Origin of the sequence: Alcanivorax profundi (assembly GCF_003597125.1) — a bacterium.
GTDB lineage: Bacteria > Pseudomonadota > Gammaproteobacteria > Pseudomonadales > Alcanivoracaceae > Alcanivorax > Alcanivorax profundi.
Genome location: NZ_QYYA01000002.1, coordinates 1 through 57671, shown reverse-complemented (window position 1 = coordinate 57671; position 57671 = coordinate 1). Strand labels below are relative to the sequence as shown.

General features: G+C 58.9%; 42 protein-coding genes (1 of these 42 running past the window's edge). 30 read left to right on the top strand and 12 right to left on the bottom strand.

All coding sequences use genetic code 11. The features are described 5' to 3' along the window. The 5 genes from D4A39_RS05555 to D4A39_RS05535 all read right to left on the bottom strand — a co-directional run. Positions 1–69 carry the beginning of a fatty acid desaturase family protein gene (locus D4A39_RS05555; RefSeq protein ID WP_022985276.1) on the bottom strand. 747 nt of this gene lie to the left of the window's left edge, so 69 of the gene's 816 nt are visible here — the first part of the coding sequence; the start codon lies at positions 67–69; its stop codon lies beyond the left edge, outside the window. A 198-nt stretch (positions 70–267) separates the two neighbouring features. After that, a complete protein-coding gene (locus D4A39_RS05550; protein ID WP_022985275.1) occupies positions 268–1509 on the bottom strand; it encodes an acyl-CoA dehydrogenase family protein in 1242 nt (413 codons plus the stop codon). A gap of 153 nt (positions 1510–1662) precedes the next feature. Next, on the bottom strand, positions 1663–2337 hold the full coding sequence (locus D4A39_RS05545; RefSeq protein ID WP_022985274.1) for a 2-phosphosulfolactate phosphatase: 675 nt from the start codon (positions 2335–2337) through the stop codon (positions 1663–1665). Positions 2338–2356: 19 nt separating this feature from the next. After that, positions 2357–2887: a hypothetical protein gene (locus tag D4A39_RS05540; RefSeq protein ID WP_022985273.1), complete on the bottom strand. Its 531-nt coding sequence runs from the start codon at positions 2885–2887 to the stop codon at positions 2357–2359. Positions 2888–2975: 88 nt separating this feature from the next. Next, positions 2976–3620 carry a ComF family protein gene (locus D4A39_RS05535; protein ID WP_022985272.1) on the bottom strand — a complete coding sequence of 215 codons (645 nt, stop codon included), beginning with the start codon at positions 3618–3620 and terminating at the stop codon, positions 2976–2978. A 128-nt stretch (positions 3621–3748) separates the two neighbouring features. On the opposite strand from D4A39_RS05535, the gene bioB reads away from it, so the two are divergent. The 7 genes from bioB (at position 3749) to D4A39_RS05500 (ending at position 12687) form a co-directional block, all read left to right on the top strand. After that, a complete protein-coding gene (gene bioB / locus D4A39_RS05530) occupies positions 3749–4897 on the top strand; it encodes a biotin synthase BioB (RefSeq protein WP_119917679.1) in 1149 nt (382 codons plus the stop codon). A 145-nt stretch (positions 4898–5042) separates the two neighbouring features. Continuing rightward, the gene (gene bioF, locus D4A39_RS05525) at positions 5043–6209 is read left to right on the top strand and encodes an 8-amino-7-oxononanoate synthase (protein ID WP_119917678.1); all 1167 of its coding nucleotides are present in this window, start codon (positions 5043–5045) and stop codon (positions 6207–6209) included. Positions 6210–6283: 74 nt separating this feature from the next. After that, positions 6284–7102 carry a pimeloyl-ACP methyl ester esterase BioH gene (gene bioH, locus D4A39_RS05520; RefSeq protein WP_119917677.1) on the top strand — a complete coding sequence of 273 codons (819 nt, stop codon included), beginning with the start codon at positions 6284–6286 and terminating at the stop codon, positions 7100–7102. A 116-nt stretch (positions 7103–7218) separates the two neighbouring features. Further along, a complete protein-coding gene (gene bioC, locus D4A39_RS05515) occupies positions 7219–7977 on the top strand; it encodes a malonyl-ACP O-methyltransferase BioC (RefSeq protein ID WP_022985268.1) in 759 nt (252 codons plus the stop codon). Between the two features lie 53 nt (positions 7978–8030). After that, entirely contained in the window at positions 8031–8675 is a 645-nt protein-coding gene (gene bioD / locus D4A39_RS05510; RefSeq protein WP_022985267.1) for a dethiobiotin synthase, read from the top strand. A gap of 155 nt (positions 8676–8830) precedes the next feature. After that, entirely contained in the window at positions 8831–10582 is a 1752-nt protein-coding gene (locus D4A39_RS05505; protein ID WP_119917676.1) for an alkaline phosphatase D family protein, read from the top strand. Then, a complete protein-coding gene (locus D4A39_RS05500; RefSeq protein WP_233552427.1) occupies positions 10582–12687 on the top strand; it encodes a metallophosphoesterase in 2106 nt (701 codons plus the stop codon). The genes D4A39_RS05505 and D4A39_RS05500 overlap by 1 nt, the downstream gene beginning before the upstream one ends. 120 nt (positions 12688–12807) lie before the next feature. Here the strand turns inward: D4A39_RS05500 and D4A39_RS05495 are convergent, their stop codons facing one another. The 5 genes from D4A39_RS05495 to rsgA all read right to left on the bottom strand — a co-directional run bounded on the left by D4A39_RS05495 (position 12808) and on the right by rsgA (position 18324). Beyond that, complete coding sequence (locus D4A39_RS05495) at positions 12808–13839, bottom strand: glycosyltransferase family 9 protein (RefSeq protein ID WP_233552426.1); 1032 nt, start codon at positions 13837–13839, stop codon at positions 12808–12810. Positions 13840–14194: 355 nt separating this feature from the next. Continuing rightward, positions 14195–15328, bottom strand: a complete 1134-nt coding sequence (locus tag D4A39_RS05490) for an alpha/beta fold hydrolase (protein ID WP_022985263.1) — start codon at positions 15326–15328, stop codon at positions 14195–14197. Between the two features lie 135 nt (positions 15329–15463). Next, on the bottom strand, positions 15464–16327 hold the full coding sequence (asd, locus tag D4A39_RS05485) for an archaetidylserine decarboxylase (protein ID WP_119917673.1): 864 nt from the start codon (positions 16325–16327) through the stop codon (positions 15464–15466). A 28-nt stretch (positions 16328–16355) separates the two neighbouring features. Then, positions 16356–17171, bottom strand: a complete 816-nt coding sequence (locus D4A39_RS05480) for a sulfurtransferase (RefSeq protein WP_119917672.1) — start codon at positions 17169–17171, stop codon at positions 16356–16358. Positions 17172–17274: 103 nt separating this feature from the next. After that, a complete protein-coding gene (rsgA, locus tag D4A39_RS05475; protein ID WP_022985260.1) occupies positions 17275–18324 on the bottom strand; it encodes a small ribosomal subunit biogenesis GTPase RsgA in 1050 nt (349 codons plus the stop codon). An 82-nt stretch (positions 18325–18406) separates the two neighbouring features. Between rsgA and orn the strand changes: the two genes are divergently transcribed. Continuing rightward, positions 18407–18952: an oligoribonuclease gene (gene orn / locus D4A39_RS05470; protein ID WP_022985259.1), complete on the top strand. Its 546-nt coding sequence runs from the start codon at positions 18407–18409 to the stop codon at positions 18950–18952. 63 nt (positions 18953–19015) lie between these two features. Here orn and queG read toward each other — a convergent pair whose 3' ends face one another. Continuing rightward, positions 19016–20065 (bottom strand): tRNA epoxyqueuosine(34) reductase QueG, encoded by a 1050-nt coding sequence (gene queG / locus D4A39_RS05465; RefSeq protein ID WP_119917671.1) that lies wholly within the window; start codon positions 20063–20065, stop codon positions 19016–19018. Between the two features lie 83 nt (positions 20066–20148). On the opposite strand from queG, the gene D4A39_RS05460 reads away from it, so the two are divergent. The 21 genes from D4A39_RS05460 (at position 20149) to D4A39_RS05360 (ending at position 56315) form a co-directional block, all read left to right on the top strand. Further along, positions 20149–21660, top strand: a complete 1512-nt coding sequence (locus D4A39_RS05460) for an NAD(P)H-hydrate dehydratase (protein WP_119917670.1) — start codon at positions 20149–20151, stop codon at positions 21658–21660. Next, positions 21650–22078 (top strand): tRNA (adenosine(37)-N6)-threonylcarbamoyltransferase complex ATPase subunit type 1 TsaE, encoded by a 429-nt coding sequence (tsaE, locus tag D4A39_RS05455; RefSeq protein ID WP_119917669.1) that lies wholly within the window; start codon positions 21650–21652, stop codon positions 22076–22078. The genes D4A39_RS05460 and tsaE overlap by 11 nt, the downstream gene beginning before the upstream one ends. A gap of 12 nt (positions 22079–22090) precedes the next feature. Then, entirely contained in the window at positions 22091–23470 is a 1380-nt protein-coding gene (locus tag D4A39_RS05450; protein ID WP_438502573.1) for an N-acetylmuramoyl-L-alanine amidase, read from the top strand. Between the two features lie 8 nt (positions 23471–23478). After that, positions 23479–25302 carry a DNA mismatch repair endonuclease MutL gene (mutL, locus tag D4A39_RS05445; RefSeq protein ID WP_022985254.1) on the top strand — a complete coding sequence of 608 codons (1824 nt, stop codon included), beginning with the start codon at positions 23479–23481 and terminating at the stop codon, positions 25300–25302. Continuing rightward, positions 25302–26324: a tRNA (adenosine(37)-N6)-dimethylallyltransferase MiaA gene (gene miaA, locus D4A39_RS05440; protein WP_022985253.1), complete on the top strand. Its 1023-nt coding sequence runs from the start codon at positions 25302–25304 to the stop codon at positions 26322–26324. The genes mutL and miaA overlap by 1 nt, the downstream gene beginning before the upstream one ends. 241 nt (positions 26325–26565) lie before the next feature. Further along, positions 26566–26850, top strand: a complete 285-nt coding sequence (gene hfq / locus D4A39_RS05435; RefSeq protein ID WP_022985252.1) for an RNA chaperone Hfq — start codon at positions 26566–26568, stop codon at positions 26848–26850. A gap of 124 nt (positions 26851–26974) precedes the next feature. Then, on the top strand, positions 26975–28354 hold the full coding sequence (gene hflX, locus D4A39_RS05430; RefSeq protein ID WP_022985251.1) for a ribosome rescue GTPase HflX: 1380 nt from the start codon (positions 26975–26977) through the stop codon (positions 28352–28354). Positions 28355–28401: 47 nt separating this feature from the next. Beyond that, positions 28402–29577 (top strand): FtsH protease activity modulator HflK, encoded by a 1176-nt coding sequence (hflK, locus tag D4A39_RS05425; RefSeq protein WP_031226405.1) that lies wholly within the window; start codon positions 28402–28404, stop codon positions 29575–29577. Beyond that, positions 29577–30644 (top strand): protease modulator HflC, encoded by a 1068-nt coding sequence (gene hflC, locus D4A39_RS05420; protein WP_022985249.1) that lies wholly within the window; start codon positions 29577–29579, stop codon positions 30642–30644. The genes hflK and hflC overlap by 1 nt, the downstream gene beginning before the upstream one ends. A gap of 340 nt (positions 30645–30984) precedes the next feature. After that, positions 30985–31455, top strand: a complete 471-nt coding sequence (locus D4A39_RS05415; protein WP_022985248.1) for a DUF11 domain-containing protein — start codon at positions 30985–30987, stop codon at positions 31453–31455. Between the two features lie 179 nt (positions 31456–31634). Next, a complete protein-coding gene (locus tag D4A39_RS05410; protein ID WP_022985247.1) occupies positions 31635–34601 on the top strand; it encodes a beta strand repeat-containing protein in 2967 nt (988 codons plus the stop codon). A 152-nt stretch (positions 34602–34753) separates the two neighbouring features. After that, complete coding sequence (locus D4A39_RS05405) at positions 34754–41017, top strand: hypothetical protein (RefSeq protein ID WP_233552425.1); 6264 nt, start codon at positions 34754–34756, stop codon at positions 41015–41017. Beyond that, positions 41014–41625 (top strand): OmpA family protein, encoded by a 612-nt coding sequence (locus D4A39_RS05400; RefSeq protein ID WP_022985245.1) that lies wholly within the window; start codon positions 41014–41016, stop codon positions 41623–41625. Before D4A39_RS05405 ends, D4A39_RS05400 begins: the two co-directional genes overlap by 4 nt. 19 nt (positions 41626–41644) lie before the next feature. Continuing rightward, positions 41645–44521, top strand: a complete 2877-nt coding sequence (locus D4A39_RS05395; protein WP_031226402.1) for a COG1470 family protein — start codon at positions 41645–41647, stop codon at positions 44519–44521. A gap of 2 nt (positions 44522–44523) precedes the next feature. Then, complete coding sequence (locus D4A39_RS05390; RefSeq protein WP_119917667.1) at positions 44524–49332, top strand: CshA/CshB family fibrillar adhesin-related protein; 4809 nt, start codon at positions 44524–44526, stop codon at positions 49330–49332. A 102-nt stretch (positions 49333–49434) separates the two neighbouring features. Then, positions 49435–49623 (top strand): DUF2065 domain-containing protein, encoded by a 189-nt coding sequence (locus tag D4A39_RS05385; RefSeq protein WP_022985242.1) that lies wholly within the window; start codon positions 49435–49437, stop codon positions 49621–49623. Further along, the gene (locus D4A39_RS05380; RefSeq protein WP_119917666.1) at positions 49620–50792 is read left to right on the top strand and encodes an ATP phosphoribosyltransferase regulatory subunit; all 1173 of its coding nucleotides are present in this window, start codon (positions 49620–49622) and stop codon (positions 50790–50792) included. The genes D4A39_RS05385 and D4A39_RS05380 overlap by 4 nt, the downstream gene beginning before the upstream one ends. A gap of 104 nt (positions 50793–50896) precedes the next feature. Beyond that, on the top strand, positions 50897–52189 hold the full coding sequence (locus tag D4A39_RS05375) for an adenylosuccinate synthase (protein ID WP_022985240.1): 1293 nt from the start codon (positions 50897–50899) through the stop codon (positions 52187–52189). 170 nt (positions 52190–52359) lie between these two features. Continuing rightward, positions 52360–53919, top strand: coding sequence for an alkaline phosphatase (locus D4A39_RS05370; RefSeq protein ID WP_119917665.1), 1560 nt, complete (start codon positions 52360–52362; stop codon positions 53917–53919). Positions 53920–53931: 12 nt separating this feature from the next. Continuing rightward, positions 53932–55530, top strand: coding sequence for an alkaline phosphatase (locus D4A39_RS05365; RefSeq protein WP_119917664.1), 1599 nt, complete (start codon positions 53932–53934; stop codon positions 55528–55530). A gap of 92 nt (positions 55531–55622) precedes the next feature. After that, entirely contained in the window at positions 55623–56315 is a 693-nt protein-coding gene (locus D4A39_RS05360; RefSeq protein ID WP_147393889.1) for a hypothetical protein, read from the top strand. Between the two features lie 43 nt (positions 56316–56358). On the opposite strand, the gene D4A39_RS05355 is transcribed toward D4A39_RS05360, so the two are convergent. Then, entirely contained in the window at positions 56359–56595 is a 237-nt protein-coding gene (locus tag D4A39_RS05355; RefSeq protein WP_233552424.1) for a hypothetical protein, read from the bottom strand. 991 nt (positions 56596–57586) lie between these two features. Between D4A39_RS05355 and D4A39_RS17950 the strand changes: the two genes are divergently transcribed. Then, positions 57587–57671 (top strand): transposase (locus tag D4A39_RS17950; RefSeq protein WP_233552453.1); only part of this gene is annotated, 85 nt, incomplete at its 3' end.

Below are 57671 nucleotides of genomic sequence, written 5' to 3'. Positions count from 1 at the left end.
GCATTGAATGAAAAAGACCGCCAACACCAGGGCAACAGCGGCACGATCAGCCCTATAGCGTACTAACATCTCACTCACCTGGGCCAGAAGTCTGGCGCCCACTACGAAGAAGGCGTGAGTTTAGAGGCATCACAAAGTGTGATGAAGACCACATTAACCAGAGGTTTGGGCGCCTTGGTCAATATGGGTACGCTTGTACCTGCCGGGATATGCGCGATTCTGCATTTCAGAAGGCGCCCCACCCACCACAGGTGGGGCGCCAGCAGCTCAGGCTCGGCTTAACAGGTCTCGGGCGATAGCGATCACCTGCATTTCGTCGGTCCCGGCATAAATCTGCAGGATCTTGGCGTCGCGCATCAGTTGTTCGACACGGGATTCTCGCATGTAGCCGTAGCCACCATGAATCTGTACCGCCTCGGTGGCGACTTCCATGGCCGTCTGTGCGGCATAGAGTTTCATGGCAGAGGCTTCGGCCAGGGTCATCTGCTTGCCTTCGGCGGTCATCTCGATATAGCGGAATACCATGTTCTGCAGGTTGGTACGGGCCACTTCCATCTTGGCCAGCTTGAGCTGGATCAGCTGGTTCTGGCCGATCGGACGGCCGAACTGGCTACGGTCGTTGGCGTACTGGACAGACAGCTCCATGGCGCGCTCCACCATGCCCAGTGCCATGGCAGCAACGCCGGCGCGTTCCTGCATGAACGTGCCCTTGGCGCCGCTGCGGCCGTAGCTGTCTTCGCTGCCGCCAAGCAGACGATCTGCTCCGACTTTCACGTCGGACAGGAACAGCTCGCCGGTGGGGGAAGAGCCAATGCCCATCTTCTTGAATGGCTTGGACTGTTCCAGACCCTCCATGCCGCTGTCGAGGATGAATGAAACGATTTTGCGTTGCTCGGCCGGCACGCCTTCCTCGTCGAGCTTGCAGATCAGGATAATGGTGTCGGCAAAGGGACCGTTGGTGATCCAGGTCTTGCTGCCATTGATGATGTAACCGCCATTGCCGTCGCGGCGGGCCACGGTTTTCATCTGGCCGAAGGCGTCGGAGCCGGCATTGGGTTCAGAGATTGCCCAGGCACCCACTTTTTCCAGGGTCAGCAGCGGTAGCGCCCAGCGTTCTTTCTGTTCAATGGTGCCTTTGCTCATTATGGCGCCACCGGCGAGGCCCATGGAGACACCCATGGCGGTCACCAATCCCTGCGCATGGCGGCAGATCTCGATAATGGGGATCATGCGCATGGCGGCTTCTTCTCCGGCCATGGCGGAAGGGCCTTCTTTCTTCTTTTTCTCTACGGCCTCGCCGGCGGCGATGGCCTTTTCTCTGGCCAGCTGTTTTTCAAAACTCTGCTGGGCCATCACATCCATGCCAAATGTCTTGATCAGCTTGCGCAGGATGTCGTAAGGCGGTACGCCGTTGTATTCGATGTCATCCAGTTTTGGCACGACTTCCTTCTCCACGAAGTCGCGTACCATTTTCTGGATCATCTGTTGTTGTTCTGACCACTGAATCATGGGGATGTCCTGTCCGTATTAGGTTGTCCCCACATTAACAAGATCTTTCCTGGGGTCGCATTGATCATAACGGACGGAAATCTTGACGTTCGGGATCAATGCCCGAGCGTCAAAGGGTGCAGATGTTCGGGCAGACCCCTGGTCAGGGGAGCGTTATTGGGCGGTGATGCAGGGGAAGGGATCGAAGCGGACGCGCATGACCAAGGCGTCAGGGCCCTCGGTGCTGGCGGCGGCTTCAATGTCGGCGGCCCGCAGGCGTGGGTGGGTGCCGTTGAAAAACTTCTGGGCGGCGTGGGCGTTCAGGGTGCGATCCCTGGCCTGTTCGTAGGTGATGCCCTCTCCACCCAGCAAATGGCGAATGTATTCGGCGCAGGCCACATCCTCATCGCCGGTGGGGTGGGAAGCCACCAGCACCACCGTGGGCGGGTTCTGTTGGCGCAGGTAGTTGGCGGTAGCTTCGGCATTGACCAGGCCGGCCACCAGCACTTCCCGGCTGTCGCGGGCACGTAATGTGGCAGCGACCCCGTTGGTGGTCCTCATGATCATTTCCCGACCGGCCAGCTCGGCCTGATCAATCTCCCAGGGGGAATTGCCGAAGTCGAAGCCCTTGATGGGCAGGGCATCCACTTCACCGGCCAGCAGGGCATTGGGCAGATGCTCATCGCGCAGGGCAAAAGCCTGTTCCGCACTGGCCACCGGCCAGATACAACGCAGGCCCTTGCGGAAAGCATGGTGGCTGGTGGTGAACGCACGAATCACATCGATTACAACCGTGATGCCGTGAATGTTATGGGGCGGGTTATGCCCTTGAGCAATATGTATTTCCATGTCGGCTCGCGGGGGTGGGCTAGAACAACAGACCAATGCCCCAGGTGGCGTTGTCGAAAATTTCTTCCTCGTCTTCCAGGTACTGCTCAATGGCAATGGTGAAGGTCAGTCGGTCACCCAGGGTGAGTCGGTCTTTTGGGGTGCGTTTGCCAGTGAAGAAATCGACGATAGAGCGATAGTTGAAGTCGGACCGAAAGCGAATGAGTCCGTCATGATTACCGTGGCCGTACTGGATTTGGGCGATGCGGCCGAATCCAGTGCCGAGATAGACATTATTTACGCGCTCACCATCGGCTTCAGAAAACTCATCCACTTTTTCTGACCGCAGCGGTGAGTCGCCAAATTTCTTGGTGGCCACGCCGCCATTGATCGCCACACTGCTGTAGTTGGCGTCGACGAAAAAACCGGTGTCGATTTTTTCGGTAGGGTCGACACGACCCACTGAAAACACGGTGCCCCTGATAAGGGTGACGCCGCTATAGCGGTCTTCGGCAATGGCCGTCAGTGGCAGAACCAGCAGTGCAACCAGCAAGCTTGTTATTGTTTTCATTTCATTCCCTCCATCAACAAGCCGTTATTATGCCTAGGCTGCGATGGGGTTTCACCCATTGTGAACGGACGTATCGGAAAAGGGGCGCTTAGCGCCGCGAGGGTGGCAGTGTGCGGGCTAATGTCCAGACATTGACCTCACGAGCGCCTGCGTCCAGGAGGGTGCGGCTTGCGGCTCTGGCACTGCTGCCGGTGGTCATAACGTCGTCAATCAGAGTGATGGATAAGCCTGCCATCGGCAGAACGCAGCGAAAGGCCTGGCGTAAATTCCGTTCCCGTTGAGTGCGCTTCAGCCCTTGTTGGCTGGCAGTCGCACGTTGGCGTAACAATGCGGGCAACAGCGGCCGCTGCCAGAGGCGGGAAAGTTGGCTGGCAAGTCGCTGGCTTTGATCAAAGCCCCGCCACCAGCATCGTTGCCAGTGAGCAGGCAGGGCACACAGGGCGTCAGTGTCCGGCCAGGGTAAGGGCATGTCTGCCAACAATTGTTCCAGAGCGTTTTCGCAGACCAGGTCTCCGTGGTGCTTGTAGCGTTGAATCAGGCGATCCAGCGGATGGCTATAGATCAGCGGGGCATGGCTGGCGGCAAAAGGGGGCGGCCGGCGAACACAGCGACCGCACAGCGGCGGAGGCTGGCTGTTGTTTGCGCCAGGCATGGGCAGGCTGCAGCGGCAGAGTGGGCCCTGCAAGGAGGGCAGCAGCACCGTGCACTGGGCACAGAGCAGGCTACGGCTCATTTTTCCGCATAGCAGGCAAGGGCAGAAATGATCAAAAAATGACCTGCAGTAAACTTTTGTTGCGGCTTTCCAGTTGACAGGTGGCATGTCGCTCCCTAGCCTGTTGATTCCCGTTCAGGAGAGACACCATGCCCGCCACCGCCAGCATTACCCAGACGCCAGAGTCGCAAACGGCTGTACGCCATGACTGGAAGCGTAGTGAGATCGAAGCCCTGTTTGCTCTGCCGTTCAATGACTTGTTGTTCCAGGCAGCGGCTATCCATCGGGCCAATTTCGATCCGAATGCGGTGCAGGTCAGCACCCTGCTGTCGATCAAGACCGGGGCTTGCCCGGAAGACTGCAAGTATTGCTCCCAGTCCGGCCACTACAACACCGAGCTGGAAAAGGAAAAGCTGCTGGAAGTCGCCCGCGTGGTGGAAGAAGCCAAAGCTGCCCGCGACAAAGGGGCGTCCCGTTTCTGCATGGGGGCGGCTTGGCGCAGCCCCCGCGACCGAGACATGCCGTTTGTGCTCGACATGATCCGCCAGGTGAAAGGGCTGGGCATGGAAACCTGCATGACTCTGGGTATGCTGGATCAGGGCCAGGCCGAGGCGCTGGCGGACGCCGGACTGGACTACTACAACCACAACCTGGACACCTCGCCGGAGTATTACGGCAAGGTGATTACCACGCGGACCTACAATGATCGTCTGAGCACCCTGGCCAATGTCCGTGATGCCGGCATGAAGGTGTGTTGTGGGGGCATTGTTGGCATGGGCGAGCAGCGTGATGACCGCGTCGGTTTGCTGCAGCAGCTGGCCAACTTGCCGCACCATCCGGAGTCGGTGCCGATCAACATGCTGGTGAAGATTGAAGGTACACCGCTGGCGGATGTGGCAGATCTGGATCCCTTCGAGTTCGTGCGTACCGTGGCGGTGGCGCGCATCCTGATGCCTGAATCCTACGTGCGGTTGTCTGCCGGTCGTCAGGAAATGAACGATGAGGCCCAGGCGCTGTGTTTCATGGCCGGTGCCAATTCCATCTTCTACGGTGAGCGTTTGCTGACCACCGACAACCCGGAAGCCAATCACGACCAGCAGCTCTTCAAGCGTTTGGGCATTCATCCGCTGGATCCGCGTCATGAAGCGTCTGACGAAGCCCATGAAGAAGCCATCAAGGCGCAGGTGGCCGAGCAGGAGGCGGAAGATGCTGGACTGTTCTATAACGCCATGGGCAAACGTTCCGCGAAGCACGTGCTCGACAAGGACACAGGCCGCCCTGCTGCTGCCGAGCATTGATTCTCCGCAGGGTGGCAACCGGCGTGAGCCGATCTCCACCGGTTGCTGATGGCCATGCCGGGTATCCATTTTCTCCAGCCATTGATTGGCGCTTACGTCGCGGCGGAGATTGGCTGACGCCAATTTCCGCCCTACGGGTTTCGCAATGACCTTTGATCTCGCCGCCGATCTTGAAAAGCGCCGCCAGCAACATCGCTTTCGCGAGCCGCTGGTTATGGACGGCCCCTGTGGTCGCGTTGCGCGCTTGGCAGGGCGTGATTACCTGAATTTCTGTAGTAACGACTATCTGGGACTGGCCAATGACCCGGAGGTAGTTGCTGCCTTTCAGCAGGCAGCCGGTAGCTGGGGTGTGGGCAGCGGCGCTTCTCATCTGGTGTGCGGTCATCAGCGTCCCCACCAGGATCTGGAGGAGGCGCTGGCAGCGCACACCGGCCGTGAACGCGCCTTGCTGTTTTCCACGGGCTATATGGCCAATCTGGGTGTGATGTCTGCGCTGCTGGGCAAGTCTGACGCGGTCTTCGAAGACCGGCTTAATCATGCGTCCCTGCTCGACGGAGGCTTGCTCAGCGGCGCCCGTTTTCGTCGCTTCGCCCACAACGACCCTACTGCACTGGAGCGCCTGCTGCAGCGCAGCGACGCGCGCCGCAAACTGGCGGTGGTCGATGGCGTGTTCAGCATGGATGGCGACGAAGCACCCCTGGCGGCGCTGGCGAATGTGTGCGAGGCCAATGACGCCTGGCTGATGGTGGATGATGCCCATGGCATTGGCGTGCTGGATGAGCAGGGGCGAGGGTCACTGTTCTCCCAGGGCGTCAATGATCGCGTGCAGGTTCTGATGGGCACCCTGGGCAAGGGGCAGGGTACCGGTGGTGCCTTTGTGGCTGGCAGTCATGAATTGATCGAGACCCTGATACAATTCGCCCGCACTTTCATTTACACCACCGCCATGCCGGCGGCGGTGGCGGCGGCCACGCTCACCAGCCTGAAGAAATCACAGCAGGAACACTGGCGCCGGGAAAAACTGGCGGAGCTGGTCACGCGCTTTCGTGCCGGTGCCAGCGAGCTGGGCTACACCCTGATGGACTCGCAGACACCGATCCAGCCGATCCTGATTGGCAGCGATGCCGATGCCATGGCGCTGAGTGCGGCCCTCCGGGAAAAAGGTTTTCTGATTACCGCGATCCGCCCGCCCACTGTGCCGGAAGGTGAAGCGCGCTTGCGCGTGACCCTGTCTGCGGCCCATGAACGGGCGGATGTGGATGCGCTGCTGGCTGCGCTTGATGAGGTTGGATGTCGGACGTCGGACGCCTGACGCTCAAAACGGCCAGCCTGTTTTACTTCTGCCGTCAGACTTCCGACGTCAGACCCGTGACCAAAGGATCTTCAATGCCCAAGCTGATTCCCTACCACAACACCTACAAGGCCACTGGCGTAGAGGATGCCGAGGCGCAGGATGTCGTCCTGATTCACGGCTGGGGGCTGCACGCCATTGTCTTTGATGACATCGTGCCGGCGTTGCTGGAACGGTTCAGGGTGACGGTGGTGGATCTGCCCGGCATGGGCCAGAGCCCGCTGCCGGCGGCCGATTACACCCTCGATTTTCTGGCGGATCAGATGCTGGAGATTATGCCGGAGAAAGCCCACGTGCTGGGCTGGTCGCTGGGTGGGCTGGTGGCGCTGGCCATGGCGGACAAGGCGCCGCAGCGGGTGCAGTCGGTGGTTACCGTGGCGGCGTCTCCACGCTTCACCTCAACAGAAGGCTGGGACACCGCCATGAAGCCGGACATTCTCGGCAAGTTTGCGGAAATGTTTGCTGAGGATCAGGAGGGCACTCTGGTGCGTTTTCTGGCCCTCAACTGCAAGGGCAGTGCCGCCATGCGCGCCGATACGGCGCGGCTCAAGGAGATTCTTTATTTCTGCGGACTGCCTGCGCCGAAAGCCTTGCGAGGCGGGCTGGATATTCTTCGTGATGCGGATATGCGCGCGGTGTTGCCGACGCTGCCCATGCCGGTGCTGATGGTGTTTGGCGAAAACGATCATATTGTTCCTGCGGCCGCCATGGCGGCCAGTGAGGCCTTGATCAATACCGGTCGCACGGCCTTGATCGAGCAGGTGGCCCATGTGCCGTTCCTGTCAGCACCGGACACCTTTACCCAGGCCATCTATGACTTCTGGCGGGAATATGCTCTGACGTCGGATGTCTGACGCCGGACACAAAATTATTCTGATTTGATGGTTTGATTATTGTCGTCAGACGTCCGACCACAGACGTCTGACTTGTTTCAAGGAGCGCGAGCATTCAAGCGACAGCAGACAAGCAGTTGGTCGGCCAGCACTTCAGCCGCGCCGCGCGCAGCTACGATGAGCATGCGATCCTGCAGCTGGCCGTGGGGCGCTCGCTGGTGCAGCGCTTGCCGGCGCAGTTGCCGGTGAATCATGCGCTTGACCTGGGTTGCGCCACCGCGCCCTTTGCCCGGGCCCAGCAGCAGGCACTGCCGGATGTGCACTGGCAGGCGGTGGATCTGTCTCCAGCCATGCTGGCAGAAGCGGCCGTGCGTGGCCGCCTGAATGAACGCTATCAGCCTCTGTGTGCCGATGCGGAACAGCTGCCGCTGGCCGAGGCCAGTCAGGGGCTGGTGTTCAGCTGCTTCGCCCTGCAGTGGTGTGATCCGCAGGCCGTGTTGCAAGACATTTCCCGGGTGCTGGCGCCAGCTGGGCGTGTGCTGCTGGCGGTGCCGTTGGGTGGTTCGTTGCAGGAACTGCAGCAAAGCTGGCAGGCGGTGAACCAACGCCCCCATGTGAATGCATTACCGACATTCAACGACTGGCAAAACGCGGCGTTCAAGGCAGGTTTTGCCGATCCGGATTTGCAGCAGCAGGTGATGGTGGAATACTACGACTCGGTCAAATCCATCGCCCGCCGCCTGAAGGCAACCGGTGCCGACCACGTCAGTGGCGCCACCGGCCTGACGGGAAAAAATGCCTGGCAGGCAATGGTGGCCGAATACGAAACGAAAAGAACCTCGCAAGGCTTGCCGCTCACCTGGAATGTGCTGTTTCTGGAAGCGGAAAAGTCGTGAGTTGAAAGTTCAACGGATCAGCCGTTAGCTACCCACTCTTGAGTCAGAACGCCATGGAAAATCAGAAACCACCCCTTCCTGCCCTGAAAGGCATTTTCTTTGTCACTGGCACCGATACCGAAGTTGGCAAGACCTGGGTCAGTTGTCGCCTGCTGGAGCGTGCCCGTGAAGCGGGGCTGAGTTGCTACGGTCTCAAGCCGATTGCGGCTGGCTGCGAAGCGACAGCTGATGGCTGGCAGAACGAGGACGCGCTGCAGTTAATGGCGGCCAGCTCGGTGAAGCTTCCCTATGAGACGGTGAATCCCGTCGCCCTCAAAGCAGCCATCGCGCCGCATATTGCCGCGCAGCAGGAAGGCAAGGTGGTGACGCTGGCCAGACTGGCAGGTTATGTGCGCGGGGCCCTGAATGCGCACAAAGCCGATCTGATTCTCATCGAGGGTGCCGGGGGCTGGCGGGTCCCACTGAATGATCGGGAAATGTTGTCAGGGTTGGCCAAGGAGTTGGCGTTGCCGGTGATTCAGGTGGTGGGCATGAAGCTGGGTTGCATCAGTCATGCGTTGCTGACGGCTGAAGCGATTGAAAAGGACGGCTTGCAGTACGCCGGCACCATGGCCAATTGTTTTGGGGATATGGACGTGCGCGAAGAAAATCTGTTGACCCTTCGCCAGCATTTGCCGGGCGCGTTTGCCATCGTTTAAACATGCGTATGTCACGCCCTCGTCACGTTTAACTGGGCGGTTACAGGTCGCTACATAGCACTACAGTGCTACTACCCAAGGCTCACTGTTGCCGTGCAATTTCCTGCCTACTCTTGGAAAGCTGTTGTTGATGACAGCTTTTCAGGGGGTAAGGCATGGATCGAATCCGTCGTAATCTTGTGCAGGCTATCGGGGCCGGCACCACACTGGCATTGGCAGGCTGTGGCGGGGGAAGCAGCTCCTCCACCCCGGTGGTCAATAATCCCGCGCCAAATGTTCCTGCTGATCCTGAGCCGCCCGGCGGTCCGGATGCGTTGCCATCTGTGGCGTTTCTGCATGGTGTGGCCTCTGGAGACCCGCTGGCGGACAGAGTGATCCTGTGGACTCGTGTGACCCCGGACCAATCCGGCGTGGTGGTGCCGGTGGAGGTGAAGGTCGCCAGCGATCCGGCCATGCAGCAGATGGTCTCCTCGTATACGACCACCACCAATGCGGATGCGGATTACTGCGTCAAGATTGATGCCGACGGGCTGGCTGCCGGGCGTTGGTATTACTACCAGTTTCAGGTGGGGGAGACGCAGTCTCCAGTGGGGCGGACGCGCACCTTTCCCGCCGCCGCAGATTTCATCGATCGCGCCCGTTTTGCCGTCGTTTCCTGTTCGAATTTTCCCTATGGTTTTTTCTCGGTGTACCGGGCGGTGGCCAACCAGGGTGACTTGGATTTTGTGCTGCACCTGGGTGATTACGTGTATGAGTATGGGGCCGGCGAATACGGCGACTTCCCCGAGCGGGAACCGCAGCCTTCTCATGAGATGGTCAGCCTGTCGGATTACCGCCTGCGTCATGCCCAGTACAAAACCGATGAAGATCTGCAGGCGGTACATCAGCAGTTCCCGATGATTGCGGTCTGGGATGATCACGAGTCCACCGATAACAGTTACCGCGATGGTGCCAGTAACCACCAGCCGCTGACGGAAGGCGACTGGGAAACCCGAAAGGGGGTTGCCCGTCAGGCGTATTTCGAATGGCTGCCGATTCGTCCCCGCGAGCCGGGTAATCACGATGTGATCTACCGACAGTTCCGTTTTGGTGATCTGATTGATCTGACCATGCTTGATACCCGTCTTGAGGGGCGTGATGCCCAGTTGACGGTGCCGCTGGATCCCGCACGCAATGATGAAGACCGTCATCTGATCAGTAGCGAGCAAATGGATTTTCTGCTGGAGGCGCTCAGCCAGTCTGATGCCCACTGGCGCTTTATCGGTCAGCAGGTAATGTTCGCCCAGCTCAATATTTTGGAAATTCCCAGTCTGGATGAGCGGAGTGCGCAGCTTCGCGGCAATCTGTCCGCCATCAACATGGATCAGTGGGACGGGTATGCAGCCGATCGGTTGACCATTCTCAATCACATCGACGATCACGACATCGACAATGTGGTGATCCTGACTGGTGATATTCATACCTCCTGGGCCAATGAAATTTACCGTAATCCGGGTTCCCTTCTTGGCGACCTTTTCGACAAGCCGCTGGCGGCAGAGTTTGTGACGCCGGCCGTGACCAGTCCGGGCTTTCCGGAGGGGGCGGCCGAGGTGGCCGGCGTGCTGATTCCGGTAGTCAATCCGCATATCCGTTACGTGGAAGCAAAATCCCGCGGGTTCATTCTGGTGGATGTGACGCGCGACCGGGCCCAAGGGGAGTTCTATTACGCGCAAAGCATCGACTCCTATGATCTGCGTGGCCAGATTGATACCCGTAAAACCAAAGTTGTTGCGGTGAAAAGTGGCGATAGTCGTATCGTGGAAGATGGCCCTGTGTCACGCCCGCGCACCCTGCGCACCGCCCTGTTTCATCCTCCTGTTTCCTCCCCCGTCGGTGGGGTCAAATCACGTAAAGAGGTGTTGTCATGATGTCCCCGTGGAAAGTATTGCCGCTGGTTGCGGCCATTGCATTGGTCGCCTGTGGTGGTGATAGCGGGGGCTCCTCCGGAGGCAGCTCCAGTAACTCTGCGACCCCGAATCAACCCTCAGACCCTGGTGGTGAGGCGGGAGATGATGGCGAGGGAGGGGGCGATGGAAGCGCATCGGGGAATCCCCCCGCCGCCCTGCGTTTTATTGTGATTGGCGATTCCGGTAGCGGCTCAGAAGGTCAGTATGCGGTGGGTGAAGCCATTGCCGAGGTGTGTGACCGCAAGGATGAATTCGTTAGCGATATGGCCTTTCCTGGCTGCGATCTGGTGGTAGGGTTGGGCGACAATATCTACGAATCCGGGGTGACCAGTGTGGATGATCCCCAGTTCGAAGATAAATTTGAAAAGCCTTTTGAGCCGGTACAACTGCCTTTCTATATGGTGCTGGGGAATCATGACAACACCGGCTATGTGGGCGGTGATGGCGCGGGGAACGCCCGTGGCATGTTCCAGGTGGACTACACCTATTTTGACGGCAAATTGTCTAACCGTTGGAACATGCCGGATCGTTACTACCAACACAGTGCCGGGACGACGACCCTGGGCGGGCGCCCGCTGGTGGATTTCTTCGCGCTGGATTCCAACCCCATTGCGGGAGGGTTTGCCGACCCGGATATTGCTTACGCGTATCACACCTATGGTATTGATCAACGCAACTGGGCGGTGAATGCAATCGGCAGCTCTAATGCGGTGTTCAAGATTGCCATGGCACACCACCCCTATCTCTCCAACGGCACGCATGGCAACGCCGGTAACTATGATGGTGTGCCCAGTGAAATTCTTCCGGTGTTGGCTGGTGAGCGCTGGAAAGCCTTTATGGAAGAAGCGGTGTGTGATCAAACCGATTTCTTCCTGGCCGGGCATGACCATGATCTTCAGGTGCTTGAAGCTGTTCCGGCCTGCGGGCGCACAGAGTTTGTGGTGAGTGGTGCAGCCGGGAAGACCCGTTCCATTGATGACCCGGAACGCAATGCGGCCCGCTTTCAGCAGGGCGATGAATATGGCTTCTTCTGGGTCAAAGCAACCGAAGCCGACCCGGACACCATGGCACCGGCCACCCTGTGTCTTGAGGCCTACACCGTGAAGCCCGGCACAGAAGGACTCGGTGTGGTTGCGAGCGGTAGTGATACGCTCACCCCCAGTTATACCCATTGCTTCGAAAAACAACCCATGGCAATGATCGCCCCAAGCAATGATTTTTCGGGGCAGGCGCTGGGGGGCTATGCCTTGCCGCTGCCGTTGCCGGAGGGCTTCGATGCAGACTTTACCGGCCCGCTCAAGGAGCTGCGTGAAACCCTGCTCGCCGGATTTACCCAGGCAGGCAGCCATTTGCCTGAAGAGCAGCGACAGGTGTTTGATCAGATGTTGGCCGGTACCGACATCCTGTTTAACGCACTGGATGCGGCTACCGCGGCTATTTTGAGCGGTGACAGCGGCGAGATTGAGCAGGCTCTGCAGGCGGTGCTGGCGGCTTCCGAGCAGCTTGAAGCCATAGATACTGAAGCATTGCCTGCTCCCTTCGACCAGCTGGGCGGAGCCTTTGCGTCTTTGGCAGACGGTTTTGGTAATGCGGGTGTCGCGCCGGGTGAAGGCAGTACCGTCGACGATATTGCGTTTATTGCAGGCCCGCTTGTGGCGCTGGCGCGTAACCTGAATAACATCCTCGATGGTATTGAAGAGCAGGTGCCTGGTGAGGTGCCGGTGCTGGCAGGGCTGACGTCCGTGTTGTCCACGGTATCGCTTGGTCTGGCCAATACCCTCGAGCAGTTGGTAATGCTGGATACCTCGGCCACCGGGGAGCAGCTGGTGGGTACGGTTCATGCCACACTGGAATCGCTGGTGACCGATGTGCTTTGGCTCAACCAGATTCCAGGAGCGGGGGATTATGCGACCTTGCCAGGGGATGCACTGTCTTCCACGTTGCTGACGGTGGTGCGTGAAGTGACGGAACAACTGGATGAACGGGTGCTTGGCCCATTGGGGCCGCTGCTGGATCTGTTGTCGCCGATCACCAATTTGCTGGCAGGATTGTTTGACCGGTTTTAGGATCGTTGGGGTTCGCCCTGATTGAACGAAACCGCGGAGCTTGCTCCGCGGTTTTTTTTTGGCGAAAGAAAAAGAGCGCGTGGTGGGAGGCGAGTTCCCGGAAGTGCGTGGTATTGAGGTTTAACGCATCACCGTCGGGCGGTGATGTCCACAGACACTCTGGTCGCCATTCAGTGCTCCCAGGGTTTCCAGAGTAGCAATGACTCTGTCGACGGTGATGCCTTGCAGGCAGGGGTAGCTGTCCATGACGCAGCTGTTGCGCTGGCATTGCGAATGGCACTGGCGTTGGCGTAACACCGTTGCCCGACGGGATAGCGGCGACCAGAGTGTGTCGTTGGTGGGGCCAAACAATCCAACCGTGGCAAGCCCGCAAGCTGCAGCCAGATGCATCGGACCGCTGTCGTTACCCACATACCCCCGGCTCTGCTGCATCAGGGCCACCAGTGCCTCGAGGCTGAGCTGGTCGCACAGGTTCATGGCGGGTTCGCAAAGAAAGGTCTGAATACGCTCAATCTGCGCGCGATCCTTTGCGCCGGCACCGATCAGAATCGGGGTCGCGCCCAGCCGGCGCAGTCGTTGGCAGAGACTGGCAAATTGTTCCGGATGCCACATCTTGTAAGTCTTGGTGGCACCGGGGTGAATCAGTATTGGCGTCGGTTGCAGGGTGGGCTGCAACGGATGTTGGGCAATGTCCTGCAGGCCTGCCTTTGTAGCGTTGAGGTCAAGATAGCAAGCGGGTGAGGTGGCAGCAGGCAAGCTCAGGCTCGCGTAGTCTTGCCAGCGATGGCCGGATAAATCACGTCCGTGGCTGTGACTGTAAAACCAGCGGCTGTGTCGACGAGTAGGGCCGTGGCGGGTGGTGGCGCCACTGAGCAAACTGAGTGTCGCTGATTTTTGTTCCCCCTCGATATCCACGCTGTGTTCAGCGCGAAAGCGACGCAGGGCAAGCAGAAAACGCAGATAATACCGGGAGCGATGCAGAAAGGACTTGTGAGAGGCCAGTTCAGCATCCGGGTACCACAGCACCCTGGTTTCGCCGGGTAGCGCCATGGCAATAATGGGTTGATAGCGCTGATCAATGACCAGCAAGCTCTCTTCCTGAGCAGCCAGCATGGCCTTCAGATGTGGCAAGGCAATCAGCAGATTACCCATGTGACTGCAGGGAAAAAGAATCAGCTGGCGAGGCATGGCAGCAGCGGGAGTGTCATCCTTAACATGGAGAACCAGCCTACCCACAGCCTGTGACACGCAGATGACAACAGGAAAGGCGCTATCGGCTGTGGCCTACGCCTGGTTGGACTGGAAAACCCAAAGTGGTTCCCGACTTTTTAGCAGAGGGTATCCCTTCGAGATCGTTGAGTTTGGCGCCAATAAGTCATCCGGTCGAAGGTGAGCAAGCCTACGGTATGCAACAAAAAAAGCCGCACTCATGCTTGAGCGCGGCTTCTGTTTTTGGGGCTGAAGCAGGGGCAAATCTGTGTTGCAGCGTCAGACTTGCCGCTTGCAGCTAGTCCCTCTCTATGAGCCACTCAGCAATCCTGCCCCAGCTTTGCGTCTGTGCTGCGCTGCTGCCCAGAATGCCCATGTGGCCGCCATCGATGGTCAGGTAGGTCTTGTCCTTGCTGCGCACCAGCGTGTCCATGGCCAGGCTGCAGTCACGGGTCACAATGGGGTCGGCACCGCCAGTAATGTTGAGAATGTTAGCGGTGACGCGGCTCAGGTTGCCTTCGCTGCTGGCCATGGGCAGTTGGCCATGGGCGACCACGTTGTCGGTCCACAGATAGCGAACGATGTCCTGAATGACGCCGCCGGGGTAGGCCACCATGTCATCGAGAAAGGCGCCATTGGTGGCATGGGCCGCCACGAATTCGCGGTCGTGGAGGTTCTTCACCAGATTCATGTAACCCTGCAGGCTGCCCACCGGGTTGGTGAGTTTAAAGGCCAGACTGTTCATCCAGCCGGGGGAGCGAAGCAGGCGCGCCGGCACGTCATGAATGCGTAGGCCGGTGTTGCTGCGAATCCACTTTGCCTGGCGGCTCAGTCGCCGGTACTGGGCGCCCAGTGCACCATTGCGATGGTAGTCGCAGGGGGTGCCGACCAGCACCAGATTACGGATATCCGGATCATTGCCCAGAGCGGTGTAGCAAAGGCTGAACAGCCCGCCGAAACTCCAGCCATGCAGGCTGAGTTGCTGTTGCCCACTGTGTTGGCGCACCTGTACCAACATCTTGGGCAGGTAGTCGGCAAAGTAGCTGCTCAGGCTCAGGTGGTTGTGATATTTACCCGGGCGCCCCCAGTCCACCATGTACAACTCAAAACCGCGGGCGCGCAGGTAGCGCACCAGGCTGCGTTGCGGGAACAGATCATAGATCAGCATGTTCACCGCCAGCGGCGCGACCAACACCAGCGGGGTGCGCTGGGTGTGTTCGCTGACGGGCATCACCGTTCCGTCACTGAGAGGAATGGCTTTTTCCTGCAGTGGCGGGTAGTAGCGCAGCTTGACCAGACCATCGTCGAACAAGGTGTCGTAAGGGGTCTGTTCTGCCTGGCTCAGGCGCTCTGCGTCGAACAGGCGAGCACGGCCATTGTCCAGGCGGTGAAGCCATGGGCGGGCTTTCTGCTGCAGGGTGTCAGTGAGCATGCAATGCACCGGCGTTGTGATTCGGGCCGGCCATTGTAGGGAAGAACGCGGCGGGTGCACTTGCCGTGCGGCCCGCCGCTGACGTCCTTGCGGTTACCCCATTCATCACGGTCATTGACGGGTAACCTGAGGGAATCAGGGAGTGTAGTGGCCCAGCGCGCCTTTCACCCGGACCACGCTGCCGGCTTTTAGCTCGGGTTCAAAACCGGCCTTGCCTTCCGGGAACAGCAGTACCACGGTGGAGCCCAGCAGGAAGCGGCCCAGCTCGTCGCCCTTTTGCAGGGTAACCGGGGCGGTGCGCAGGTAGTCGGTGGTCACCACCTGTTTGGGGAGCGGGGTGACCTGGCCGGAGAATACGGTCTCGATACCTGCGACGATCATGGCGCCCACCAGAATCACCGCCATCGGGCCATTGTCGGTATCGAAGATACACACCAGACGCTCGTTGCGGGCAAACAGGTTGGGCACCCCGTTGGCGGTAGCTTCGTTCACGGAGAACAAATCGCCGGGCACATAACGTGTTTCGCGCAGGGTGCCAGTGAAAGGCATGTGTACGCGATGGTAGTCCCGCGGTGACAGGTAAATGGTGGCGAACTGGCCGTTGGTGAATTCGCTGGCCAGGGCGCTGTCGCCACCGACCAGGTCATACAGGGAGTAGTCATGCCCCTTGGCCTGAAACACCTGATTGGCACGGATGGCGCCCAGCTGGCTGACGGCGCCGTCAGCCGGGCAGGCAATGGCGTTGGCGGCGTCCGCTTCCAGGGGCCGGGCGTCCGGTTTCAGGGCGCGGGTGAAAAAGGCATTAAAGCTGGGGAACTGGTCCGCATCCTGAATCTCGGCCTCAGACAGGTCGATGCCGAATTTCTTCATGAATACGTTGATGAAGGTGGTCTTGATCCACGGCACTTCGCTACGGGCAAGAAAGCCCACCAGCCGGGAGAGGCCGTGTTGGGGCACCAGATACTGGAGAATCACAAAAAGCTTGTCGCGTAGGCTCAAGGGAACATCCTTAGAGTAATCAAACAGGTTAGTCGGGTTTGGCCACCGGGGTGCCCGGGTGGTTACCCCATTCCGCCCAGGAACCGGCGTAACCCCGCAGGCGCGGGTAACCGAGAATCTTGCCCACCAGCCAGGAGAAACTGGAGCGGTGGTGGGTCTGGCAGTGACAGATCACTTCCTTGTCGGGGGTGATGCCGCGGGCTTCCAGTTCCGCACGGATGTCATCCAGCGGTCGCAGGCGCAGGTTGTTGCTGCGGTCCATGGCGTCGGTCCATTCATAGTGAATGGCGCCGGGAATGTGGCCGGCTTTCTGGGCAAAGGCGCGTACCCCTGCGTATTCCTCTTCCGAGCGTGAGTCCCACAGGGCCAGTGAGGGCGAGGTGTGATGCTCGAGCAGGTAGTCCAGGTGCACTTCCGTGAGCGGGTCGTGTTCACCCACTTCATATTCGCTGGCCACCGGCTCGGGCGAGTCGCTGCTGGTGGGGTGTCCCTCCGCCAGCCACGCATGGATACCCCCGTTGAGGTAGCTGTAGTGCTTGTGGCCAATGGCGTCCAGCGTCCACAACAGGCGGCCGGCCCAGCCGCCGCCTTCGTCGTCGTAGGCCACCACATGGGTATCCGGTGTCAGCCCCAGACTGGAAAACAGGTCACTGAGGGTATCGTCATCCGGGATCATTCCCGGCGCCGGCTGCGCGCCGCTCTGCAGGCGTTTGAAATCCAGATGGATTGCCCCCGGCACATGGGCCTGTACATAAATCGCAGGCTTGCTCAGGTCGATGATCAGCAGCTTGTCATCATCAAGATGCTGGGCGAGTTCGGCGGGTTCTAGCAGCAGAGGCAACATGGGATCAGTGAACAGTTAACAGTGAATAGTGAACAGCGAAAACAGGATATCGCTATCGGCGTTGCGGTGCATTGTCCCTTATTCGCTGTTCACTGTTAACTGTTCACTGGTATCGGTCGCGCCCCTCTTCGTCCAGGGTGTCGGCGATCTGGAAGAAGTTGGCCAGTCGTTCCTCGCTGATGGCGCCGCTGTCGGCGGCATCGAGGAAGGCGCAACCGGGTTCGTTGCGGTGTGAGCAGTTGCGGAACTTGCAGTAACCGGCCAGTTCGGACAGTTCGCGGTAACCGTGCAGCAGCTCTTCTTCGCTGATGTGCCACAGGCCAAATTCGCGGATGCCGGGGGAATCGATCAGTTCACCGCCGGTGGGCAGGTGAAACAGGCGGGCGGTGACGGTGGTGTGCTGGCCCAACCCGGAGTTGGCTGACAGATCGCCCACATCCAGTTCAGCATCGGGCAGCACGGCATTCACCAGGGATGACTTGCCGACCCCGGATTGGCCCACGAACACACAGGTTTTGCCCTTCAGTGCCTCGTGCAGCGGAGTCAGGCCTGCCGGGTCATGGGCGCTCAGTTCCAGCACCGGGTAGCCGAGCCGTTCATACATGGCTTTCATGTCATCGATGAACGGGCGCAGCTCTTCGTCGATCAGGTCGGCCTTGTTGAGCACCAGCGTGGCAGGAATGCCAGACAGTTCCGCGGCGACCAGGTAGCGGTCCAGCAGGGTGCTGGAGGGGGTGGGCAGGGGGGCGAAGACCACCAGCATCTGATCCACATTGGCGGCGACCGGTTTCAGGTTGCCGTAGGGGTCCGGGCGCTTGAGGACGTTGTCGCGAGGGTCGATCGCCACCACGACGCCAAGCCCTTCGCTCTGGGGGGATTGCCAGATCACCCGGTCACCCACGACCAGCTGTTCCAGCGTGGCGCGAAAATGGCAGCGACGGAGCTGTTTGCCTTTGCCGTTCGGGCCATCAGGGCTTTCAACCAGCACCTGCTGACCAAAATGGGCGGTAATGATGCCGGTCTGTTCATCCCCCAGGTCGTCGGCCACCAGGTCTTCCAGCTGCTCACTGCGACGCTGGGCGCGTTCGCGCTTTTCTGCCTGGATCTTTTCGATGCGCCAGCGCTGGCGGCGATTGAGTTTGCGTTTGGCCACGGTGGTGTCGGGTTCTTCCTGCTTTGCGATGGGGGCATGCTACCATGCCCCCTGAATACCGCGTAGCGAGAGATAGCCACCCATGACCGACAAGCGCAATAACCTGATCTGGATTGATCTGGAAATGACCGGACTGAGCCCGGAAAACGACCGCATCATCGAGATCGCCACTATCGTTACCGATGCCCAGCTCAACGTGCTGGCAGAAGGGCCGGTGCTGGCGGTGCACCAGAGCGATGCGTTGCTCGACGGCATGGATGAGTGGAATACCACACACCACAACAACTCCGGGCTGGTGGCCCGGGTGAAGGAAAGTCGCATCAGTGAAATGCAGGCCCAGGCGCAGACGATCGATTTCCTGAAAGAGTACGTGGAAGCGGGCATGTCGCCCATGTGCGGTAACAGCATCTGTCAGGATCGCCGTTTTCTGGCCAACTACATGCCGGAGCTGGAGGCCTTCTTCCATTACCGCAATCTGGACGTGTCCACCCTCAAAGAGCTGGCGCGACGCTGGAAGCCCGAGATCCTGGAAGGGCTGAAGAAAGAAAACAAACATCTGGCGCTGGATGACATCCGCGAATCCATCACCGAGCTGCAGTATTACCGCGAGCATTTTATTGACGCCTGACGGCAACGCATCAGGCGGCACGCAACACACAAACCCCTCGCCGCAGGAGCGTCGCTTCTAAGGCTAAGGCGTTCGGTGCTGTTCCAGCGCCCACTGCACATGTTCCTGTACCGTCTCGTCCGGGTAATCCAGGCGTTCTTTCAACGCCAGGATAATGTCCGGCGAGGTGGGGGCATTGCCCAGCGCTACCGCAATATTCCTTAGCCACTTTGCATAGCCTGCCCGGCGGATGGCCGAGCCGGCGGTGCGTTCGAGAAAGTCGGCTTCGTTCCAGCGGAATAATGTCACCAGGTCACTGTCGCCCAGTCCGTGGCGGGGGTGAAAGTCGGTTTCGCCGGTGTGCCGGGCAAAACGGTTCCACGGGCACATCAACTGACAGTCGTCGCAGCCGAAGATGCGGTTGCCGATACCCCGTCGCAGGTCCTCGGGGATGCTGCCATCGTGCTCAATCGTCAGGTAGGAAATGCAGCGGCGGGCATCCAGCTGGTAGGGCGCGACGATGGCGTCGGTGGGGCACACGGTGATGCAGGCCTTGCACTTGCCGCAATGGTCTTCACCGGGTTGGTCTACGGGCAGGGGGATGTCGGTGTAGATTTCACCGAGAAAAAACCAGCTGCCGGCCTCACGGTTGAGCACCAGGGTGTGTTTGCCCTGCCAGCCCAGCCCGGCTTTGGCCGCCAACGGCTTTTCCATCACCGGGGCGCTGTCCACAAAGGCGCGGGCCAGTTCGCTGTCGCCCACTTCCGCCCGGATTCGGGCGGCCAATGTGGCAAGTCGCTTGCGGATCAGTTTGTGGTAATCCCGGCCCAGTGCATAGCGAGAGACGTAGGCCTTGTCTTTTTCGCCCAGCATTTTCACCGGTTGGGTATCGGGTGGCAGGTAATCCATGCGCGCAGAGATGACTCGCAGGGTGCCGGGCTCCAGCGCTTCAGGGCGAAAACGTTTGTCGCCGTGGGCGCTCATCCACTGCATTTGCCCTTGATAGCCCTTGGCCAACCAGGCTTTCAGGTCCGCTTCAGCGGCGGACAGATCCGTGTCGGCAATGCCGATCTGCTGGAAGCCCAGTTCGCGGCCCCATTGCTGGATGTTTTCCTTTAGCTGCTGAAGATCCATGGGTTTCTGAACGGCCGGTTCCCGTGGGTATAATGAGGGATATTGCGGTACGCAACGGCGCACAACAAAGGACCAAGGGTACCATGACCACACTGCCCACAGTGCTATTTACTGCTGAACAGACCCGCGAACTGGATCGCCTTGCCATTGCGACTGGCACACCCGGTGCCAACCTGATGCAGCGGGCCGGGCAAGCGGCCTTCGATGCCCTGTGTGAGCGTTGGCCCGAAGCGCGTCGTATTGCCGTATTGTGTGGCGGCGGCAACAACGGCGGCGATGGCTATGTGGTCGCGGCGTTGGCTCACCGGGCCGGATTGCAACCCGAGATTTTTTATACCCGCGCGCCGGATACGCTCAGCGGGGATGCGCTGACCATGGCGCAGCGTTGCCAGGGGTTGGCGATCCCGCAGCAACCACTCCATGAGGACGCCTTGCCTGTGGAGGCGGATGTGGTGGTGGACGGTCTGCTGGGCACCGGATTGTCGGGCGCCCTGCGTGATGACATGAGCGCATTGCTGGCAGGGCTGGATGCCCTGCCGGTGCCCCGTTTGGCACTGGATATTCCCTCCGGGCTCAATGCCGACACCGGCATGCCGTTGGGCGCGGTACTGCGGGCGGATCTGACCTGTACCTTTATCGGCATGAAGCGCGGACTGTTAACCGGTCAGGGGCCGGTGTTCGCTGGCGAGTTGCTGTTTTTTGATCTGCAGGTCCCGCGCTCGGTGTATCAGCAGGTCTCGCCGGATTGTCGTGTCCCGGTGCCGGAGGAGCTGCCCGCCGCTTTGCCCAGGCGAGCCGCGGATGGCCACAAGGGGTGCTATGGCCATGTGCTGGTGGTTGGGGGCGATCATGGCTTTCCCGGTGCAGCGATCATGACGGCCCAGGCGGCGGCCCGCTGCGGGGCGGGCAAGGTCAGTTTGCTGACGCGGCCGGAGCATGTGGCCATGGCGATTACCCGGCAACCGGAAATCATGGTGCGTGGCGCTGACGAGAGCGGCGCAGCGGATGAACTGATCGAGTCGGCCACGGTCATCGCCGTTGGCCCCGGGTTGGGAACGGGGCCTTGGGGGCAGCAGTTGCTGGAGCGGGTGCTGGCCAGTGGCAAGCCGCTGGTGGTGGATGCCGATGCGCTTAACCTGTTGGCTGCACATGCCGACATCGGCGCCCACGACTGGGTGCTCACACCGCACCCCGGTGAGGCGGCACGGTTGCTGCAAGTGGGCAACGCGGAGATACAGTCTGACCGCTTTGCCACACTGGAAACCCTGAGTGCGCGTTATGGCGGCACGGTGCTGCTGAAAGGGCTGGGCACCTTGATTCAGGGGGATTCCGCCGGCCAGCGTTGTCGTGCCCTGATCGTGGACGGCAATCCGGGCATGGCGAGCGGGGGTATGGGCGATGTGCTGACCGGGGTGATCGCGGCGCTGCGGGCCCAGGGATTGAACGGGTATGATGCTGCCCGTCTCGGCGCCATGGCGCATGCCCGGGCGGCAGACCGGTGCGCCCGGCAGGCCGGTGAGCGCGGCTTGCTCGCCACCGATCTGTTGGGTGCGCTGCGGGAACAACTGAACGAAGGAAGCCTGTATGCCCATTGAACACCAGACCCTCGCTGACGAAGCCGCCACCCTGGCGTTGGGGGCCAGCCTTGCAGCCCGACTGACCGGCGGTGGCTGTGTCTATCTGGAAGGCGATCTGGGGGCCGGGAAAACCACGCTGGTTCGCGGTATCCTGCGTGCCATGGGGCATGAGGGGGCGGTAAAGAGCCCAACCTATACAATTGTGGAACCCTACGAGCTGGGTGACGTCCATATCTATCACTTTGACCTGTATCGACTGGCAGATCCGGAAGAGCTGGAACTGATCGGGGTGCGGGATTATTTTGGCTCTGGTGACCTGTGTCTGCTGGAGTGGCCGGAGCGCGGGGCCGGAGTGGCGCCGCCGCCGGATTTGATCATTACACTGGCTGTGGATGGCCACGGAAGAAAGGCGACCCTGGACTGGGTCGGTGACTGAACGCCTATGATAATGCGCAGTAACAATAACAAATGGCTTGTGACCGCCTTCACCCTGCTGGCTGCCATGCTATGGGCGCCCGTTGCCCTGGCCCAGGCCAGCATCGAATCTGTACGCCTGCACCGGGCACCGGACCACACCCGCATTGTGTTTGATCTGCCATCGCCGGTGGATCACAAGCTCGACAAGCTCGCCAATCCTGACCGTATCGTGCTGGACCTGCAGGAAGCCAAATTGGACTTCGACATCCAGACGCTGGATTACGCCACCAGTCCCATCGCCAATATCCGGGTCGGCAAGCACAGCGACAAGACCCGTGTGGTATTCGATATGAAAGAGGGGGTGCGCACTCGCACCAACCTGCTCAAACCCATCGAGCCGCATGGCTGGCGTCTGGTGGTCGATCTGTTCGACAAGGAATTGAATGGCACCTCGTCAGGGGCCGCTACCACGGCTGCAGGGTCCACTCCTGCCCAGAAAAAGCCTGCCGCGCAATCGGCGCCTGCGGAGCAACGGTTGATGGTGGTGGCGATTGACCCCGGTCACGGGGGCGAGGACCCGGGTGCCCGTGGCCCCAGTGGGACCTGGGAAAAAACCGTGGTGCTGCAGATCGCCAAGAAGCTGGAGAAGATGGTGAACGATCAGGCCGGCATGCGGGCGGCGATGGTTCGCGATGGTGACTACTATGTCCCCTTGGCAGAGCGCCGAAAAATTGCCCGGGAAACACACGGTGCGGACGTGTTCATTTCCATTCATGCGGATGCGTTTACCGATGCCCGCGCCCATGGGGCGTCGGTGTTTGCGCTTTCCAATCGTGGCGCGACCAGTGCCAAGGCCCGCTATCTGGCAAAGATTGCCAATGAATCCGACCGGGTCGCCGGGGTGTATGAAGAAGAGGAAGACGACAGTTCGCTGCTCAGCGTGCTGGCAGACCTGCAGATGAACGGATCCATGGCGGGCAGCCTTTATCTGGGCCGGCAGGTGCTGCAGGAAATGGGTAAGGTCACCAAGCTGCATGGCGGGCGTGACAAGGTGGAGCAGGCAGGGTTTGCGGTACTGAAAGAACCTGAGATGGTGTCCATTCTGGTGGAGACCGGGTTTATCTCCAACCCCACCGAGGAGCGTAACCTGCGCTCGTCTGCGCACCAGACCAAGCTGGCGCGTTCCATCCTGCGCGGTATTGATGATTACTTTACCTCGCACCCGCCGCCGAACAGCTGGTACGCCGCCCAGCGCCGTGGCAAAGGTGATGAGTACAAGATTCAGCCCGGTGATACACTGTCGGAAATCGCGCGCCAGTACAGCGTTAGTGAGCAGGCTATCCGTGCGGCCAACAATATCAGTGGTGACCGCATCATGGTCGGCCAGGTGCTGAAAATTCCCCGAACCTGAGGTCCGTTTTGTCCAAGATCCAATTGCTCGATTCCCGCCTGGCCAACCAGATTGCTGCCGGTGAGGTGGTCGAGCGACCCGCCTCTGTCCTCAAGGAACTGTTGGAAAACGCCCTCGATGCGGGGGCGGAGTCCGTGAATGTGGATGTGGAGCAGGGCGGTGTGAAGCTGCTCAAGGTGCGTGACAATGGTCATGGCATTGAACGCGATGACCTGCCGCTGGCGCTGTCTCGTCACGCCACCAGCAAGATTCGCGGGCTGGACGATCTGGAAGCCATTGGCACGCTGGGCTTTCGCGGTGAAGCGTTGGCGGCGATCAGCTCTGTCTCGCGACTGACCCTGGCCAGTAACGTGGAAGGAGAAGCCGAAGGCTGGCAGGTCCAGGTCGAAGGTCGAGACATGGCGCCGTCGGTCACGCCGGCGGGGCATCCCCGTGGCACCACCGTCACCATGCGCGACCTGTTTTTCAATACCCCGGCACGGCGCCGCTTTCTGCGTACCGAGAAGACGGAATTCAATCACCTGGAAGAGGTGTTCCGGCGCATTGCCCTGAGTGAATTCAATACCGCGTTCCGGCTGACCCACAACCAGAAAGTGATCCACCAGCTACCGGCAGGTCTGGATGACACCCTGCGGGCGGGCCGCGTGGCCAAGCTGTGCGGCAAGGGCTTTATGGAACAGGCCATCCCGGTGGAGGTGGAGCGTGATGGAATCCGTCTGCATGGCTGGATGGGGCTGCCCACCTTCTCCCGCTCCCAGGCCGACCTGCAATATTTCTATGTGAATGGCCGCGTGATTCGCGACAAGGTGGTCAATCATGCGGTGCGCCAGGCCTATGCGGATGTGTTGTATCACGGCCGTCACCCGGCCTATGTCCTGTTTCTTGAACTGGACCCGGCCATGGTGGATGTGAATGTTCACCCCACCAAGCACGAAGTGCGCTTCCGCGAACAGCGTATGGTGCATGGGTTCCTGTACAGCTCCCTGCACCGGACCATTGCCGACGTGCGCCCCGGGCAAGGTGTCGAGCCTGCGGTGGTGTATGACGACGTGCCCATGCCGGTGAGTGAGCCGAGCCAGGGCAGTATGTCGCTTACCGCGCCCTCTGGCCGCCCTTATACGCCGCCACCTGCGTCTGGTGGCTATGGTCAGGGCTTGCGCCAGGCAGATGCCTACGGTGCGTTGGTTCAGCCGCGCATCGAGGATGGCGCCCCGGCGGTCATGCCGCCGGCCAGTGATGATGAAACCGTGCCGCCGCTGGGGTATGCGGTGGCGCAGCTGCACGGCATCTTTATTCTCGCGGAAAACCAGCACGGCATGGTGGTGGTCGATATGCACGCCGCCCACGAGCGCATTACCTATGAGCGGCTCAAGCAAAGCTGGTCCACCGACAAGGTGCGCAGCCAGCCATTGTTGGTGCCGGTATCGTTGGCGGTCTCGTCACGGGAAGCTGACTTTGCCGAAGAGCAGCCCGAGGTGTTTTCCCGGTTGGGGTTTGTGGTGGAGCGCGCCGGCCCGGAAACGCTGGTGGTCCGCGAAGTGCCCGCCATGCTGCGCAATAGCGACAGCGAAAGCATGGTGCGTGATGTGCTCTCCGATCTGCTTGCCCAAGGCAGCAGCGAGCGCATTGAACAAAAGCTCGATGAACTGCTTTCCACCATGGCCTGTCATGGCAGCGTACGGGCCAACCGCCGCCTGACCGTGCCGGAAATGAACGCCTTGCTCCGGGACATGGAAGCCACCGAGCGCTCGGGCCAGTGCAATCATGGCCGGCCGACCTGGACTCAAATGAGTCTCAAGGATCTGGATCGCCTGTTTATGCGGGGGCAGTGATGGCGCCCTCCCGTCCCTCGCCGAAGAATGACGGGGATCCCCGGCCTGTCTTGCCTGTACTGCTTTTAATGGGGCCCACCTGTTCTGGCAAGACCGCGCTGGCCATTGAGGCGGTGCAATCTCTCCCGATCGAAATCATCAATGTGGACTCCGCCCTGGTGTACCGGGACCTTGATATTGGTGCCGCGCGGCCATCAAACGACGAGTTGCAAGCAGCTCCGCACAGGCTGCTGGGGTTCCGTGACCTGGACCAACCGTATTCCGCCGCAGACTTTCGCACGGATGCGCTGAGAGAAATTGAGGCAGTCCATGCTGCTGGGCGTTTGCCGTTGCTGGTGGGAGGCACCATTCTGTATTTCAAGGCGCTGGTCGAAGGTCTGGCGCCGCTGCCGGAAGCGGATGAAACGGTGCGCGCCGAGATTGCTGCGCTGGCGGCAGAGCAAGGCTGGCCAGCGGTGCATGCCGAGCTGGCCCGGGTGGACCCGGCCACTGCCGATCGGCTGAAGCCCATGGATCGTCAGCGTCTGCAAAGGGCGCTGGAAGTGTATCGGCTCACGGGTAAGCCGCTTTCTGTCTTTCATGCCGAGCATCATACGACTGTCACAATGAGAGAGGATGGTCTGAGTGAGTTCAGTGGGCTTCCCTGGCCAGTCTACAGTGCGGCACTGGCGCCCAAAGACCGCGCCTGGTTGCATGTGATGATTGCCCGGCGTTTTGAGGTCATGCTTGAGCAAGGGCTGGAAGAAGAAGTGCGCCATTTGATGGCTCGTCCGGAAGCGCACCGGGACCTGCCCGCGATCAAAGCGGTAGGGTACCGCCAGGTATGGGATTACCTGGAGGGGCAATACGATCGCGAGACGATGATCGAAAAGGGTGTGGTTGCAACTCGCCAACTGGCGAAAAGGCAGTACACCTGGCTAAGAAAATGGCCGAACCTGGAACGGTTCGACAGTAACAACGAGCAGGAGCGCAATGCGCTGTTTGGCCAACTTGCGAAGATCTGTAAATCTGTGTTTAGTTGAGGTCGAGTGCTGCTTATTTGGTCTATAATGCCAAGGAATTGGGGGTGGGGATCTTGAATACTCGTTTCGTCATCCCATATAGGCCCAGTCCGGAACCATTTTGTTGGGTTGTTGACAAAAAAATGTCTGATGGCGCATCAGGCATGCGGTGGCCGTTCGGGACGGCTTCACTGCAGGTAACGCGCTGATATTGCCCGAGTGTTGGGCACCACTTTTTACTGTTATTTCAAGGAGACTTGCCATGTCAAAGGGGCATTCACTACAAGACCCTTTCCTGAACGCTCTGCGTAAGGAACGGATCCCGGTATCCATCTTTCTGGTAAACGGCATAAAATTGCAGGGGCAGATTGAGTCCTTCGACCAGTATGTGGTTCTGCTCAAGAACGCCGTTAGTCAGATGGTCTACAAGCACGCAATTTCCACTGTGGTCCCGGCGCGTAACCCGCGTGCAGGTGGTAACCCGGCCATGTCGACCGGCAATGGCACCACGGGTGCACAGGGCACAGAGAGCTTCGGTAACCAGTAATCGCGATTGCCAGAGCCTTTTTGCTGAAAAGAGCCACCTTCGGGTGGCTCTTTTCGTTTCTTCCTCCTGCCTTTTCGTTTTCGGCGGTTTACAATTGGGCCTACTGTCCCCATATCAGGCACCTATGGACTTATTTGATCGTACAGAGCAATCACGCACTGGCGCCGGAGAGCAGGCGATTCTTGTGCATCTGGACCTGCCGGATTCCATGGGCCGTGAGGATCTGGACGAATTCCATCATCTGGTGACCTCCAGTGGCGTGGAGCCTGTGGCGGAATTGACGGGCAAACGCGACAGGCCCGACCCGGCCCTTTTTATCGGCACAGGCAAAGCGGATGAGCTGGCCGAACTGGTGCAGCAGCACCAGGCGGATGTGGTGCTGTTCAATCACTCGCTCAGCCCGGCCCAGGAACGCAACCTGGAGCGGGCGGTGAAATGCCGGGTGCTTGACCGTACCGGACTGATCCTGGATATCTTTGCCCAGCGAGCTCGCACCCACGAAGGGGTGTTGCAGGTTGAGCTGGCACAGTTGCGCCATCTATCTACCCGCCTGGTGCGCGGGTGGACTCACCTGGAAAGACAAAAAGGCGGTATTGGCCTGCGCGGGCCTGGTGAAACCCAGCTGGAAACCGACCGCCGTTTGTTGCGAGACCGCATACGTGCCATTGAGTCTCGACTGGAGAAGGTACGAAAGCAGCGAGCGCAGGGGCGCCGTGCCCGGCAGCGTGCCGAAACGCCGTTGATTTCACTGGTCGGTTATACCAACGCGGGTAAATCCACCCTGTTTAATGCCATTACTACGGGGGATGTGTACGTGGCGGACCAGCTGTTCGCCACCCTGGACCCCACCTTGCGCAAGGTCAAGGTGCCCGGTGTCGGGCCAGCCATTCTGGCCGATACCGTGGGGTTTATTCGCCACCTGCCTCATCGCTTGGTGCAGGCTTTCCGGGCGACCCTGGAAGAAACCGCTAACGCAACCTTGTTGCTGCATGTGACAGATTGCAGTGCAGAAGAACGGGACAGCAATGTGGACGCGGTGAATGAGGTGCTGGAAGAAATCGGTGGCGACCAGTTACCGGTACTGCACGTCTACAACAAAGTAGACAATCTTGATGAATCGCCACGGATTGACCGTGACGAGCACGGACAGCCCTGGCGAGTATGGATTTCGGCACAGAGCGGTGACGGGTTTGATCTGCTCTTTGAGGCCATTGCGGAGCGGCTGGCCGCAGGCTGGGTCGATTGCTGGGTGCGTTTGCCTGCCCATGCAGGGCGCCTGCGCGCCCGTCTGCATGAAGCAGGTGAGGTGCTGGATGAAGAGGCCGCAATGGATGGCAGCATGCTGCTGCGCATCAACGTCAATCGGGTTCATTTTGAACGCCTGTTGCGTGAGCAGGGTCTGAACGAAGACGAACTGGTGGTGCCGGCCCCGGAATCGGCGGCCTCGGTTGCAGGGGAAGATGGGCCTTCCTACAATTCAGAACGCTCGCCCAAGGTGAGCTGACATTACAAGTCATGGGCCATGCCGGCCCTGACGGACTGGAGACCTACATGGCGTGGAATGAACCCGGCGGTAACAAGCCGAAAGACCCCTGGGGTGGCGGCGGTGATCAAGGGCCGCCGGATCTGGATGAGGCGCTGAAGAACCTCAAGGACAAGATCAACAATGTGTTTGGTGGCAAGGGCGGTCGTCCGGGTGGCGATGGCAACAAGCCATCAGGCTCACCGCTGCCGCTACTGGCTGTGGTCGCCGTGATCGCACTGGTGGTCTATGGTTTGGTCGGGTTCTTTCAGGTGGATCAGCGCGAGCGGGCCGTGGTGCTGCGTTTCGGTAAGTTCGATCGCATTGTCGAGCCGGGTCTGAACTGGCGCGCGCCGATTCTTGAGCAATACCAGAAGGTGGATGTGGGGCAGAACCGCCGCTACGAGATCACCGAGGAAATGCTCACCAAGGACACCAATATCGTCAGCGTGACCCTGCAGGTCCAGTATCAGGTGCTGGATCCGCGTCCCTTCTTGCTCAAGGTCGCCCAGCCAGAGCAGATCCTGGAGCACGCCACCAGCTCGGCGCTGCGTCATGTGGTGGGCTCTGCCTCCATGGATGATGTGCTGAAAGACAACCGGGAAGCCATTCGGGTGCAGGTGCGGCAGCGTCTGGACGAATACCTGAACCGTTACGACACCGGCCTGGTGTTGCGTCAGGTGGTGCTGGACAAGACCGAAGCCCCGGATGCGGTCCGGGATGCCTTTGACGACGTGTCCAAGGCCAAGGAAGACGAAGACCGCTTCAAGAAAGAAGCGGAAGCTTACCGCAATGCGGTGATTCCCCAGGCCCGGGGTGAGGCGCAACGCCTGACCGAAGAATCGGAAGCGTACAAGCAGCGGGTGATCGACGGTGCCATGGGTGATGCGGATCGCTTTACCGATTTGCTCTCAGAATACCGCAAGGCTCCCGATGTGACTCGCGAACGCCTGTATCTGGAAACCATGACCCAGGTCTTTGGTGCAACCAGCAAAGTGCTGGTGGATGTGGATAACGGCAACAGCCTGATTTACCTGCCTCTGGAGCAGCTGGTGAAAGGGCGGGATGTGCGAGCGTCCACTCCCCAGCAAAACCCCGGCGCGGGTAGTAGCGATGCCGCCAAGGCCGGTGCCGATGACGGAGGCAGCGGGCGTAGTGCTTCGCGTAGCCTGTACAGCACATCACGACCCCAGGAGTTGCGCTAATGAATAATCGTGGATGGTTGGCGCTGCTGGCGCTGGGTGTCCTCGCCCTGCTGGCGTTGGACTCCTTCTATATTGTTAACCAGACCGAGAAAGCGGTACTGAAACAGTTCAGCCGAATCGAAAAGGCGGATATTTCCCCGGGGATTTACCCCAAGTGGCCCCTGTTTGAGGAGGTCGTCAAGGTGGATGGCCGGGCGCTGGTATACGACGTGCCCACTCAGTCCTTTCTCACGGCAGAAAAGAAACTGTTGAACGTGGATGCCTTTGTGGTCTGGCGGATCAACAATGTGCAGCGTTATATCGTGAGTGTGGGGGGCGGCTCTGCCAACCCGCAGATCATGGAGCGTCGGGCCCGTGAGTTGCTGGATCCGCGTGTAAATGAGGCGCTGCGTAACGAGTTTGCCTCGCGCACAGTGTTCCAGGTGGTTGCCGGTGAGAGCGACGTGGAAAAAGTGGAAGGGGATACCGCGATTATTCGTGACCCGACCACGGGGGAAACCACCGAAGTGCCTACCGATCAACTGGATGAATCCATTCTGCGTGAAGCCGGACAGCAAGACAGTGAAGAGACTGTGGCCGACGCCGGCGAGCCGGCGGGTAACGACCAGCGTGAAGCGCTGATGGATCAGGTCCGTCAGGAAGTGAACATGTCCACCATGGAAGATCTGGGTATCGAAGTTGTCGATATCCGGGTGAAGCAGGTGGATTGGCCGGATCAGGTTCGTGGCCGGGTGTTTGACCGGATGCGCGCGGAGCGTCAGCGTGATGCGGCGGCTCACCGCTCCCAGGGCCGGGAAGAAGCCGAGAAAATTCGCGCCGGGGCGGATCGTCAGCGCACCGAAATTCTCGCGGATGCCTACCGCAAGTCGCAGGCCATTCGCGGTGAGGGGGATGCCCAGGCAGCGGCCACTTATGCGAAAGCCTACAATCAGGACAAGGAGTTCTTCCGTTTCTACCGTAGCCTCCAGGCCTACAAGGAAAGCTTCAAGGATCCGGAAGACGTGCTGATTCTGGAGCCAGACAGTGACTTCTTCCGCTACCTAAATGGTGCGAGCGGCAGTCGCTAGGTCGACTTGCCTGATTGTGCTGTTTGCCGTTCATACCGGAAAAACCCGCCTTTGGCGGGTTTTTTTCTGTGTAGGAAATGGCTTACACGGGGGTAAGTGATTGATTACAGAGGGTCGGACGGTCAAAAAATGTACTGCCGTCCCAGTGCTTTCACTGTTTTTTTACAATGCGTTCACGCATTGAGCCCGGTTTTTGTGCAAAATAGGCAGGGTGTCACAGAAATCGATCATAACATTACAAAAAAGTGTGATATGGGTCACAGAAAAGCTTTTCATAATGATTTGGTCGAGAAGTAAGCAACCTTCTTCGGCATATTGCCGGGTACTGGGAGTTCAAGCGATGAAGCTGTCTTTCTCTGTTCTGTTGTTGTCCCTGTCTTCCCTGCTTTGGGCAGACGGGCCACTGACCAGTCAGATGGAAACCTTTCTGGTAACCGAAAAAGACGGAAAGGAAACCGTTGTTGCCACGGAGCAGGCGTCTCCTGGTGATGTGGTGGAATACCGTCTTACCTACCAAAACACCGGTGAACAGCCGCTTTCCGGCCTTGTGATCACCGGCCCAGTTCCGGCCAATACCGCCTACGTAGGGGGTAGTGCCGATACCAAGGTGGACGCCGCGTTCACCGTCAGCATTGATAATGGAACCAGTTTTCTGGCTGAGCCTGTTACCCGTGAGGTGAAAGACAAGGACGGCCGGACCAAGAACGTCACGGTTCCCCCCAGCGATTACACCCAGGTGCGTTGGCAGCCGAAAGGCAGCCTTCAGCCTGACCAGGAGCAGCAGTATCGCTACCGGGTAAAGGTGCAGTAGCTCCCGGGGGGCTGACGTAGGAGCGAAAGCTCCACAGAGGAAGTCTTGCGCGAGCGGCTTGATCGTCATGGTCAGCCGCAAGGGGAGGGGCGGACCACTCGTTTCGACGAGGGGCCGCTCTCGCAAGGCTTTCTGAAACTAGAGGGTAAGTCTAAATATCAAACTTTGAGGATGAAGCCATGAAACATGCCTTCAATAAAGGTGTGTTGTCTTCGAAAATGGCCGCGTCTCTGGTTTCTGGTGGGTTGCTGTTTGCCGCAGGGCAAGCTTGGGCACTCACGGAAGCCGGCACGGACATCAAGAACAAGGCAACCGTCACCTATGAAGACGCCAATGGTAACAGTTACTCCGCCCAGTCCAACGAGGCGGTGGTCACTGTTGCCGAAGTGTATGCAGGTACCCTGCGTAACGACGGCAACAAAGCCGGTGCTCCCGGCGAAACCGTGTACTTCAGCCATAGCCTGAAGAACACCGGTAACGCCCGTGACACCTTTGTGTTGAGCGGCCGTACTGGCGGCGCGACAGGGGCGATCAGCTATGACGTCTATCTGGACGCCAACGGCAATGGTCAGCCTGATGCCGGTGAAAACATTGTTACCCAGGTGGATCTGGACCCCGATCAGCAGGTTGAGTTGATCCTGGCCGTGCCGGTGCCGTCGGGTACCGCTGCGGGCACCATCATTGATGCTACCCTGCTGGCGCAGTCCACGCAGGGCGATGGTGTGTATGCTGCCGCGGACGGTGGTCTGGTGCAGGATATCGGTACCAACGGCGATGCTGGCACCTACGATGCGGATGGTGACGGTACTGCGGATGGTAACGACACCAACAACGATCAGGTGACGGTAACCACCGATGCGGTACTGGTAACGACCAAGTCTGCGTCTGTTAACACCTCCACCAACACCATCACCTATACCCTGACCGTGAAGAACAACGGTGGCCGTGCGGCAACCGATGTCAATATCTTCGATGCGGTGCCGGCCAATGCCACCTTCGTGGACATCACTTCGGTGAATGGTTTGTTGGCGGCGAACGGCGATACCTACGAGGACAACACCGGTACCGACCAGAGTATCCCGGCAGATGCCACCACCATGTATGCACCTGGTTCCCTGGCGACCATTGATGAGCCGGCGGGTGTGGATCTGGACGGTGACGGCACCACTGGTGAAACCGGTATTCCCGGTGTGCTGCTGACCGATGCCAGCCTGGGTGTGAATACCACGGTCTCTATCGTGTATCAGGTGAGCTTTGATCCGACCGCGCCTGCGGGCACCGAGATCAAGAACACCTTCGCTGCCCAGGGCAACCTGGACAACGATGCGGGGACCACTGAGGATGCCGTCAGCTCCAATACGGTAACCACGGTGATTGGTCAGATCTACGCTGTGGATGCCAACGACACCGAAGATGCCACCGATGGCACCGATGACGACATCTACACTGTGCCCAGTGCGGCCAGCGGTGCCGTGGTCGACTTCAAACACACCATTACCAACAACGGTAACGGCGTGGATGTGTTCGAGCTGAGCGCAGCCAACGATGCGACCACTCCGTTCCCGGCAGGTACCACGTTTACCTTCTGGAACGCAGCGGGCACGGTTCAGATCACTGATACCAACGGTGACGGTAACCCGGATACCGGTGAGCTGGATCCTGCGGAAGCGCTGAATATCACCGTGAAAGCCGACTTGCCGGCCAGCGCCAGCGGTGTCGGTCCGTACCAGTTCAACCTGACGGCGACCTCCGCGGGCGACAATGGCCAGTCTGATACCACTGCTGGCGTATTGAGCACCATCAATGCGGCGGCCGTGGATATTGCCAACACTGCCAACGCAACCGGTATGGGTGATAGCGCAGTTGATGCTGACGCCAACACCGGCACGCCGACCACCACCAATACGGCAGCAGCAGGAGCCGTGACTTCTTTCAATCTGTATGTCGCCAACGAATCCGGCAACGCCCAGTCCTACACCCTGGGTGGCACGGTACCCGCGGGCTGGTCTGTGCAGTTTGTGGATGTGGGTGTCGATACCGATGGGAATGGCACGGTGGATAACACCAGCAATGCAGGCGATGTGGTCACAGCCACCCCGAACCTGCCGGCCGGTGCGGTTTATCACTACACCGCCAATGTAACTGTGTCTTCCAACGTGGCCCAGGCCCGTGCGGATTACACCGGCGGTGACGCAGTGAACACCAATGATAGCGATGGCGATTATCCCGTCACGTTTACGGTGACCTCTCCGTCTGACAGCAACATCAACGACAGCAAGCTGGATGCGGTTGATGTGGTTGCTGACCGTGATCTGAGCATCACTCCTGACGGCGCCAACCAGGTGCAGCCCGGCGGTAACGTGGATTACCCGCACGTGCTGTCCAACGACGGTAACTCTACCGAAACGGTTGAGCTGTCTGCCACCAACAGCGAAGCGGGTTTCACCAACACCACCCAGCTGTTCGTGGATACCAACAACGATGGTACCCCGGATGCTTACCGTGAACTGAGCCAGCTTGCCGGTCTTGCCACTGCTGGACAGCTGTGGGTGCGTGATCAGGCCGGTAACCCGGTCCAGATCGGCGTTGCCGATGCCGATAACGACAACCTGCCCGAGCTGACTCTGGAAGCTGGCGAAAAGGTTGAAGTGCTGGTGACCGTATTTGCTCCGGCGAATGCATCGCAAGGTACCCAGGACACCTTGAGCCTGAGCGCGACCAACGAAGATGCCACCGCAGGCGCAGCGGCGTCGGCTACTGCCAACGACGTGACAGAAGTCATTCTGGGTCAGGTGCGTCTGAACAAGCTGGCCGGTGTCGATGCGGATTGTAGCTGTAATGCCGGTACGCCTGACTGGACGCCGGATACCCCGTTCGCTGCTACCCAGACCACTCAGGTGGAGCCGGGTCAGTGTGTGATCTGGGATCTGACTGCGACTAACGAAGGTGCGGCCACGGCCAAGAACGTGACCATCACCGATGAAACCACGCCTTACACCACTTTCCTGGTGGCGAATGATTCTGTTCGCAACTCGGATAGCAACACGGTGGCCAATTCCGGCACCGCGCCAGTGGTTGAGTGGGTCATTGGTGACCTTGCAGCTGGTGACAGCGCGAATGCGCAGTTCTGTGTGCAAGTGAACTAAGCCCCTCCCAAGGGGCCCCTCTCTCCTTCGGGAGAGGGGGGCTTTCCCAAGGGCTGCATGGCAGCGTTTGGGAAAGCCCTCCGGGGAGCAAGAAGAAGCCAACAATTTGTCGCCCGGCATTCGGGCAGCACCAGGGAACGACGGACAACACCGTGAAAAACAGACTCGTGTGGACAATGGTAGCGATGACGCTGCTGGCGATAGCCAGCGGCGTTGTCGTTGCTGCCACCGAGGCAGGCACGGTTCTGCGCAATCAGGCGGAGGTCAGCTATTTCGATCCGGTCAATGGCGAAGTCATCGTCATGCGTTCCAACCTGTCTCAGGTTGTGGTCGCTCCGTTGCGGGCCGTCGCTCTGGATACCGATAACCTGGCGACGGTGGCGGCCGGTCAGCCGGTCAACTTGCCACACGTCATCAGCAACACCGGTAACGTGGCTGACCGTTATGCCATCAGCGCCAGTAATTTGACCGGCGATGAGGGCGACCTGCTAAACCTCGTCGTTTATCTGGATGTCAACGGTAACGGCCAGGCAGACCCCGGTGAGCCGGAGCTGCTTGAAACTGCCGAGCTGAAGCCGGGTGAAAGCGTGGCTCTGGTGGTAACCGGAAGTGTTCCGGCTGGTCAGAATGCGGATGATCGGTTGCGGCTTGAGGTGAGCGCCGTTTCTCTTGAGGACAATACCATCAGTGATACCCGCCAGGATGTGGTTACGGTCTCCCGCGGGGCATTCCTGAATATTACGAAATCAGCCAGCCAGAGCTGTGAGGCGCCGTTGCAGGCAGGCCAGAATCTGGACTATCGGATTTCCTTTACCAATAACGGCAGTACTGCGCCGCAGGCGCGTACCGTGTTGGTAAATGGCGTGCCCTACCAGGGCGTGCTGGTGGAGGATGAAATCCCCGGGAACGTGACCCTGCGCCCCTCCAGTGTGAGCAATGTGTCTCCGGTTCAGTCTTTCCCGCTCGTCCACCGTGCCGGTGACGCAGAAGATCAGTGGATCAGTTACGCCCAATGGGATACCGATGAGGCGGTAGATCGGTTTGCGATGTTGATGCCGGCAGAGACACTCGAAAGGAACGAGAGTGGCAGTTACACCTTCGGGGTGTCTGTGGCTGCCGGCACCACCGCCGGTACCCGTATCTTCAACCAGGCCCATGTGGACCTGGAGGGCGATGGCCTGGCGGATTTTGAGAGTAATACGGTCTGTAACACGATGGGCGGCTCTGTCAGACCTGCCATCCTTTTTGAGCGCCCGACACCGGCAGTAGTGCGCAACGAGGGCACTCCGGATCTAAGTAATGATGGCGATTTTGAAGCCGCCGATATCTATCGCCTGTTGCCCGAAGCCAGCCATGAAGTGCTGCACGATGGTGTTTATATCCGCCTGACGGCATCGCAACTGAATCAATCGCAAACCCAACGTGATTTTCTGCAGCAGACCCCCAATGGTCAGCAATTGGTCATCGTCACCGTGGAGTCCCGGCTGACGGGGGACTCGGTGAGGGTAGTGATGGTGGAAACCGGCGCCAACACCGGCGAGTTCCGCAGCATTTTCCCCATCGTCCTCAGTGAAGAGGAAAGAGGGAATAACCGGCTGTGCCCTTCTTACGCCAGTCAGCAAGATGTGCGTCAGTATGACAGCGAAACGACGACGCTCGATGCGCTGACCAATGCCTGTGTGTTGAACAGTACTCAGCGTGATACCTTGACCGCCCGCTATACCCTGCCGGTGTACGGTGCTGGCGGTACCATCGAAACCTATGAAGTAATCAGTGACATCGCGGCGGTGGATCCGGCCGGTACCGTGTTCGACTCCACCAATGGGAATCCTGTTGGGGGCGCGCGGGTCATTCTCTATCAGTCCCGGCAAACCTTGTCTGCCAGCGGGGCAGGCTCCTGTGCGGACCTGGCCGAGAGCGATTACGAAGTCGGTACCGATCCCTATACCGGGGAATCGCTGGATGGTGAAAACACCAATACCACCAATGCCGATAACACCACCAAGTTGGGGGATTACCAGTATCCCTTTGCAACCCCTGGGCATTGTTACTACCTGGATGTCATTCCGCCTGCGGGTTACACCTTCCCGTCAGAAGTGGCGCCTGCAGCCGCGGGCGCTTTCTACCCTGACGTCAATGACAGTTCCTACGGAATCGAAGGGTATCAGGCGCCGGTTGGGCGCATGGCTGCACGAGTGGCAGGGAGCAATAACGGCGCCTTCCTGCTGGGTACTGCCAATGTGTTTGTCAATATTCCGCTTGATCCCGGGGCAGGGCTCAATGCGGGCAATCTGGTTATCGACAAACGGGCAGAAAAAGACAGCGCGTCCGTGGGCGACGTGGTGGCCTACAGCATCGATATTACCAATAACCATACCGATGAATTGTATGCGGGTCGGGTATTCGACTCGTTGCCGTACGGGTTTCGCTACATCAATGACAGCGCCTGGCTGGAGGTCAATGGCAATCGGGTGGAAATGCCTGAGCCCGCCGGCCGTCCGGGCCCCCAGCTGACATTCCGGATTGAGCGTTTGCTGGCCAGTGGTAATGTGGATGCGCTGGCGTTGCAGCCGGGCAAAACCATCACGCTGCATTACGGGTTGCGTCTTAGTGCGGGTGCCGTCGACAGCAACGGCATTAACCGGGCAACGGCTCAGGCAAACACGCTTTCCGGTTCAACCTACCGCTCTAATGAAGACCAGGTTGAAGTGAAAATCCGTAACGAAGGCGTGCTTTCTGACAAGGCCATGCTGTTCGGTAAGGTCTATGTGGATGCTGATTGTAATAACCTGCAGAACGACGGTGAGTGGCCCATCGGTGGCGTCAAGCTGTACATGCAGGATGGCACCTGGGTAATTACCGACGAAAACGGTCAGTACAGCATTTATGGCCTGGAGCCTGGGCTGCACACCATCAAGATTGACCCGCTGACACTGCCAGCCGGGGTCAAGCTCAAGCCGATTGATAATCGTCATGCGGCGGACCCGGAAAGCCGTTTTGTGGACCTGCGTTCCGGCGAATACCACCGTGCGGACTTTGCCGCGTCCTGCCCTGTTGGGGATCAGGCTGAGGCGCTGGCAGAACAGCTCAAGCAGCGTAATGCGTCTATGAACGGTGACTGGATGCTGGATGAAGCGGCCCGATTTGATCCGCTGCGCCAGCAGACCACCAACCCGATCATTCGCCAGGCGGATGGTAGCGGTGACCTTGGCAGTGGTGTTTACACCCAGACCGGTGATGATTCCCTCAACGAAGCCTGGGATCAGGTCTCCCGTGTCAGCGGCGCAGAAACCGGGGCGACCCGGCTGGTTGATGAACAGACCCCTGAAGCGGCCATGGTGGAGACCAAGGAAGCCGCCGCCACTATTACCCGTGAACAGGCCGAGCAGGGCGCCTGGCTGTGGCCCCGTGGACAAGTGAGCCGTGATGGTCGTTTCCAGGTGGTGGTGCGTGCCGGGGTCGATCCGATTTTGAATGTGAACGGCAAACCGGTGCCGAAAACCCAGTTGGGCGAGCAGGTTGTGAACAAGCGCGAACGGGCACAGGTGGCGACCTGGTACGGGGTACAGCTCGCCGAAGGCGAAAACACTCTCACGGTGACTACCAAAGACATGTTCGGTAACACCCGGGTGATGGCAGAAGGCACGTTCATCCGTCCGGCTGCGCCGACCTCCATCACGGTTGAGTCCGAAGCCGATACTTTGCCTGCCGATGGCGGGCGCTCCACTCTGGGCATTCGGATTCGACTCAATGATGCTGCGGGGAACCCCGCAGTTGGCAACCACTTCGTAACCGTGGAAACCGATCGCGGCCGGTGGCTGGAAGAGGACCTGCAGAGCGATACCCCCGGGCATCAGGTGAAGCTGGTCGATGGTCGCGCACTGGTGCATTTACGCAGCACCGAATACACCGGGCCGGTGCGTATCCGCGCCAGCCTTGATCGCTTCAGTGACAGCATCCAGATTGAGCAGATTGCGCCGCTGCGTCCCTTGCTGGCCACCGGTTTTCTGCAGGTACAGAGCCGCGCGGGCGGACTGCGTGACAACGGCAATGCACCGGCGGATGTGGCGGATGAATTTGACGACGGTGTTGATGGCCGTGCGGCGGTATTCATGAAGGGGCAGGTACGTGGCGATGCTCACCTGACACTGGCCTACGATACCGACAAGGATCTGGATACCGAAGACGAGGTACGTCGTGACTTGAATCCTGCGGATTACTATCCGATCCCGGGTGATGCCTCTGTGCGGGGTTACGATGCACGCAGCCGCAGCAAGTTGTACGCAAAAATCGAAAAAGACCGAAGCAGCCTGATGTGGGGGGATTACCTCACCGATCCGGGTTATGAATTCTACGACCTGGGTCGTACGCAGCGTACCTTGACCGGCCTGAATGGTATCTATGACAACGGCCGCGCCCGCTTCCAGTTGTTTGCTGCCCGTCCGGAAATGGAGCAGGTTACGGAAGAAATTCCCGGCAACGGTACGGCACTGCTTTTCACGTTGAGCAATAACCCCGCCCGTGACAGTGAAACCGTGGAAATCATCGTTCGCGATCGTAATAACCCCGGGCTGGTGGTTGAGACGACGCCGCTGACCCGGTACGTGGATTATTCGGTGAACTACTTCACCGGCGATATCCGTTTCCATGATGTGATTCCGACGCGCGATGAAAACCTGAATCCGGTGTACGTGCGCGTTAACTACAACGTGGAAGGTGACGCTGAGGAGTACACCGTGTTGGGGGCTCGCCTCAACTACGATCTGACAGACCAGTTGCAGGTGGGTGTGAGCCGAACCCAGGATGATCACGATACCGACGGTTATGATCTCACCAGTGTGTCAGCACAGTACAAGGTAGATGAAAATACGCGGGTGAATGTTTCCACCGGTACCATGGAGCATGAAGATGGTACGCCAGAAGGTCGCGCCTACAGCATTAATGGTGAGCGTCTGTGGGTCGATGGTTCGCGCACCGAATTGCGCTGGGCTCGTGCTGAGAGCGGGTTTGACAACCCTGCGGCAGGCATTAGCGAAGCTCGTGAAGAAATGCGCTTGGGGCATGAGCAGATGATTACCAACGATTTCTCTGTTGAGATCGAAGGTATTCGCTCCAAGCAGCTGGATGCATCAGATGAACAGAATAGCCTGGGCGCTATCGCCGAAAAGCGGATCGGTGCCACCGCATTGCGAGGCGGGGTGCGGGGTATCGAACAGAAAGACGCGCAGGATACCGAGCGTTTCGGGACCTATATCCTCGGTGCGGATCGTGGTTTTACGCTGCTGGGCAAGCCTTTCCAGATAGGTGGTGAATACGAACAGGCCTTCCAGGACTCAGGACGCCGTCGCATCGCAGCGGATGCAGATATGCAGCTGACCGAGAAAACCAGCTTGTATAGCCGTTACGAAATCATCAACAGCCTGAATGGAATCAACACTCTGGATGATGATGTGGAGACTCAGCAGTTCACCACCGGGGTGCGTTCTGCCGTGACACGTAACACGGATGTCTACTCCGAGTACCGTCTGCGTGGTGCGGTCAGTGGCGAGGATGTGGCTGCCGCCAACGGTGTGAAGTCGGATATCGAAATCGAGCCGGGTTTGACGGTGAGTCCCACCTTTGAATGGATTCAGACCCTGGAAGGCAGTACCAGCCAGGATTCCACAGCCTTGTCGATTGGTGCGGAAGACCGCCGTAATCAGAACCGTCGTACGCTCGCCCGGGTGGAAACCCGATTTGGGGACGACCGTGAATACTACGGTCTGAGTGCGGCCAATATCTGGCGACTGAATACGGATTGGTCCGGTGTTGTTCGCGACGATCTTCGCCTTCAGTACTTCGATGCTGACCCCAAAGAAGGCGATAACATTGTGACCCTGGGGCTGGCCCGTCGCCCGCGCCGTGACAACCGTCACCACATGCTGTTCATGTACAAGTGGAAAGAAGAGTGGGGTGGTGCTGCCGGCTCCGATCGCACTGTGCACCTGTTCTCTACGCACCATAACTTCCAGCCTCACGATGACTGGATCTTCTCTGGCCGCGTGGGTGGCAAGTGGCAGGAGACGGAACTGGGTGCGCTGGATGTGCACACAGACGCTTATGTAGCAGATGGTCGCATTATCTGGGACATGACCCGTCGTTTTGATCTTGATTTGCATGCCGGTGCGATCACTACAGAGGGTGTTGATGAGCGCCGCTACAGTTACGGTTTTACCGTCAACGCCCTGATTCGTCGCAACCTGCGAATGGGCGTTGGCTACAACTTCCAGGGCTTCCGTGATGATGACCTGGATCCGGAAGGCTACAACGCCGAAGGCGTGTATGTGGGCCTGGAATACAAGTTTGATGAAGACGATCTGGGCTGGCTGGGCAGCAAGGCCGCCGGTCAGCGCAGTTACATGGGAGATGCGCGATGAATATGCTGAAAGCGCTCATGGCCAGTTTGTTGATAGTGGGGGTAAGTGGTTGTGCCACCACTGAATCCCTGTACGCTCAATACGACGAGCTGTGCCCGGTAGAGGCTCGGGTGACCAATACAGGAATGGTGATGGTGACCGGGATCGCTACCACCGGTAATGGAATCGTGGCGGCGGGAGCAACGGAGAGTCAGGTTTGGGAGCCTGCCGTGTATTTCGGTTTCGACATGGACGATTTGAAAGACAGCGAGAAAGCCCGCCTGGACAGCAACGTTGCGGTTTTGCATCGCTACGAGGCATTGCAAATCAGCGTTCAGGCCTACACCGATCAGAAAGGCAATGATGGGCTGAACCAGGCTTTGTCGATAAAAAGAATGAACAGTGTGGTGGCGTACCTGAAGGAGGCTGGCATCAGCGGCAGCCGAATCAAGGCCACCTATCTTGGTGAAGGTGCGCCTCTGCTGGCAGGCAGTACCACCGATGAACGCATTGTGAATCGTCGTGTGGAACTCATGCCGCTGGATTCCAGGGGGCGTCCGCTGGTGATGCGTACCGACTTCGCCAACAGCGGTGGTGACGAGTTTGTCGCCCCGGCACCGGTGAAGTGACAGGAGGTCCGGGGTGAATATGCTGCAACGTTTTCTGCTTGTTTGTCTGGTGATGGCTGGGGCGTTGGCCCAGGCCGCTGCGCCGGCAGCGGGCACCCTGATCAAGAACCAGGCATCGGCCAGTTACCGTGCCTGTCTTGATGATGGATGTACCGAACAGGCTGAGGCGCAGCGCGTTACCTCTAACCTTGTACAAACCCTGATTCGTAATGTGCCGGGTCTGGAACTGGTCAGTGATCAGGGCAAACCCGCGGTGCCGGGCGGCTATGTCTACTTCTCACACGTACTGACCAATACCGGGAATGGACCGGACCAGTATCAATTCTGCCTCGACACGATCAGCAGCGACTTTGTCTCCTGGACGGTGTATCGGGATGAGGATGGTGACGGTCAACCCGACGTGGGTGGCGCCCTTTTCAATCAATCAGATGCCGACGCCTGTTGGGATTCCTTAACGCGAACACTGATTGCCGATGAAACCTTCTCGCTGGTGATTGAAGCCGAACTGTCCAATGCCGTAGTAGCAGGTCAGCAGCCCTCCCTGCGGCTTCTGGCCAGCAGCAATGAGGATAATGTCATTGTTGCCACTAATACGGATGAAGCGGATGTCGTAAATGGTCCCGTTATTGAGGTGGTTAAATCCCTGAGCGAACGGGAAGGACGCTCCCCTGCTGGACCGGTTACGGTGACGCTGGAATATCGCAATGCGTCTGATCAGACAGCAACAGATATCGTTATTGAGGACATTCTCCCCACCGTGACGGTGGATGGCGTGGCCGGAGGTATGACATACGTAGCGGGTTCGGCCCGCTGGAGTCAGACAGGGAGTACCGTACTGACCGACGATGGTGAAGATGGCAGCCAGGGCAGTGCTCCCGATCTGATCGACTACTGCGCTTACGATGAGGATGCCACGAATCCGGATTGTCATGACCGAGTTCGTGCCGAGGTGCAGCAGTTGCCGCCGGGTGGTATCGGCATTCTGACTTTTGATGTCATGATCGACAGCGGTATTGCCGCAGGCGACCGGGTACGCAATACCGCCCGTTTTCGCTATGCCAACCAGGCCGGCGACACAGTGTTTGGCTCGCCTTCCCCTTTCAGTACCAATTCCGTCAGCTACCGGGTCATCGGCCGCGCGCTTCAGCCAGCGGTTGTGGCGAACAATGACACGTCAGACAGTGTCACCGGTAACGATGATGTTTCCGACACGGGTAACCGGGTTGAAGTCGCGGCAGTAGGTCAGGGCGGGACTGTCGCGTTCGACAATCTCATCTGGAATACCGGTGACGGCGAAGACAGCTTTGATATTCTGGTGGATAGCGTCAATGACCGTCAGGGCAATGCGCTGGCTACTCCCTTCCCGGCGAATTCGGTTTTTCAGCTCTACAAGGCTGATGGTGCTACGCCATTGGTGGACACCGATGGTAACGGCGTCGCGGACACTGGCCCTATTCCATTGCCCGATGCTGTCACAGGTCAGTGCCCGGCGCGGTACGTCACCGATACGGTAAATGGCGCTTGCGGGGTGCGGGTAATCCTGCGTGCGATCCTCCCGCCGGATGTGTTGGGAGGGCCGTTTGCCGTAACCAAGATAGCGCGCTCGGTAAGCGATACCAGTGTCAGCAATGCAGTGAGCGATATCCTGCTTGCCATTACCACCAACAATGTGGATCTGACCAATGACCAGCCGGTCAATGGTAGTGCGCCGGGTGAGGGTGTGGGCCCGGAAGCAACCCCGGTTCGAACCCTGTCCATTGCGCCTGGAGGGCAGGGGGCGTTTGTGGTCTATATCAATAACACCGGTGCTCGCCAGGACACCTATGAGCTTCAGGTGAGCAGCAGCAACTTCTCCCCGGGACAGCTTCCGGCCCAATGGCAGGTAGCCTGGCATCGCGATGGTGGTACTGGCGATTGCAGCAGTCTCGGTCCGGCGCTAACCAATTCCGGATTGGTGCCTGCCGGTGGACAGAGACTGATGTGTGTTCAGGTCAAGGTGCCCGATACCGAGTCTGGCGACCAAACAGTTTCCCTTTATCTGCGTGCGTTGTCTCCGACCAGTGGCGTCAGCGATATCAAGCACGATGCAGTTACCGTCGTGGCTGGCCCGGCGCTATCGTTACAACCCGATCAGGTAGGGCAGGTGGCTCCGGGAGCAAGCACTACCTACAGCCATCAGCTAACCAATACCGGGAACGTGGATCTGTCGAACGTGCTGCTGTCTGCCAGTCCGGCTGCGGCGGCTGACAATGGCTGGTCGGTGACCCTGTATGAGGACAGCAATGACAATGGGCTTTGGGATCCGGATGATGCCTTGATCATTGACGGGACGCCATTGCAGACGGCGGGCAGTGATGGCGTGCTCACCGTTGGGGAAAGTATTTCCGTGTTTGCCCGGGTGTTTGCGCCAGCCAATGCCGCTTTCGGTACCGTCAATATCAAAACCCTTACTGTCACGGCTGAGGGCGCGGCCCAGACCGTTTCTGATCAGGCCACCGATACCACCACGGTTAACAATACGGATGTGGCCATCACCAAAGAACAGGCGCTGGATGGAAACTGTGACGGCGTGCCTGATGGGCCCGGCAGTTGTTCCGCGGATGGCTGCTTTGTCTATACCCCGTTTCAGGCGACCCCCGGGGAGCAATGCGTTATCTACCGGCTGACGGCAACCAATACCGGTTCGCAGAGTATGTATGAGGTAACCATCAATGATCGAACCCAGCCTTATACCAGCATGCTGGGTGCCGCAACTCGCTGCTCTTCGCCCACCGGGGATTGTGCGGGTGATGTGGTGGCGCCGGGGGACGCTGCAACCGGCGATGTATCGGTCAACATTGGTGAGTTGAGAGCGGGTCAGCAAGCGGTGCTGATCTTTGGTCTGAGGGTAGAGTAGCGATGACAACCAAAGGCCCCAACAAGAACAAAGGCAAGCTGGTGATGAGACTGCTGGCTGTGCAGATGTTGATCCTGGTATTGGTGGTTGGGATCTGCCTGGTGAGCGCTCCAGCCTACGCAGTGAGTGTGGCCCTTAACGGGACCCGGACGGTTATCGGCGGCAGTGATTGTGCGCTTGCGACCTATCGCTTTGGGACGAATACCACTTACAGCGGTCAGGCTCTGGATTTGCTGGTGGAAGTGATCCAGGAAGATAACGAGCAGGCAGGTTCCTTTCAGTGTGTGGGTGTGGACAGTGGGGTGCTGTTTGTAAGCCTGCGAGACAAGGATAGCGGCGAGAATATCGCCTACGCAGATTTGCGACTGACTCTGGTGGCCCAAGGGACCACCACGCCGGTCACCGTGGATCGCATGGTGGTCACGGGTTTCGATCTGGACCGCAACAGTGACAACACCCAGACAGACACGGATGACATGTACTTTACCACCGGGCCGACAACCCGGTCCTATGTGTCTACCAATACCCAGACAACGGTCACCACGACGGGCACGGGAAGTTATAACACCCGCATCCGGGGCCGTGATGACAACTGTGATGATGGCGCAACCAATTCCCAGCCGGAGTGTCGGGCCAGTGTGGTGTTCGCGGAGACATCCACCGCCACCGTCAGGGTGCAAAACAACAATGCCTATGGCAATGACCCCAATACGAGTACTGCCCGCCGAGTGTCTTACCTGTCATTCAGGATCAACGACTTTGAAGACGTGGTCGACGGTAACCTGGATTACGGTGACGCGCCCTCCAGTTACGGAGCCGGACGCCAGAATGTGACCACGGCTTTAGGTTTGGGGCGCGGCTTGCTGCCGGATCATGATGCTGCCAATCAGCCAACCACTGCTGCGACGGGGGATGATAATGATGGCAGTGGTGGTTCTCCGACGGAGTACGACGATGAAGATGGGGTCTTTCTCAATGGCTCGACCTTGAGCAATGCGTCGGTGTTTCCGGGTCAACAAAGTGAACTGTCCATTACGACGTTTGGTAGTGGTTACCTCAATGCCTGGATTGACTGGAATCGCGACGGTGACTTCAACGATAGTGGGGAACGGGTGATTACCAATCGCCAGGTAACCAATAATGGTGAAACCGCTTCCGGTAATGGCTCGAGCAGCTTTATCACAACCACACCTGTCAGCGTGACGGTGCCGCAGAACGCGTCTGCGGGGCAGACCTATGCCCGCTTTAAATTCACCCGAAATACCAATCCCGGTATTGGTTCGAATGCCAATGACGGTGAGGTGGAGGACTACCGGTTAACGGTGGCTCAGCAGAGCTGTAATGCCGAAATCAGTGGCAACCTGTCTTTGAGTGGAACCGCCTCAAGGGATGGTGTGACAAATGAAATTACGCTGACCCAGGCGTCGGGAAATCAGGCAGGTTCTGCCTGGTCACAGAATCGCATCAGCTTGTTGGCGCCCTTCACGGTAGAGTTTTCGATCTTTCTGGGAGACAAGGATGCCGCGGGTGCAGACGGTATTGCCTTCGCCTTTCAGCGTGATCCCGATGGAAGTAATGCCACAGGTGTGTTTGGTGGGGCCTTGGGTGTCGGTGGACTGGATCCCGCAGTGGCGGTGGAATTTGATACCTACAATAACGGTACCGGTTACGGTGACATCGTCAATGATCACACCGTAATCTACGACCCGGTCAATTACACTGATAGTTCCGGTGGCGGCAGCCTGCTCAGCTCTGTTGTGGACCTTGGCAATATTGAAGATGGGGAGTGGCATACGGTTTCGCTGGATTGGGATCCGGTTACCAACCAATTGCAATACAGGTTTGATGGTTCGCTGGTGGCGGTGGTCAATCGTGACTTCACCAATCTGGACTTTGCCGGTGACCCGAACGTGTTCTTTGGCTGGGCTGCATCCACAGGGGGATCCAATAATCTACAGAAAGTCTGTGTAATCGATGCCCCTGAGCAGGTGTTGATTGATTATGGCGATGCGCCTGCCAGCTACCAGAATCCTTCTCATATTATTGTGGACGGTATTCGTCTGGGTGCCGATATTTCCGAAGATGTGACCGGTTACGATAGCGCGACTGCCGGGGCAGACAGCTTTGACGATGGGGTGACATTCCCGTCCAACTTGCCGGGAGTCGATCCTGTGCAAGTTGAGGTAACCGGTGCAGGAGGTTACCTGCAGGCCTGGATCGACTGGAACCGCGATGGCGATTTTGATGATGCAGATGAACAGATTGCCGAAAATCTCCAGGATGAAGATGGCGACGGGTTTATCGATTTTGTGGTTCCCCCTTCCGCGCAATCGGAAAACGCCAATGACGTCATTGCCAGGTTCCGTTGGTCGACAACCGAGGACCTTAATGCCTATGACGGTGCAGATGATGGTGAAGTCGAAGATTACCTGATCAATACCCGGGAAGTGGTGTTTTGTCCGCAAGGGTCAGAGGCCACAGGCGGGGGGATCGCCACCGGAGGCACCGGAGGATATCGGGAGTCCGTTTACTGGCTGGATTGGAACTGCGGGACCAAAAACAATTATCTGCCGGGTGAGCTGGTTCGCAAAAGCTGGGTGTTCGGGCCGGTGGAAATCCGCGCAACTGTAGACAACATTACCAGTCAGCTGAATATCTATAACAGCGGTAACTGGTCGGGCGACCGTTTTGATGATCTGTATCAGGGGGTCAACCCGGTTGGCCTTGCCAATACCAATGGGGCAGAGCCTAACTTTGATATTGGTTGGGAAGTTTACCTCAATGGACAGAGGGTGCCGGCAGACATCATTGCTGCTGACGTGGAAGACACAGATGAAAATGAGAGCCTCACATGGGAGACCGATGGTGAGCCCTGGGAGATTTTCTCGATCGCTCCGCTGTCTGACCTTCAGGCGCGTTTTGAAAATGGTGCCCGCCGGCTGGTGCTGACAACGGGGTTGGCCCCAGGCACGGGTACTCTGCTCGCCTTGACTGAAGATGCTACCCAGACCTCACACATTGTGGATGGCTCGGGTGTTCAGGCTGTGGGGTTTGGCGTGTTCCTGCAGGTAGACCATGGTGATATCGCGGGTGGTTACCCGCAAAGCGGCGGCCATGTGTCACGTCGAGATGCCACCGGTGGGAGCAAACCCACCTCTGATACGGATGTTAATACCCTGACGGTGGCGACCTTGCAGCCGGCGACGCCCTATCTGGGGGAGATTGGTCCTGATCCCGAAGATGCAGACCAGAACTCCGCCAACGCGGATGCCGATGGCCCGGAAGAAGACGGGGTCAGTTTCCCGCCGCTGATTCCTGGTGCGGGTGCCACGATCACAGTGACCCTTACCGAAGATGTGGTTGGTGAAAACTATGTTCAAGGCTGGATCGACTGGAACCGGGACAATGACTTTGACGATGCCAGTGAACAGATCGCCCTGAACGTTCGTGATAATGATGCCCAGGACGCCAATAGCAGTCCGGGGGTGATCGAGCTGAACCTGTTTGTTCCGCCGGGCGCGTTTATCGGCAACACCTATTCCCGCTTCCGACTGTCCAGCACCCCGGACGTGCCGGCGGGTGGCCAGGTTGTGTTCGATGGTGAGGTGGAGGATTACCTGGTGACTGTTTCTTCCGGCAATACCGGGGGGATTCTGTCGGGCTGGGTGTACGAGGACAATGGTGACGGCGCCACCGCCCACGATGGTATCAAGGCCGGTAACGAACCCGGCATCGCCAACCAGCGAGTGGTGTTGTATCACGATGCTGACAATAACGGTGTGTGTGAAGACACCGACACGGTTCTGGCTGAAACCCTTACCGACGGGGACGGGGGCTGGCGTTTGGTCCCGGTGCTGGCGGATGTGGGCAAGAATGCCTGTCTGGTCGTGCAAACAGCCAACGGGTTTCGTTCCATCAGCGAGAATCCCGGCGATGGCGGAGCCAGCATCAACACCGGTGCCGCGGATGATGATGTAATGTTGTTGCAGGTGCAGCCCAGCGGGGTGGATTGGGACAATATTCTGTTTGGTGATGCCGGGTTGCCGGTGCTGGAACCGGACCGTCAGGGCGTGGTGGATGCCGGTAACAGTCTGCTCTACAGCCATCGCTTTACGGCACGCACTGCCGGTTCGGTGGATTTCAGCCTCGGTACAGCCCAAACCGTCCCTGCGAGTCCGGCCTGGACCGATACCCTGTTCCGTGATGCGGATTGTGATGGCGAACTGTCTGCTGCAGACGAGGCGCTACCGGTTAGCGGAGTGGCGGTGCAGGCAGGAGACAGCCTGTGTCTGCTGGTCAAGGTGTTTGCCCCTGCCGATGCGCCCCTTGAGGCACTGCACAGTCGTCCGCTGATCGCCTCCCAGACTTTTGCAGGTACAGCACTGCAGTCCACAGTCCAGGTGCTAGATACCACTCGCCTGACGGCAGGCAAGCTGATTCTGGACAAGACTGTGCGAAACATCGGTCCGGATGGTCTGGCCGGCACGGCCGATGATGTGGACAGCCAGGACGGGACCGCCAATCAGGCTTCCCCGGGGGATGTGCTGCGTTACCGGCTGACCTTCTCCAATCAAGGGGTGCGGCCGCTGACCGAGGTGACGATCAATGACAGCACGCCCGCGTTCAGCAGTCTGAGCCAGGCCGCCGTTTGTCCCACCCCCTTACCGGCAGATCTCGGCGGTTGTAATCTGACCACTCCGAATGGCCCCAATACCGCGGGCTATGAGGGGGCGCTGCAATGGTTGTTCAGCGGCCAGCTGCTACCGGGTAATCAGGGGGCGGTGGTCTACGATGTGCGGGTTAGTCCCTGATCCGGGGCACCCGCTTCAACCTACCTGATACCGTAAGACCGTGATAGAATGCGGCAACCGAGCCCGAGGGTTCGGTTTTTTTGTGGCTGTCTGGCAGGAATCATGGATTTCAGCATAGTGATAAAGGCCCTGTGCCTGGTGCTGGTAATCGAGGGCATTCCGCTCTTCCTGGCGCCCGATCGGGCTCGTCAGGCCGCGCTTCAGCTGGCGCGGATGCCCGGGCAGTCCCTCAGAATACTGGGGCTGGTGCTCATGGTATTGGGTGCCGTCCTTCTGGTGGTGATGAAATGAATCAGCAAGCACAGTGGCTACTCCCCGATGGGGTGGAAGAAGTCTTGCCGGGCCGCGCCCGGGCGATTGAGCAACTGCGACGCGGTACCCTGGATCTGTACCAGCGCTGGGGTTACGAACTGGTCTTCCCGCCACTGATCGAATTTCTGGAATCCCTGTTGAATGGGGCTGGCCGGGATCTGGAGCGGGAAACCTTCAAGATCACCGATCAGCTTACCGGGCGTTTGATGGGGGTGCGTGCCGACATTACCCCGCAAGTGGCGCGGATGGATGCTCACAGCCTGCGCCGTAATGCGCCCACTCGGTTGTGTTATTGCTCCAGTGCCCTGCGTACCCGTCCTGCCGTGGCCGGTGGTACCCGCCTGCCATACCAGATTGGTGTTGAACTGTTCGGCCATTCTGGCGTGGACAGCGATCTGGAAGTTATTTCCCTGTTGCTGGAAACCCTGCGGCTGGCAGGGGTCGACAACGAGGTCGTGCTGGATCTGGGCCATGTGGGCCTGTTCAGTGGCCTGCTGGCGGATTGCTCCCTGAGTGACGCGCAGCAGGCCCAGCTGGAAGATATTCTGGTCCGCAAGGCACGGGTCGAGCTGGATACGTTCCTGGCCGACAGCAGCCTGCCGGACGCCGCCAGCAAGGCGCTTGCGGCTTTGCCATGGCTGGCGGGTGATGCGGCGGTGCTGGGCGAGGCACGGGAGATATTTCAGGATTTCCCCGCAGCGCTGGCAGCCCTGGATGAACTGGATACGCTGGTCTCGGTGCTGAGCCAGCGTGGCGTTACCTTGCATCTGGATCTGGGTGAGCTGCGGGGTTATCACTACCACACCGGTTGTGTCTTTGCGGCGTACCTGCCCGGCGAAAGTGAGCCGGTGGCCAAGGGTGGGCGTTATGACCACATTGGTGAAGTATTTGGTCGTGCCCGTCCCGCGACGGGTTTCAGTGCCGACCTGAAAATGCTGTCGGCTCGCACGGTGGCTGCGGGCGATAATGGCATTCTCGCCGAAGGCTCTTTGCAGGATGCGGATTTCGCCGCCGCCGTGGCCGCGTTGCGTGATCAGGGCGAGCGGGTCGTGCTGGCGTTACCGGGCGCAGACAATGATGCCCAGCTGTTGGGCTGTCAGCGCAGGCTGGTACAGGGCGACAACGGCTGGGTCATCCAGGACAAGTAAATTCACGGGTGGTGACCGGTCTGTCCGGTCTTCACTTACGGTAAAGCGTGTCGTGTGCCAAGCGCGCCGCGTGCAAGCGTTAACTCAACAGGCAGCTAGCAATCATGGGTAAGAACGTAGTCATTCTGGGCACCCAGTGGGGTGATGAAGGCAAAGGCAAGATCGTGGATCTGCTCACCGATCAGGCGTCGCTGGTGGCCCGTTTTCAGGGCGGCCACAATGCCGGCCATACCCTGGTGATCGACGGCAAGAAAACCGTCCTGCACCTGATCCCCTCCGGCATCCTGCGTGAAGATGTTCAGTGCCTCATCGGCAATGGCGTGGTGCTGGCGCTGGATGCCCTGCTGAAGGAAATCGGCGGCCTGGAAGAAAACGGCGTCCCGGTACGCGAGCGTCTGCGTCTGTCGGCGTCCTGCCCGTTGATCCTGCCCGTGCACGTGGCACTGGATCAGGCCCGTGAAGCGGCCCGGGGCAACAAGAAGATCGGCACCACTGGCCGCGGTATTGGTCCGGCCTATGAAGACAAGGTCGCCCGTCGCGGTCTGCGTCTGGGTGATATCTATCACCGGGAGCGTTTCGCGGCCAAGCTTGGCGAAGTGATGGATTACCACAACTTCGTGCTGCGCAATTACTACAACGCCGAGCCGGTGGACTTCCAGAAAACCCTGGATGAAACCCTCAAGCTGGGTGAAGACGTGCGCGGCATGGTGACCGATGTGACCTCCGTACTGCATCACGCTCGTGAGCAGGGCGAGAACATCATGTTCGAAGGGGCCCAGGGTACTCTGCTGGATATCGATCACGGTACCTACCCGTACGTGACCAGCTCCAACACCACCGCTGGGGGGACCGCTACCGGCTCCGGCGTGGGCCCGCTGTATCTGGATTACGTACTGGGTATCACCAAGGCCTACACTACCCGTGTGGGCAGCGGCCCGTTCCCCACCGAGCTGTTCGACGAGAATGGCCGCTACCTGGCCGAGAAAGGCCACGAGTTCGGTTCCACCACGGGTCGTGCCCGTCGTTGTGGCTGGTTCGATGCGGTGGCACTGAAGCGCTCTATCCAGATCAACTCCATTTCCGGTCTGTGCCTGACCAAGCTGGACGTGCTGGACGGTTTGGAAGAGGTGAATATCTGTATCGGTTACCAGGATGCGGAAGGCAACTCCCTGGAGTGTGCCTGGGATGCGGACAGCTACGAAGAAGTGAAGCCGGTGTACGAAAGTCTGCCAGGCTGGAGCGAGTCCACCCTTGGCGTCAAGGCAGTGGAAGACCTGCCGGCCAATGCCCAGGCTTACCTCAAGCGTATTGAGGAAGTGACCGGCGCGCCGATCGATATCATCTCCACCGGTCCGGACCGGGTAGAAACCATCATCAAGCGACATCCGTTCGCATGATGCGCAAGGGCAGCTTCGGCTGCCCTTTTTTTGTGGCTCTGTGTGTAAATCAGGATCTATTCCGGATCCGGTTCACAAATCATCCTTTTGCCGTTTCGCTGAGATCAAACTGCAATAACTTCCCGATTAGATAGTGCCCTCTTGGTTCATTCATCAATCGGGGATTTGTCATGCCTAATCGTATCGTGCGGTTTGCCCTTAGTGGGCTGGCTGCTGGCGTTTGTGCTGCTGCCAATGCAGATGTCGCCATTCCGGCTTATCAGTCCGGTAGTGCCTGGTTCACCGACGGTCAATCAAATGTACAAGAAAAAGCGGAGCTGGAACGTACGGCCGCAACCGCGAAGAATGTCATCCTTTTTGTGGGTGACGGGATGGGGATTTCGACCCTCACAGCGGCCCGAATTCTTCAGGGGCAGCTGGCAGGTGATGAGGGTGAAGAGAACTACCTGTCCTTTGAAACCTTTCCCTACAGCGCACTGATCAAAACCTATAACACAAATCAGCAGACCCCGGATTCCGCCGGCACCATGACGGCGATGATGAGTGGTGTGAAAAACAAGGCCGGCATGATCAACATTTCTGATGCGGGTATGCGCGCAGATTGTGCTTCCTCTCAGGGAAATGAGCTCAACACCTTTCTGGATCTGATGGAAGAAGCCGGGCGCTCCACGGGGGTGGTCAGCACAGCCCGTGTTACCCATGCGACACCAGCGGCGACCTATGCCCGTGTTCCCGAGCGTAACTGGGAGTCCGACGACAGTCTGACGGATGAAGCCAAAACCAACGGCTGCAAGGATATCGCAGATCAGCTGGTGTCCTACGATTATGGTGACGGCATTGATGTGGTGCTGGGCGGCGGTCGACGTCATTTTCAGACCACCACCGATGGCGGCAAGCGTACCGACGACCGCGATCTGACCCAGATCTGGCAAGACCGCTACGCCGATACCGAGCAGAGCGCGCTGTACATTGAGACGGGCACGGAGCTGGCCAGCGCGGATCTGGCGGTCACCGACAAGCTGCTCGGGTTGTTCGCTTCCTCTCATTTGAGCTACGACGCTGACCGCCAGGCAACCGGTGCGGATGAGCCCACCGTGGCAGAAATGACGGAAGCGGCGATTGAGGTGCTGAGCAAGAACGAAGACGGTTACTTCCTGATGGTCGAGAGCGGCCGTATCGATCACGGTCACCATGCCGGCAATGCCTATAACGCTTTGCACGATGCGGTCGCCTTTGCCGATGCGGTGCAGGCAGCCAAAGACAAGGTAGACCTTGAGGATACCCTGATTCTCGTTACGGCAGACCACAGCCACGTATTCACCATCGCCGGTTACCCCACCAAGGGCAACCCGATTCTTGGCAAGGTTGTTACCAACGACGGTTCCGGTGCGCCGGAATCTGATGCCTACCTGGCTGCAGATGGCCAGCCCTACACCACACTGGGCTACACCAACGGGTTTGGCTTTGCCGATCTGGGGGCAGAAACGGATGCGGATGCCATCTATGCCATGGCGCCAAACGGCGGTCGCCATGATATCTCGTCAGTGGATACCGAAGCGCCGGGCTATCACCAGGAGGCCCTGATTCCGATGGGGTCTGAAACCCATGCGGGTGAGGATATCTCATTGCATGCCGCCGGCGCCGGCGCGTACATGGTGCAGGGGAATGTGGAGCAAAACACGGTGTTCCATATCATGACCACCGCCACCTCCGTGACCCCTGCTGAGTAAAGGAGCAAGACAATGAAAATCAAATATCTGGCACTGGCCATTTCCGCCTCGGCACTGCTTTACGGCTGTGGGGGCGACAGTAATAACGATGAAAACGGGGACGGTGGCCGCGATGTCGGCGGCGAGGCAGCGCTGTCTTTCCCGGCGTCACAGGTAGCCAGCGACTGGTACGAGCAGGGTGAGGCGGTAGTTGCCGCAGCGGCACAGAAACAGGTTAATAACGAGGTGGGTGCGGCCAAGAACGTGATTCTGTTTGTCGGTGACGGTATGGGCATCTCCACCGTGACGGCGGCACGCATCCTGGCCGGGCAAATGCAGGGCCTCGATGGTGAAGAGTATCAGCTCAGCTTCGAAAAAATGCCGTTTACCGGTTTGATCAAGACCTATAACACCAACCAGCAAACCCCGGACTCGGCCGGCACCATGACGGCCATGATGAGTGGTGTGAAAACCAAGGCTGGGGTGATTGGCGTAGCGGAAGGCGCGGTACGGTCTGATTGTGCCTCCAGTCAGGGCAAGGAGCTGGTAACCGCCCTTGAGCTGGCTGAAGATCAGGGTAAGGCCACCGGTATCATTTCCACTGCCCGTATTACCCATGCCACCCCGGCGGCTACCTATTCCAAGAGCCCCGAGCGTAACTGGGAATCCGACGATAACCTGACTGCAGAAGCCGCCACCAATGGCTGTAAGGACATCGCCGATCAGCTGGTGTCGTTCGACATTGGTGATGGTATTGATGTGGTGATGGGGGGCGGCCGCCGTCACTTCTTGCCTGCCGCAGACGGTGGCAAGCGTACTGACAGCCGCGACCTGACCGACGAGTGGAAAACCGCGCATCCTTCAGGCTCTTACCTGCAAACGGGAACCGAGCTGGCTGCGCTGGATGCCGCCAGCGCTACCCAGGTGCTGGGTCTGTTCAGTAGCAGCCATATGAGCTACGACTCGGACCGTCAGGCCAACAGCAAGGATGAGCCGTCCCTGTCTGAGATGACCAGCAAAAGTATCGATATCCTGTCCAGGGATGAGGACGGCTTTTTCCTGATGGTCGAGTCTGGCCGGATTGACCATGGCCACCATGCGGGTAGTGCCTATAGCGCCCTGACGGATGCTGTGGAGTTTGCCAACGCCATTCAGGCCGCCATGGACAAGACCAGTGAAGAAGACACCCTGATCATCGTCACCGCTGACCATAGCCATGTCTTCACGATTGCGGGCTATCCGACCCGGGGCAACCCGATCCTTGGCAAGGTGGTGACCAACGACGGTAGCGGTGAGCCGGAAAGCACCCCCGCCCTGGCTGCGGATTCCATGCCCTACACCACGCTGGGCTACACCAATGGCCTGGGCTTTGCCGAGCTGGGCGATGAGCACGATGCGGACGCCCGTTACGGCTCTGCCATTGATGCCGGTCGCAAGGATCTGGCCGCCGTCAACACCGAGAGCCCGGGTTACCACCAGGAAACACTGGTGCCGCTCAGCTCTGAAACCCACGCGGGTGAAGATGTGGGAGTGTGGGCTCGCGGTCCGGGGGCGCACCTGCTCACCGGGACCAACGAGCAAAGCCTGATCTTCCATGTGATGGCCCATGCGGGTGGTCTGCTGCCCGAGTAACCCTCCGGCAGTGGCAACAGGAGGCCCGCGAGGCCTCCTTGTTGTATGGAGCTAATATGAAACAGGGTTGTGTGGCCAATGGGAGAGTCACAATGAAAAAAACGATTGGGATCGCTTTGCTGCTGGTGCTTTCGCCGCTGGCTCAGGCTCAATGTCTTCAGCCTGCGGCGGGGAGCGTGATTCATGCCCGATATGATGTGTATAACGGCACCCAGCGTTACAGCGTGGACTTTTATCGTGGTGATGATCGGGTTGCCTGGCAGCGTGGAGACGTGATCAGTGCCTGGTCACAGCAGGATGATCAGGTGTCGCTGTTGCGGGTGTTTCCCCAGTATCAGCGCACCATTTGGTATCCCGCCGGGGACTTGCGGGCGCTGGGCAAGTCCTCAGAGTGGGGTGCGGTAACCGGTTGGCCGGTGCCGCAGGAGAATGGTTATCAGCGAGTCAGTGATCAGGTGGCGGTCGTGCAGGGGTGCGAGGCGGGTGAGTTCGAGAATGCCGAAGGCGCCCGGGTGCTGTGGCTGGAGACGGCAGGACTGCCGGCCCGGATCGCCGAAAACGACACGGTCTGGCAGCTGGTATCACTGGAGCAGGTCGCCGAGAGTGACACCTTTGCCCGTTGGTCGGCCTGGCAGAGCACGGATTTTGCGGATGTCGGGGATAACGAAGCCGATCCCTTCCTGCGCCGCATGATTGCTTTGGGCTTTGTGGAGCATGGTGCGAGCGGGTTCTATCAGGCCGATGGCACACCGATGCAGGCACCGGCGCACTCACACGCGCATTGATCCGTCTGCCGCAGTGGCCATCAGCGATGGCGGCGGCGGGGGACTATTTGCGACGGGTGATGACGATCAGGCCTACCGTGATCACCACCACTGCGGCAGGGAACAGCAGCAGATAACGCTTGCGGCGGGCTTCCTTCTCGCGCTGGGCGTCGGCGGCGGCGATGGCTGGATGGATCTCGCTGCCGCGGGCGCCTTGTTCGGGGCTGTTGGCAGACCAGGCTGAAACCGGTGCCAGGAACAGGCCGGTGGCCAGTACCCAGGCGGCAAGCAGATTACGCATCAGTATCATGGCAATAGCGACCTCATCGAATGTCGGGAGACGGGTGACGGCAGGCCAGAAACGAAAAAGGGCCCCCGTCTGGGAGCCCTTTCGAAATTGGTGCGAGGAGAGGACTCAAATAGGGCTTGTAACTGGCTGATATAAATAAAGATATCTCAGTTCAATTTTGCTTCATACCAACACATGTACCAACAAGCGGATTTGTAAAAATTTCTGACGCATGGTGGTGTCATCATTCACCTAAATCCTCTTCCGCTGACTTCATCCTAATTTGGAGGGCAGCGAAGGGTGTGGATCATACCATTCTTGCCTCCTTGTGCCACTTGCTCAATCAGAGAGGCGAGGGGCTTATTCCACAGAATTAGCGACCCAGGGGCCTGGCTTTTTTAGAGGATGAGACTCCGGCTCTTAGGTGCAGGGGAGCGGGAAGTGTTACTTAGCCGATCAGATAACTACATAATGATCATTGCTAGCAATCATGTGATATTGGTTTTCTATTTAGCCACCCACTTGTCTACTTGTGAATGGAGACGAGTAGGCATTTTACTGTGGTTGACGTCCACGAACGTTCGGCAAAAAATAATTCCCACAAAAACCGCCGATTCTGCGTAATACGTACATGGATCTCAGAAAAGTTTTTTGGATTTGTACTTTGGGCTTGACGCATTGGTTGGCAATGTATTAGCTTTTCTTGGCTTGGCATCGCCACGGATAGCCAAGCTCCCCTTCGCCAAGTTCCTTCGGTGTAGGTAGAACACTACAGACATTTAATGTCACTTCAACAGCGCAGTCTGAATGGCCGTGGTATCCATCAGCAATCAGTCGCCCCCCCCTAGCATCGGATTCACGCCAAGCGTGAAAGCCCGATCAAACACTAAACAATTTTTAATTGGCGACCATATAGGTCGACCTGTGTTATTTGCTGCGCTGAATCGCCACCAGTTTGCTAGACACCTTTCAGCCATCCAAAATGGCAATCAGAGAGGTATCCATGAGCAGCAAGCGCTATCCCGAAGAATTCAAGATTGAGGCGGTTCGTCAGGTGACGGATCGTGGTCACAGTGTGGCCCAAGTGG

Bases quoted from the DNA above. Each gene is read 5' to 3' on its own strand.
- D4A39_RS05535 (WP_022985272.1), bottom strand. From the start codon at position 3,620: ATGAGCCGTAGCCTGCTCTGTGCCCAGTGCACGGTGCTGCTGCCCTCC.
- D4A39_RS05490 (WP_022985263.1), bottom strand. From the start codon at position 15,328: ATGCTCACTGACACCCTGCAGCAGAAAGCCCGCCCATGGCTTCACCGC.
- D4A39_RS05540 (WP_022985273.1), bottom strand. From the start codon at position 2,887: ATGAAAACAATAACAAGCTTGCTGGTTGCACTGCTGGTTCTGCCACTG.
- D4A39_RS05550 (WP_022985275.1), bottom strand. From the start codon at position 1,509: ATGATTCAGTGGTCAGAACAACAACAGATGATCCAGAAAATGGTACGC.
- D4A39_RS05380 (WP_119917666.1), top strand. From the start codon at position 49,620: ATGAATCAGCAAGCACAGTGGCTACTCCCCGATGGGGTGGAAGAAGTC.
- D4A39_RS05545 (WP_022985274.1), bottom strand. From the start codon at position 2,337: ATGGAAATACATATTGCTCAAGGGCATAACCCGCCCCATAACATTCAC.
- hflX (WP_022985251.1), top strand. From the start codon at position 26,975: ATGGACTTATTTGATCGTACAGAGCAATCACGCACTGGCGCCGGAGAG.
- D4A39_RS05410 (WP_022985247.1), top strand. From the start codon at position 31,635: ATGAAACATGCCTTCAATAAAGGTGTGTTGTCTTCGAAAATGGCCGCG.
- D4A39_RS05385 (WP_022985242.1), top strand. From the start codon at position 49,435: ATGGATTTCAGCATAGTGATAAAGGCCCTGTGCCTGGTGCTGGTAATC.
- orn (WP_022985259.1), top strand. From the start codon at position 18,407: ATGACCGACAAGCGCAATAACCTGATCTGGATTGATCTGGAAATGACC.
- D4A39_RS05355 (WP_233552424.1), bottom strand. From the start codon at position 56,595: ATGCGTAATCTGCTTGCCGCCTGGGTACTGGCCACCGGCCTGTTCCTG.
- D4A39_RS05400 (WP_022985245.1), top strand. From the start codon at position 41,014: ATGAATATGCTGAAAGCGCTCATGGCCAGTTTGTTGATAGTGGGGGTA.
- D4A39_RS05480 (WP_119917672.1), bottom strand. From the start codon at position 17,171: ATGTTGCCTCTGCTGCTAGAACCCGCCGAACTCGCCCAGCATCTTGAT.
- D4A39_RS05375 (WP_022985240.1), top strand. From the start codon at position 50,897: ATGGGTAAGAACGTAGTCATTCTGGGCACCCAGTGGGGTGATGAAGGC.
- queG (WP_119917671.1), bottom strand. From the start codon at position 20,065: ATGGATCTTCAGCAGCTAAAGGAAAACATCCAGCAATGGGGCCGCGAA.
- D4A39_RS05370 (WP_119917665.1), top strand. From the start codon at position 52,360: ATGCCTAATCGTATCGTGCGGTTTGCCCTTAGTGGGCTGGCTGCTGGC.
- tsaE (WP_119917669.1), top strand. From the start codon at position 21,650: ATGCCCATTGAACACCAGACCCTCGCTGACGAAGCCGCCACCCTGGCG.
- D4A39_RS05365 (WP_119917664.1), top strand. From the start codon at position 53,932: ATGAAAATCAAATATCTGGCACTGGCCATTTCCGCCTCGGCACTGCTT.
- hflK (WP_031226405.1), top strand. From the start codon at position 28,402: ATGGCGTGGAATGAACCCGGCGGTAACAAGCCGAAAGACCCCTGGGGT.
- D4A39_RS05360 (WP_147393889.1), top strand. From the start codon at position 55,623: ATGAAAAAAACGATTGGGATCGCTTTGCTGCTGGTGCTTTCGCCGCTG.
- D4A39_RS05505 (WP_119917676.1), top strand. From the start codon at position 8,831: ATGGATCGAATCCGTCGTAATCTTGTGCAGGCTATCGGGGCCGGCACC.
- D4A39_RS05390 (WP_119917667.1), top strand. From the start codon at position 44,524: ATGACAACCAAAGGCCCCAACAAGAACAAAGGCAAGCTGGTGATGAGA.
- bioD (WP_022985267.1), top strand. From the start codon at position 8,031: ATGGAAAATCAGAAACCACCCCTTCCTGCCCTGAAAGGCATTTTCTTT.
- D4A39_RS05450 (WP_438502573.1), top strand. From the start codon at position 22,091: ATGCGCAGTAACAATAACAAATGGCTTGTGACCGCCTTCACCCTGCTG.
- miaA (WP_022985253.1), top strand. From the start codon at position 25,302: ATGGCGCCCTCCCGTCCCTCGCCGAAGAATGACGGGGATCCCCGGCCT.
- D4A39_RS05495 (WP_233552426.1), bottom strand. From the start codon at position 13,839: ATGGGTAATCTGCTGATTGCCTTGCCACATCTGAAGGCCATGCTGGCT.
- hfq (WP_022985252.1), top strand. From the start codon at position 26,566: ATGTCAAAGGGGCATTCACTACAAGACCCTTTCCTGAACGCTCTGCGT.
- D4A39_RS05460 (WP_119917670.1), top strand. From the start codon at position 20,149: ATGACCACACTGCCCACAGTGCTATTTACTGCTGAACAGACCCGCGAA.
- bioF (WP_119917678.1), top strand. From the start codon at position 5,043: ATGACCTTTGATCTCGCCGCCGATCTTGAAAAGCGCCGCCAGCAACAT.
- D4A39_RS05395 (WP_031226402.1), top strand. From the start codon at position 41,645: ATGCTGCAACGTTTTCTGCTTGTTTGTCTGGTGATGGCTGGGGCGTTG.
- bioB (WP_119917679.1), top strand. From the start codon at position 3,749: ATGCCCGCCACCGCCAGCATTACCCAGACGCCAGAGTCGCAAACGGCT.
- hflC (WP_022985249.1), top strand. From the start codon at position 29,577: ATGAATAATCGTGGATGGTTGGCGCTGCTGGCGCTGGGTGTCCTCGCC.
- bioH (WP_119917677.1), top strand. From the start codon at position 6,284: ATGCCCAAGCTGATTCCCTACCACAACACCTACAAGGCCACTGGCGTA.
- D4A39_RS05415 (WP_022985248.1), top strand. From the start codon at position 30,985: ATGAAGCTGTCTTTCTCTGTTCTGTTGTTGTCCCTGTCTTCCCTGCTT.
- D4A39_RS05500 (WP_233552427.1), top strand. From the start codon at position 10,582: ATGTCCCCGTGGAAAGTATTGCCGCTGGTTGCGGCCATTGCATTGGTC.